This is a genomic window from Streptomyces sp. NPDC104309 (assembly GCF_055584025.1).
Genome location: NZ_JBVJMV010000055.1, coordinates 1 through 47,608, shown reverse-complemented (window position 1 = coordinate 47,608; position 47,608 = coordinate 1). Strand labels below are relative to the sequence as shown.

Genomic DNA, 47,608 nt, shown 5'->3' with positions numbered 1-47,608 from the left:
CGTTCCCGTCACCCACCGGCAGTTCTTCACCAAGGATGGGAACGTCCGCATCATGCCCATGCGGCAACAGATGATCTCCTGGGGAACGATCTACAAGGTCCTGCGGGACACGCTGCCCGCCGAGCGATACCACGACGACCAGCCGGTGGCCGCGCTCGCGCCCACACCCGCAGGGACCACCATCCACGTCGGCGACGCGGCGCACACGGTCGACCTGGCGATCATCGCGGACGGATCCGCGTCCCGGCACCGCGGACTCGTCGCGCCGGAAGGTGCCTCCCGCTACGCCGGCTACGTCGCCTACCGCGGCGTCATCGACGAAGCCGACCTCCCCCAGGAGCTGGCCACGCGCTTCCGCGACCGGTTCAGCTTCTACGACGGGAACCGCACCCAAATCCTGGGCTACTTCATCCCAGGCGACTTCGGCACGACCATACCGGGCCATCGCCGGATGAACTGGGTCTGGTACGTACGGGCCGACGCACCCGAACTCGAGCGCATCACCACAGACCGAAACGGCATCAGCCATGGCCTCTCGCTGCCACCGGGGCTGATCGCGCCCCAAGTCCGCAGCGACCTCCTGGTCCGCGCACGATCGACACTGCCACAGCCTCTGCGCAAGCTGGTGGAATACACCCGCGAGCCCTTCCTGCAAGCGATCCTCGACGGCCGCGTCTCCAGGATGCGCAACGACCGGATGCTGCTGACCGGGGATGCCGCCTTCGTGGTCCGGCCACACACCGCCGCCAGCGTGGAAAAGGCGGCCGCCGACGCCATCACCCTCTTCCACGCACTGCAGCAATCACCGTCCGCAGAAGCCGCCTTGCAGGCGTGGGAGCAGCTCCGCCTCGCCGAAGGCGCCGCCATCTACAGCCAAGGGGTCAGCCTCGGGCACAGATTGGGCCTCAGCGGCGGGGAGACGAGCGTCGGCACCAATATCCGAACCAGCTGACGACCGCACTGCAGGGGCCCACGCGGGGGCATCAGATAATGTTGAGGCTGTCCAGAAACGGTGCCGCGGCGGACGCGTCGCCCGCGATCTCGCAGTGCTCGCGCCAGGGTTCCCGGGTCGTGCTCCAGGCGATGAAGTCGAGCGCTGTGCTGCGGATCCGGACGGCGCCGTCGGCGCCAGGCTCGACCGTCAGCCGCCCGTCTGGCCCGGTGGCGGGGAAGACCGTGACGGTCGTTGCGCCTGGTCCCGTCATCTCGATGACGAGGGGCTCGCCGACAGTGGCGGTGAGTTCGGGGCCTTGCATCTGTGGCAGGCCGGCGAGCATGAACTCGATGGCGGGCGCGACCAGGCCCTCGGTCGGCTCGGGCACGGTGAAGGGAAGAGGCCCACGGGGGGCGAGGATGTCGTTGTAGAGATGGCAGAAGACGTTGAAGGCCATCGTGTTGGCGAGCAGATGGCGTGGATAAGTCCCGAGGCCAGGGACGTCGACCATTTCGTCGGCGTGGGGCGATCGCTGAGCTGCTGCCAATAGGTCCAGTTGACGGGGAGTGCTGCGGCGCCACTCGTCGAGTACATCGGCGTGACTCCAGTCGCGGCGTTCGTCTACACGCATGTCGTGGTAGCGCTCACGGTTCCTGGGCCAGGTCGGGTCAGGCTGAGGCGGATCGATCGCCTCGGTGGCGAGGGCCGCCAGGTGGGCCATCACGTCGATGACACGCCAGCCGGCGCAGGCAGAGGGCAGTTCCCATTGCTCCTCGGTGATCCGGGGAACGATATCTGCCAGATGTGCCGTGGCCAGACGGGCCGCGGCGAGGCCGCTTTGTGTCATCGGTCCTCCCTCGGGTGGCCTCAGCCTCGACGGAGCCGGAGCCGGGCGACGGGTTGATGTGAGTGTCCTCGCGCCGGTGACTCAGGTCACGGTTCGGCGGGACTGGCGGTAGGTGGCAGCGACATCGGCACGGCCGCGCCCGTCCTCGACGGCAAGACCCAGCCGTTCGCGTACGACTTCCGCGATCCCAAGGTGCGGCCCGGCAGAGCGGGCCGTATCGGTGATGAGGTTCGCGTCCTTGGCCGCCGCCTCCATAGGGAACGACGGGGTGTCGAGATCGTCGTCGATCACCTTCGGGCCCTTGGTCTGAACATAGTGGCCGTCCAAGGCCGCTGCCGTTGATGACGTCAATGAGCAGGCGAGGGTCGACGCCGAGCGCGTCGGTGAGAGTCAGTGACTCGGCGATTCCCTCGACAGTCACCAGAACCCAGGCGTTGTAGGCCAGCTTCAAGCTGCTGGACTGACCAACTTCCATGAGCCATAAGGTGCGTGAGCCGACCGCGTCGAGTACGGGGCGTACACGCTCCCGGGTCGAAGTCTCGGGAGTGGCTGCCTGGATGGTCAGTGTTCCGGCCACGGCCGGTTCCTTGGTGCCCAGGAGAGGGGCGTCCACGGGATGACTCTGACGGTAGGACGACTGACTCATCGTCACACCTCCCATCCAGCGAATCTAAGCGTCCTCGCCAATCCAGACGGTCTTGGCGTTCATGAACTCTCGCATGCCGAGATCGGACAACTCACGGCCGTAGCCGCTGCGCTTGACGCCGCCGAAGGGGATCTCGGGGTAGCTGGTCGTGTTGCCGTTGATGAAGGCCATGCCCGACTGCACGTCCCGGATGAACAGAGCCCGTTCGTCCTCGTCCTCGCTCCACAGGTTCGATCCCAGCCCGTACGGGTGGCCGTTCGCCTCTCGCAGGGCCTCCTCCAGCGAGGAGACCGTCCACACCTGCGCCACGGGGCCGAACACCTCCTCGTGGTACATCCTCATCTCCGGTGTGATGTCGGTCAGTACCGTGGGCGGGTAATACCAGCCGGGCCTGTCCGGGCGCTCGCCGCCTACCAGCACCGTCGCTCCCTTGCTGACGGCATCGTCGACGTAGTCCTCCACGTCCCGTCGGCCGGACTCGGTCGCCAGTGGTCCGACGTCGGTGCCTTCGTCCATGGGGTCACCCACTACCAGCGCCCCCATCTTGGCCACGAATTTCTCGATGAAGGCGTCGGCGATGTCCTTGTGCACGAAGAACCGCTTGCCGTTGATACACGACTGTCCGTTGTTCAAGCATCGCGCCCTGACCGCGACGTCGGTGGCTTGCTCCAGGTCCGTGGAGGGCATCACGATGAACGGATCCGAACCGCCCAGTTCGAGGACCACCTTCTTGATCGCGGCGCCCGCGATGGAGGCGACCGACCGCCCTGCCGGCTCACTGCCTGTCAACGTCGCGGCCGCCACTCGCGGGTCTCGAAGAACCTGCTCCACCCTCCCCGATGAGATCAGCAGAGTCTGGAACACATCGTCCGGGAAGCCCGCTTTACGGAAGAGGTCCTCCAGATACAAGGCACACTGCGGCACGTTGGAAGCGTGCTTCAGCAGCCCCACATTCCCCGCCATCAACGCGGGCGCGGCGAATCGCATGGCCTGCCACAACGGCAGATTCCACGGCATCACCGCAAGCACGGCACCGATCGGCTGATACGTGACGTACGTCCGCTTCGCGCCTACGCGCTCGCCGTCGCCGACCGCATTCTGCAGCAACGCGGGCCCCTCGTCGGCGTAGAAGCGCAGTCCGCGCACACATTTCTCGACTTCGTCCTGGGCTGCCCGGTAGGTCTTGCCCATCTCCGAAGTGATCAGCTGACTGACCTTCGCAGCGTCTTGCTCAAGGTGATCAGCGGCAGCCCTGAGCCAGGCCGCTCTCTCCTCGAGGCTCGTCAGCCGGTATGAAGTAGCCGCGGCCGAGGCGCGGGCCAGCTTTTCTTCAAGACCTTCCGGAGTCAGTTCGTCGAAGGTCTTGACCGACTGCCCTGTGGCCGGGTTGATCGTGGCAATTGCCATTACCGTCTCCTCGGGAGCACGTTGGACCCTTCATTGTGGCCAGCCCAAGGGCCACGCCCCTGGGGTGGCCTACGGCAAGTCGGCGACGTTTCCCGATTTGTCGTAATTCTGAAATTCAAGGTAGCGCGAGGCAGTGCTGTGGGCAACTTCAGCCCGGTTCCAAACGAGTTCCGAATTTGTGGCGCTGTTGTCCAAGTGGCGCTTGTATTCAATTAACGGATGGAAATCCTGGCGAGGCTCGGCGGTGATCTCGTCTGTGAGTTCCAGAGTGCGAAGGATGTGGGGCATGGTGCGGGCGGCGTCCGCGATGACCGCGGCGTCCTTCGCGTCGGTCTTGGCCTCGCCCGGGTAGAGGTCGGCGATCCGGCGCATGGCGAGTCCGGGCAGGTAGGCGACCTTGCAGCCCGTGTCCCGGGCCACGGTGAGCGGGAGAGCGCCGATGGAGGCGGGCTGGTCCACGATCACCAGGACGGTGCCGAACTTCGCGGTCAGTTTGTCGAAGACGGCCCGCAGTCTGGGCTCGCTGTTGGGCAGCGGTTTGTCGAAGACCTTCTTCCTGGCCGGGGTCAGCCAGTGCCCGTGATGGGTGCTCTTGCCGACGTCAAGCCCAAGGAAGACGCCCACCTCTGTCGTGTCGAACATCGTTACTCCCTCTCCCCAAGGGTGTTCACGGTGCCGGCCTCGGCAGTGGTGTCGTGCGCGCGCATCCACGTTATGCAGACCTGCCGCCCGCGAACTGTCCGGCATTGCGCCGGACCGGGCAGTGGCCGGACCTCTCATCAGCGTCTCCGACGGCACCTTCCGGGCCCGGTGACACCACCCCCCAGGTCATGTCTTCGACAGGGGGCAGATGTCGTGCACCCATACGATGTCGAGCCGGTCCAGGCCGAGCCGCTTCAGGCTGCCCTCGATCGACCGCTCGGTCGCCTCGGCTGTCCACTCGTGCACGATCTTGTTCGGACGGCCGTGCTCGAACAGGCTGCCCTTTTCGCCGAAATCGCGACCTCCGGATTCGACCTCGTCCAGGATGACGCGACCCACCTTCGTGGACAGCACGAATTCTTCCCGGGGCTTGTGCGACAGCAGCCCACCGAGCCGGATCTCCGCAAGACCCGCCCCGTACAGCGGAGCGGTGTCGTAGTACCGGATGCCCTGGTCCCAGGAGGCATCCAGCGTCGCGGCGACCTCGTCGTCCGGAACGGCGCGGAACATGTTCCCCATCGGAGCCGTACCGAAGCCGATGCGGTCGGGAAGGATCTTGTTGAGGTCCATGGTCGGTTCCTCTCGAAGTGCCGGGCCTGCGGGCTGTGACGCGCTTCCCGCGGGGGATCGCCCGTCAAGGGGGCGCGGATCACCGGGCTCTGCCGCCGGTTCTCATTTCGTCCGACTCACGTGGTGAAGCCGGACAGAAGGCGCCCGGCCCTCGCGGACCCGGGCGGCAGCTCTTGGCGCTCGATCCCGCCGGGTAGCACCGGCGCCGGCGCCGCGCGGTTACTGGCAGCGCTCCAACCCGAGTGCTTCCACCCAATACCCGATCGGACCCCCGGCACCACTGGGAGCGCTGCCCGCACCGCTGCTCCTGGCATAGCTGAGGTCCGACCCGGACGCCCCTGCTGTCGGCACCACGGAATGGCCCGTTGATTCCTGGAATCTTCACCGCGTTCGCGGCGCGTCGTGAGTGAACGAACCAGTGCACGTTGACCGCGACGGCTCGATCGCGGACTCGACATCCGTGGTGTCGACTCGGGCGGCTTCGCCCGGTGTCAGGCCATCAAGGCGTTAGCCGACGGCGAGGAACTCGAGTTGCAGGTTGTCGGGGTCGCGGAACACGACAGTCGAGTAGGCGAACGGTTCCGTCTCGTCCCTGATGGGCGTGTGCGCGATTCCCAGCTCGTCGAGCCAGGACATCCAGGACTCGAGGTCGGCGCGCGAGCCGACCTGGAACGATATGTGGTCCAGCCCTGTCCGGGATTCGAGGAAGCCCTCGTGCTGGTTGCCCGTGTTGGTGTGCAACCCGATCACGACACCGGAATCCGGCGTGATCAGCAGGACCCCGTATCCCGTCGATTCCCGGTAGAGGTGGTTGAACTTGTAGTCCACTCGCTCGGCGTCGAACAGCCGTTGATACCAATCCAGGCTGTCGTCCAGGTTGGACACGGTAAAGGAGAGGTGGTGGACCCCGGTGATCCTGGGGCCGGCGGCGACATGGCTCATGGCTTACCTCCGGTGAGGGGTAGATGGCATGGCATCCCGTCCGGCTTCCCGCCCTGGCCTCTCGTCCGGTCAGGAGAGGGCCTTGAGGAGCTCTTTGGCCAGGGGGCCTGAGGAGGCGGGGTTTTGCCCTGTATGGAGGTTGCGGTCCACGACCGTGTAAGGCTCCCACGCAGGACCCCGTGAGTACTCGGTGGGCAGCTTCTTCAGCTCGTCCTCCAGCAGCCACTTGGCTTTGTCGGCGAAACCGACGGCGGTCTCCTCTTCGTTGCAGAAGCCCGTCACACGGAAGTTGGCGAAGGGTGTGTCGCCGTTCGCGTCACGGGTCGCAAGGAGAGCGGCTGGGGCGTGGCAGACGATGCCGAGCGGATTGCCGGAAGCGAGTGCCTTCCGCAGCAGCGATCCGGAGTCGTGGTCGACCGAGAGGTCTTCCATCGGGCCGTGACCTCCGGGGTAGTAGACCGCGTCGTAGTCCTCGAGGCGCACATCCTTGAGGGGGATGGGATGTCGCAGCTCGTCCGCCGACTCGATGACGGCTTCTTCCTTGAGGGCATTCTCCTCGCCGCCCGCCATGTGGGGTTCCAGGCTCATCGTGTCCACAACAGGTACGACCCCGCCGGGAGTTGCCACGGTGATCTGGTGGCCAGCTCCGGTGAGCACGCTATAGGGCGCCACGAATTCCTCGGCCCAGTACCCGGTCGGGTGCCGGTGGCCGTCCTTCAGAGTCCAGTAGCTCGCGCCGGTGAGCACGAACAGTATCTTGGCCATAGGACGCTCCTCTGGGATGACGTCGCCTCAGAAAGGGCATAGTGAGTGACCGGTTTAACGTCAATTGTGAGTGGGTGTCCCAGAGGCTGCAACTCGTGACCGATTCGATACGTGCGTAATTCCAGCAGCTGGTAAGCGTTATAGGAAATGTGCGCCAGGCTATAGAAAATGCGTGCCACGGATGGGTTCTATCCGTTCGGCGAGAGTCGGCACCACGAGCAAGGTAAATAGCGCCGCTACGGCAAGCCGATTGGTAATTACCGGGGGTAGCGTGTATTCCGCCTTCTCGGGCCGCCGATGGTGAGTCGAAGATCCGGAGAGGGGCTTGGAGCGAACTCGGAACTGTGAACGTTTGTGCTGCCGTGGCTCGGCCCGGCCGTCCAGACCTGCTCATCGCTCGTAGGTGCCGTATATGGCTGCTCGCGCGATAGCGTGGGTGAACAGGAGGAAGTCCATGTAGGCAGGGGTCGCCGCCTCGGACACCTCCAGTTTCTCCACGTCGACGGCATGCACCACGAGGAAGTGCGGTCCGGGCCGTTGCCTGGAGGCGTAGCCGGACCGAGGTATCTTCTGTAGCCAGCGTCGTTGGCCAGTGTCACCGCGCAGCCAGGTAGATCGCTGCCGTCTCCCGCCCCGGCCGGAAGGCCGGTCACGGAGGCAGGAAAGTTGGCCACAGCCCAATGCCAAAATCCCGAGGCAGTGGGCACGTCGGGGTCAAACATCGCCACCGTGAAACTGCGCGTCTCCTCGGGAAAGCCGGACCAGCTCAGCTGCGGTGAGACGTCCAATCCGCCTGCTCCCAGGATGCCGCTCACCTGCTCGCGGGCCAGTGGCTCGCCGTTGGCCACGGACTCCGAGGTCAACGAGAAGGTCCTGATCGGCGGCATGAAATCGTAAGGACCATAGGGTTTGATCATGACAATCCTTCGCATCGACGGCCGGTGATCGGGGAGGACGAGAAACGGCCATGCTCCCGTGCTCTGCGGCGGGCCGGCTGGGCGTGCCTTCCGCACGGCAAACACGCCCACGGCTGGCGCAGTCGCTGTTCCGGTTGGCGGCGTGGTGTCGGCAGGTCCCAAACACCTTCATCTGCCATGTTGCCGGCCATCAGAGCCGGCGCAGCGAACCGTATGGCCTGCCACAGTGGCAAGTTCCACGGCATCACCGCGAGGACCACGCCGAGCGGCTGATAGGTGACATACGTCTGCTTGGCGCCGACGCTTTGGCCATCGCCAGGCCGGTCCTTGCAGGAGCTTGGGGGCCTCGGCGGCGTAGAAACGCAGCCTGCGCACGCACTTGGCCACTTCCTCCTGGGCCGCCCGAAGCGTCTTGCCCATTTCCGTAGTGATCAACCGGCTGATGGCGTCGGCCTCTTTCTCCAGACTGTCAGCCGACTGTCTGACCCATCCCGCCCGCCGTTCGGCTGTCGTCAAGCGGTAGGACGCGGCAGCGGTGGCCGCCCGGGCAAGTTTTTCTTCGAGTTTCTCGGGGGTGAGTTCATCGAAGCTCTTGAGGGCCTCGCCGGTGACGGGACAAATCGTTGCGACAGCCATGATTCAACGCTATGAGCAGCGTTACTGGCTGGCAATTCGGGTCAGGCATTCTCGCGGTCGCCGATCCCCGGCATCGGTCGGCACTGATGGTCGGTTTGGATCTCGCTGGCAGGCGCACGACCCGAGATGTCAGCATTCAACATCGAATTCACTGACGAGGAGTTCGAAGAGCTCCGCGCGGCCGTCGGCGAGCTTGGCGTCTCCACGAAGGCCCTCGTCACACGCATCACCGCTGGCCACCTCGCCCACCACACAGTCCTCCGCGAAGCCGCACAGGTCTTCCAGCAGACCCAGAACTGGCTGCTGCCATCGAAACGGCCCCACACCCAGCACCAGCGGGCGGACCGTCGGACACATGCCACCGGTCATCCTCATTGACGTACCCTGGCTCCTCCGCCAGCACGAGCAAGCACCTGCCTGACCAACACGTCATACCGACTTCTCGGCCCTCGTTGCAGCAGCCGCCCGTCACAGAGTCGATGCACCCCGCCTCGGTTTCGTTTCGACCCCGACGCCTCCTATCGCGCCGGCGCTCTTCTGCTGCTCCGCTCCCTGCCAGCCCACAACATGCGCTACGCCTGTGCAGTCGTCATCGCCTACGTGTGCGCCAGCGGAGAAGGGCTCGGAACCTTAGAACTCGTAACACGATCTTGCTGGCGTGCAGCGGCCGTCGGGGACAGGGGGCGTCGTCGAGCGGCCGGTGAGTAGGTCGCTGTTGCCGAAGCCAGGCGGTTCACGGGCCCAGCCGGAGTCATGCGGGGATGAAGTTCGGCCACCAGGGTGGGACGTTGCCCGGGCACACCGGGGCGGGGTAGGAGTCCGGCATACCAAGCCATGTGACAAGTAACCAGGTGAACCACAGGGTGAAGATGAGCCCTGCAGTCAGGGCTGTCCTGCGATGACGTCTTCCGAGAGTGCTGTGCAGGATCACCCACGGAACCGCAGCGGCGATCCATATCAGAGGCGCAAGAAACAGCAAAGTCATGCCATTGGCTGCTGCGTTGCTGCCGACATCACAAGCAGCCCATGCCCTCCCAATCGCAGCAACGGTCACCACTGCGGTCAGCCCACCGAAGAGGGCACCAAAGCCAGCTCCTCTGAACCAGCGGCTCGGAGGACTCGACGGCCCTGCTCCCACGATCATCTCCCCCGCCTCGCCGTAGACGCGGAGAGTACCAACGTTCTGAAGCTGCCCGTTGGGGCTCTGCCCTGCCCTGACACCGGTCAGTTGTTCTTGGGCTTCCGAAGCCGTCGCCAGCAGATGAGGCTGCAGGCGAGGGAGACAAAGGCGTCGTGGAGTTCGGTGCGGCGTTCCCAGCGGACGGCGAGGCGTTTGAAGTGGTGGAGCAGGGCGAAGGTCTGCTCGACGACGTAGCGGAGCTTGCCCAGGCCCTTGATGTTCGGGGCGTCCTTGCGGGAGATCACGGGCAAGATCCTGCGGTGCCGCAGCTGTCGGCGTACGGCCTTGGAGTCGTACGCCTTGTCGCCCAGGATGGACTCGGGTCGCCGTCGTGGGCGGCCGGGCCGTCCGGCGACGGACGGGATGCCGTCGACCAGGTCGAGGGTCTGGGTGATGTCGTTGACGTTGGCGGCGGTCGTGATGACGTGCAGCGGAGTGCCCTTGCCGTCGCAGATCAAGTGGTGCTTGCTGCCCGTCTTCCGTCGGTCGACCGGCGACGGACCGGTGTCGGATCCCCCTTTTTTCGCGCGGATGTGAGAACCGTCCACGCACGCCCGTGACCAGTCGAGTTCGCCGGCCGCGTTCAGCTCGGCGAGCAGAATGCGGTGCAGTTTCTCGAAGACTCCGGCTTGCTGCCAGCGGTCCAGACGCCGCCAGCAAGTCTGTCCGGATCCGAACCGCATCTCCACAGGCAGGAGTTGCCAGGCTATGGCGTTGTAGAGGACGAACAAGATGCCCTGGAGACAGAGCCGGTCCGAGACCGGTCTCGGACCCGGCGACCGCTCCGGTCACGGCGGCAGCAGCGGCTCGATCAATGCCCACAACTCGTCATCCACGATCCACGGTCGAGTACTCACACCCTCACGAACGGCCGAATCCTCACACCGGTCACGACCAACCAGGACGTTTCAGCAAGATCGTGTTACGAGCTCTTACGGCCAACTCGTCGAACTCTGCGAAGACCTGATGGCCAAGAAGGAAGACGTCTTTGGGCAGCCGCCCGCATCCGCACCTGGCGTATCTGAAAACCACGAATGCCGGTCACGCGGCATCGAGTAATGGCACCAGCTGAGCTCGGGGCGCTCGCTCCACCCTTGGGTTGTCAGCGCCACGGCGACGTTGTCGTGCTGATCGCCGCGCTCGGCGTGCGGGCCGCGCCGATTGCCCGTTGCAGGCTCGCCAGCCAGATCGCGGCGTCCACGGCGTAGTAGAGCAACGGGTCGGGCGCCCGACCCTCCGAGGCGATGCAGACGTCGTGGATCACGGTGCTCTCGGCCGATGCGGTGTCGGCGTGGCTGTCCACGGGAGCAGGCTGCTTCCGGCCCGAGCGCAGGTCGTAGCTGAACGACAGCGTGCTGACCCGCAGCCGGTGGGCGGCGTTCCGCAGGTGCGCGGCGCTCAGCGGCCACACGGACAGCCCGCCCGGCGGGCAGTTGTCCAGCAGCACCTGCCCCATCGTGATGACCCGATTGCCCACCAGCATGATCACCTGGAAGTCGGTGTCGGAGGCCGGTCCCTCCCTCCGCGGGGCGTGCCGTTCAGTGGCGTACTGGGCATAGCTCGCCTCCGCAATCTGCTGCGCGAGCCTGGCCCTGGGCAGCGCTTCGGTGGCCTGTACACCCTCGGTGATGGTGTTGGTGACATCAGTGACCGCGCGGGTGCCTTCATCCAGGACCCGGGCACAGGCCCGCTGCAGCTCGCCTGTGCCGCCGTGCGGCCACGCGAGCAGCCCGACGATCGCACCGATGAGCGCTCCGGCCAGCACGTCCAGCACCCTGGCACCTGCCAGCTCCGGCCCGCTGCGGGCCACCTGTGAGAAGGCGGCCGCCACGGTCAGGGTGAAGAAGGCCTGCCCCCAGCCCGGGCTCAGGACCGAGCCCGATGCGAACGCCAGCAGCGTGCAGGGCGGCAGCATCACCACATACACAGCCGGCGTGTCCACGAAGAAGTGCAGTATCAGCGCCGCCACGACCGCCCCCGCGAGCGTTCCACACAATGCGGGCCGCAGAGCAATGCGGGTGTCGGCGGCACTTGTACGCATCACGGTCAGCGTCGTCAGTAGCGCCCAGAAGCCGTGCGACAAGCCAAGCTCGCCCACGACCAGGCGGACCGCCGCGAGCGCCACCGCGATCCGCACCGCGTTCTGGAAGTAGACAGACCGCGGGGTGAGATGGGCGAGCACCCGCCAGTAGTACAGCTCCGCAGTCGACCGGCCCGCGTACCAGAACGCACCACGCACCTCCGGCGACGCCGTCCCAGCCGGCACCGGGGCGCCCAGCGCGATCCGAGTCGCCATCACCACCAGATCCGCCGTGTGCGTGATGTCGAGAGCGATCGCGCCGTTGCGCACCATCCTCGCGGACTCCGGGCCCGCCGCGCGGGGCCGAACGCGATGCGACTCGAACGCACGCACCGCGGCCCCACACTGGGACTGGACGGGCGACGGGGTGTTCCCGGTCAGGGCCCGCGCCACGTCCTCGCACGCGCCGGCCGCGGCCAGTAGCAGCCCCTTCGCGGCAAGTTCGGCAGACGCCGCGCCCTTCTCCAGCGACTCCGCCAACTGCCGGGTCTGCGCCAGCAGATGCCGCATGTGCCCGGCGCCCTCGGACAACGCCCGGTCCCGCGCCGACGCCGACGCTGGCCGCTCGCCCGCAGGCACCTGGCTCATCCGCAGCGCCTGCGAGACCTCCAGCAGCAGCGCCGGGTCGGACCGCTGCGGCGGGTCCGCCGCCAGCTCGTGCAATGCATCGGCCGCCACCCGCCCGGCCCGCGCCAGCCGGTCCTCGTACCGGCCCGGACACGCCGCCGGCCACAGCCACAATTCCGCGGCGGCCATCAGCACCACCCCGGCCACCAGGCCCATCAGCCGCAACCCCAGCGTCGCCGGCGCGTACGGCGGGAAGCACGGCAGGATGTAGAACAACTGCAGCCCGTTGGCCAGCCCCACCAGCTTCGGCCCGCCGGTGCCGCTGTAGCTCACCAGGAACCCCACCACGAGCATCCCCAGCGCCGCCGCCCACCCGTACCTCGCCAGCCACGTACCGAGCGTCACCAACGCCATCGCGAGCGGCAGCACTGCCAGCAATGTCCGGGCCCGCTGACGCGGCGTCCCCGGCACCGAGGACAGCCCACCCGCCGCGACGGCACCGAACAGGGCATAGATCGCGACTGTCCGGTCGCCCAGCCCGTACCGCGCAGCATAGAACCCCGCACACGCCACCACCGTGACCCGTGCCGAACGCCGTACCGCAGCCAGACCCGGATCCCGGGCCCGCAGCCACTCCGTCCAGCGCGGCACTCCCACTGATCAACCGTAGGCCCCCTCGGGTAGCCGGACCACCGCGCGCGACGTACGGCACTGCAACGCTGCCGGGATATCGCCGCTGGTCATGGTCAAGCCGGGCTGCCAGCCTGTCGCGCGCTTTGGAACCAGGTCCCTGCGAGGGGGACCTGGCCTGGCACGGAAGTGTTATCCGATGGGCATCCGTGCCCTCTTCGGTGGGTGCTCGGCGCGTCGGTCGCAACTGGATGCCGGAGATAGTGGTCGTTGGCCGGCGGTCTCTGCAGAATTCGACGAGTTCGTCGCAAGGGGACGCTCGGCATGGGTATGGGAGGCCGCCGCAGCGTGGTATTTGCGCGCCAAGCTCCGGATGCGCGGCCATGGAAGACGCAGGAGCCTGGTGGTATCCAAAGCGGCGGCTGCGGTGGCCGGCGGCGGAGACCGAATCCCGTCCCGCTGCACCGGCCCGCACCGCTGCTTGCCGACGAAAGCGAGGCACCCCAATGCAAATGCGAGCAGCACGGATGCACGGATACAACGAACCCCTCCGCCTCGAAGAAGTTCCCGTCCCCGACCCCGCGCCGGACGAGATTCTGCTGAAGGTCGCCGCGACAGGCATGTGCCGAAGCGACTACCAGCTCGTCGACGGCTACTTCAAGGGCCCGTTCCCTGTGGACTTCCCTTATATTCCCGGTCATGAGGTCACAGGACGAGTGGCGGGACTGGGCAGCGGCGTACCGAAATCGGTCGGCTATTCCGAGGGCGACATGGTCGTGGTCAACCCCAGCTGGGGAGACGGCACGTGCCGCCAGTGCCGCGAAGGCAACGAACACCTGTGCAGCGGCAACGGCAGGTGGGTGGGCTTCGGCCCTCCGGGAGGCTTCGCCGAGTACATGGCCGCGGAATACCGCCACGCCGTTCCGGTCTCAGAGGCCGCCGCGAAAGCGCCCGAGCTCCTCGCCCCGATGACCGACGCGGGCATGACTCCGTACCGAGGGATGAGGAAGCTCCGGGACGCAGGCAAGCTCGGCCCCGGCCGCACCGTCGCAGTCACGGGCATCGGCGGTCTGGGCAGCTACGCGGTGCAATACGCGAAGCTGCTCGGAAGCGGAGCGACCGTCGTGGCCCTCGCGCGCACGGACAGCAAACTGGACGTAGCGAAGGAGAACGGCGCGGACCACGGGATCAACGTCAGGGACAAGTCCACCGCGGCCATCCAGGACAAGCTGGAAAGGCTCACTGGCCGCAGGACGATCGATGCCATCCTTGACTGCGTCGGCAGCGAGGCCTCCATCTCAATGGGGTTTGACCTGCTGGGCCCGGAGGGTGCACTGGCGGCCGTCGGTCTCATGAGTCACCGCGTCGAACACCGTCAGTTCCCCTTCGTAGGGATGGAACTGACCTACCTCGGTTCCTTCTGGGGCAACCACATGGACCTCGTCGAGGTGCTCTCCCTCGCCGAAGCCGGCCTCGTCAAGCACAACGTCACGAAAGTCAAGCTCGAAGACGTCAACGAAAACCTGGAGGCCCTGGGCCGCGGCGACATCGTCGGACGCCAGGTCATCGTCTTCGAATGAGGATTTCGCGGGACAGCCCTTAGCCTCAATACCGGTGACTTTGGCGCCCGACAGAGCCTCTGTGCACGACGTTTTCGCACGTCAGAGCCGTCAGTGGCGCGCTAAGTCACTGGCATTGCCCTTAGCCTCGCCGTTTCAGTTGGGTCTGCTGGGTGGCTGAGCGAGGTCGTTTGAGGCCGTGTCGGCCGGTGGGCATGGTGAGGGCCCGACGCGGGGTCGGGTTCTCCAAGGTCCTTGGGTCGAGGTGGGCGGGGACGGAAAGTCAGCTGGAGGGGCGGGGCAGTGCGGCCAGGCGGTGGAATGCGGCTGCGAGTTCATGTCGCCAGGGCCAGGTCGCCGATATCCGAAGGCGGAGACGGCGGCCTCCTCGGGTGATGCGGGCGGCGACGTGCAGGATCCGGTAGCGGAGTTTCTTGGGTTCGGCAGCCGCGAGTTCGCCGTCCAGCAGGAGGACGCGGGTCCAGGCGAGGAGATCGATCGCCGCGAGGCTGAGTTCGAGCCAGGCGGCGTTGACCGGGAAGCGGCGGGAGGGGAAGCGCCCGAAGCCGGTGGTCTTGCCACACCGGATGTGGTCCTCGACGGTGGCGTGTCCGCGGTGGCGGACTTCCAGGAACTGGGCCGAGCCGGAGGTGAACGGGGTGTCGGTGAGGAAGACCTGGTGCCGCATGCCCTCGTCCTGGTCGAAGAGCGAGAGCTGGGCTCCGGGGTGGGGACGTTCGCGGCGGACGATGATGCGGGTGCCGTCCGGATAGCCGGCAAGGTCGGCCATTCCGGTCAGTTCGGCGACCTCGGCGGACTCGCGGAGGGTGCCGTCCTGGTCCAGGGCGGGGTGCCAGACCTGCTCGGGCAAGGTTCGGATCGCGCGGCGGACCTGCTCGGTGATGGCGTATCCGACCGAGAAGAAGGTGCGGATTCCGCGTGTTCGCAGGTCTCGGACGTGGGTGAGGAAGGACTTTGCGGATCCGGCGCTGTCGGTGCGGACGAGGATGTCGGCGCCGTGCCGGTGGGCGTCGGGGATCTGTGCGAGAGCGTCGTCCAGCACCGCGATGTGATCCGCGGCGGTATTGGCTCCGGCGTTCCCGGGCCGAAGGCGCCCGGACATGCCCTCGCCGGTGTTGGCCAGGAAACACAGCAAGGGGTGGAAGCCGAAGCCGCCCTTATAGGTGGGTGCGGCCTGGTCCTTCTCTGAATGGCAGGTGATCAGCGTGGCGTCGATGTCAAGGACCAGGCCGGGCACCTCCCGTCCGCCTGCTTTCGCCGCCGGTATGCCGGAGCGGGTCTCGGATGCCTGCAGCCAGGCCACTTCCCGGGCCTGAGCGCGGGCCGAGCGCAGACGGTCCAGTGCGCGTTCGTCGACGGCGGCCAGCAGCCGCCAGGTGGTCGGTGTCGAGGCGACCGGGCCGAACACCTCACGCTGGTCCCGGAGTACGGCCAGATCCGTGATGGCCTCGCCGCCGTCAGCCAGCATCACGGCCAGATCGACGGCCACCCGGCCCGGGTCATGACCAGTGCCGCGTGGCCGAAGCGGTCTGAGGGCGGCGGAGTAGGCGCTGGTCAGTCCGGTGACGTCGGCGAGATCAGCAAGCAACCGTGCCCCGGCATGCCCGACCACCCCCGAACCGTCGGCGGAGACATGAAGCCTGGGGCGCGAACCGATACCCTGCACGCAGAAAGTGCCTTCCACCTGGACCGACAGAACCCCTCGACAAGGTTCATCGTCCCAGCTCAGAAGGCACTTTCGCGTTACCGCTCGAGATCCGGACCAAAGCCCAAGTGAAACGCGCAGGCTAGAGCATTCTTCACCCTTGCCTGCTGGGCTCGGTCCCTGATGATGGGGATACCGAGCGGTCTCATCGTTCCATTCGCTTTAGGGATATACACCCGACGAACAGGCTTGGATTTCGAAGCCGAGACAGAAGCCAGTTCCCTCACCACACGCCCTCGGGCTGACGGATTGAGAGCTTTCTCGCCATCGATTCCACCTGTTCGTCGTCCGGCGCTCTGCATCGTCACTCTCTTTACGCTGACGAGCGTGTTCGAGTGAGACTTGAGCATCAGTCGCTGAAGATTGCGAACTCTTTTGAGGTCGCCATCCTGCGTAGCCTTGAAGATTCTCTGCCGAAGATGTCGTACGTGCCCCTCTGCTGCTGGCCAGTTGACGCTGTGCCAGTACTGCGCATCGGAGACGTCCGAAGCTCCATTCGCTGGCTCACGATCGAGGGTCGCGATCACCGCACCCCTCGCTGTTGCCGCGTCTAATTTGCACTCCGGTGCTGAAGTCTCGCTTAGCCTCTTCAAAGATCCACCTGACCCACGTGGGCTCCCTTTCGGGCCCGGCCATAGAGGCCGGTATCTGCCCGGCTATACGCAGCGGATGAGGCTCCGTAGCCTGCGCTTTCCCGTGGGCTTTCGCCCTGGCAGCTTTCGCTTCTTGGGTCATCCTTCCCCGCACGGGAGTTCACCGTCGTTACCTTCGGTCTACCGGCCGCAGGGCCGGACCCGTACGGGATTTCCATGTTCCGCTCCGCTCAGATGCGCTCAAGGAGGGTGCCTCCTATACTCCGGGGCCAGTGGTAGTCAAGCCACCTGCAAGAAGGGACAGGTGGCCACCGTGCGCTTCCCAACGCCAGGCCCTTCAGCCGCCGAACAATTGCCATTGCGCGACCTTGGTATGACGAAGCCTCATCGGAGGTTCACTTACGTTCACCCACTTGAGCTTTCCCGTGCCTGTTGGCTGCGAATGGCCCGCAGCCCCTTGGGCTTCGTGTCAGTCGGCTTAGCACGACCCCGTTACCAGGACCGCACCCGACTTAGGGAACCGGCCGCGTGACTACTTGGCCGGGGAGTTATCTACCTCTTGATTCCTCCACTGATGTTGAGCGACTTCATGTCGCACCCTCGATGTACCACCACAGCAGGGCGCGGCCCTCCTGGAAGAGGTACGCCTCCCTCGGTCGGGGGCCGGAGCCCCGGGCGCCCTTGCCCAGGACGACGAACCGGCCCCACTGGCCGTTCTCCCAGTGGATGTCCCCCAGGCACACCCCACACAGCTCCGCGGCCCGGACGCCGGAGAGGTAGGCGATCTTCGCCATCACGTAGTCGCGGCAGGCCACCACGTACTTCCGCGCGTTCGGCAGGTCGTCGCGCCACCGGCCGAAGAAGTCCTTCATCGCCGTTTGGGAAGGCGGAATGCGCAGGCCGAAGTCCCCGCGGTGGCGCGGCCGGTTGAACGGATCGATCGGCGACTCGACGGAGGCGCCGAAGCGGCGCATGATCTCGCCGGCATAGCGCTGTTCCAGGAACGCGAAGTACGCGTCGAGCTTGTTGATCTTGCCGCGCAAGGTCGAGTGGGCGCGCTTACCGGGCCCTGCGAAGTATCGGTCGACTTCGCGGGAGGTCAGATGCCACGGGGTGGTGCCGTAGAACTCGCAGACCTCGATCACGGGTTTGATCAGCCTGTCCAGCGTCGTCGGCGCCAGACCGGCCGCGTCGCGCGCCCACTGGTACTCGGACAGCGTGTCGAGGAAGAAGCTCTCCTCGTCGTGCACCGAGATCCGCGCCTGGCGCCGCCGCTGCAGCGTCACCACGTCCGCGAGCCCGGTCTCCACCGACACGTCGGCCGGATCCATCACGGCCGAAGGATCCGGAGCCGGGCGCACGAGAGTCAGCACGCGACTTTCAGAATCTGACACGAGAACGCATATTACTGCGATAACTCGCAGATTTTGCGAGTTACTGCCGAGATTTCACGGAGGGGATCGAAGGCTCACCGTACCGTCGTCGACCTGCTGAGATGCGCATATTCAGGTCATCGGCGTCCCTCAGGAACCCGCGCGCACTCCACTACTCAGCACGGTGGCGTCAGGAAGTACAACCAGGCGCCGGCCTCGTCTCCGACCGAGCTACTGCAGCCTGAAATCGGCCGCGACCAGGAGAAACACGCCTCACCCGCTATCACGCACCAACTCGTAAGGGCTCGCAGAGAATCAACGTGTTGCTTCCGGTGATCTGGCTCGTTGACGTGGTATGGGCATATCGCAAGAGGTTCGAGATCAACTGGCCGCCAGATTCGGGGTGTTGTTCCCACATCTAGACGAGCGGCAGCAGCGTCTGCTGATGGGAGCAGAGGCCCGCATCCTGGGGCACGGCGGGATCCGGGCCGTCGCGCGGGCCGCCGGGGCCAGCGAGACGACGGTCCGCAAGGGGGCGGATGAGCTGGAGGCGGGCGAGGCGCCTTTGGGACGGGTCCGCCGGCCCGGAGGCGGACGGAAGAAGGCCGCCGACCTGGATGCGGGACTGCGGCCCGCGCTGCTCGCCCTGGTCGAGCCGGACATGCGCGGAGACCCGATGTCGCCGCTGCGCTGGACGACCAAGTCGACCCGGAACCTGGCCGGCGAGCTGACCCGCCAGGGACACAAGGTCAGTGCCGACACGGTCGGTGACCTGCTGCGGGAGGAGGGTTTCAGTCTGCAGGCCAACTCCAAGACCGTCGAGGGCAAGCAGCACCCAGACCGGGACGCCCAGTTCCGCTACATCAACGAGCAGGCCAAGGACCACATCGACGCCGGGGACCCGGTGGTCAGCGTGGACAGCAAGAAGAAGGAACTGGTCGGCCAGTACAAGAACGCGGGGCGTGAATGGCAGCCCATGGGTGATCCGGTGCAGGTCAAGACGCATGACTTCCTGGACCGGGAGGGGCCCGGCAAGGCGATCCCGTACGGCATCTACGACATTGCCGCGAACGCTGGCTGGGTCAGTGTCGGCACCGACCACGACACCGCCGCTTTCGCGGTCGCCTCGATCCGCCGCTGGTGGCACGGGGCCGGACAGGGCGACTACCCTCGCGCCCGTCGGCTGCTGATCACCGCCGACGCCGGGGGCTCCAATGGCTACCGCACCCGGGCATGGAAGACCGAACTTGCCGCACTGGCCGCCGAGACCGGCCTTGAGATCACGGTGAGTCACCTACCGCCGGGCACATCGAAATGGAACCGGATTGAGCACCGACTGTTCTCCCACATCTCCATGAACTGGCGCGGCAGACCGATGAACAGCCACGAGGTCGTCGTGCAGTCCATCGCCGCGACCACCACCCGCACCGGACTGAGGGTCCGCGCCGAACTCGACACCGGCGCCTACCCCACCGGCGTGAAAGTCGACGACGCCCAGGTCGACGCGCTGACGATGACCCGCCACCGCTTCCACGGCGACTGGAACTACACCCTCCACACACACCATGCCCAGCGCGCGCCCACAGCCACCAGCACTCCACACAGCACGGAACCACGGCGGTGGGACGCCCGGCAGCACACCCGCCTCACCGACCCGGAACTCAGCGGTATCACCCGCTCACAACTGGACGCCCTGATCAACGAGTTGGCGGCCCTCCAGGGTGCCCGGCGGGAGGAACAGCGCCGCCATCGACGCGGTCGCGAACGACAGCGAGCCCCCGGTGCCGGCCCCCGGCAGGCGTTCACCGACCCCGACCGGATCCTGGCCACAATCCTGTATCAGCGCGGCTCCTTCACCCACGCCCTCCTCGGCAAACTCTTCGGGACCAGCTCGCAGACCATCACCCGCACGATCCAGGAGACCCAACCCCTCCTGGACCAGCACGGCTGCACCGTCCCCCGTTCCACCGCACGATTCACCACTCCCGCAGACGTGGCCGCCTACCTCGACACCTACAGCACCGAACCCCCGGACAAGATCAAACCCGCATGTTGATTTTCTGCGAGCCCTAAGTCACCCCACTCCCCGTACGGGCCTCCCGCCCGCGTCCTTCGAGGAGTCTCCGGTGCACCGCTCATCACACCGCTTCCTTGGTGCGCTTGCCCCCGGTCTTCGCAGCGAGGGCCTGCTGCTCGACGTGGCGGGCCGCGATGTACAGGCCCTCGCGGTTCAGGTGCCGCGAGTAGCTCGAGTCGAGGTAGAGCACGGGCACGTCGCCCGCGGCCTTCAGCAGTGCCGGGTGCAGCAGGTGCTTGATCGGTCCCGAGCCGCCGCCGTAGACGTAGACGACCTCGGTCGTCGCACCGGCCTGCGAGAGGACGTCGCCGAAGGAGGAGACGATCTCGTCGACCAGGTAGCTGGCCTCGTCCTCGACGAAGCCGGCGGCGCGCTGGTGACGGTTCCGCACCAGCACCGACGGCTCCGCGTGAAGGAAGTCCGCCAGCTGCTTGCGCGAGGAGAACTGCAGCGTGGCGTCCGACTCGCTCATGCGCTCCATGGCGTTCATCAGCGCAGTGCCGTAGCCCTCGTCGAGCGTGGCGGCAGCCTCAGGGTTGAACCGGCCGTCGGTGAAGACCGGGAAGTTCACGGTGCCTTCGCCGACGTCGACGCCGATGGTGTGCTGGACCGCCACCAGGTCGGAAGCCGAGACGCCCTCGACGATGGACGCGTCACGGGCGCGCAGGTCATCCAGAAGAGCCTGCGCGAGCGGCTCGCCCTTGTCAGTGATGGCGAATTGCGCGGAGGCACCCTCGGCCATCACCTGGACGTCGACGAACTCCAGGCGGATCGACACAGGGGTGCTGAAGTTCTTGATCGTCACCAGGTGCACCGCGGGGTCTGCGTTGCCCAGCAGGCCGATGAACTCGGCGGCGTAGGCGTGGCGGCGCGCCACAAACTCAGAGATCGGCAGCGCCAGGCCGGCGCGCACCTGCACGCGCAGCTCCTGCTTGGGCAGCGCGCCGTTCTCGCGGACGTAGTCGCGCAGGGCCTTCGCGGCGAAGACGCCCAGGACCAGGACCTTGCTCAGCTCCTGATCGGCCTTGGAGTGCTTGCCCAGCACCTCGAACTCGGTGAACTTCGAGCCGCGCACGGACAGCGCCGCACGGCCGAAAATCCGGCGGTCCGACGCTGCCACCAGGGGAGTGGTGAGCGAGCAGTCGATCTGGTTGTAGAAGTCACCGACCATCACAGTGGCTGCGTCCGCGTCGGGCAGCGGCACCTTCGGCGAGGTGCGGGAAGTGGAGACAACCGCGCTGGGCAGATCGATCTCGTCGAAGGTGCCCTGCTTCGTGTTCTGGATGACGCCCTTGACGTAGCCGTTGCCGACGTCGATGCCGCCGGTGAGCGTGATGATGTCGTTGCTATTGGTGCTCATGAATTCAATCCCTCGGTGTCTGTGTTGTCTGCCTGGAAAGTGGTAATCACCGCGTCACTCAGCGCCGAGTGCTCGCCATGATTTCGTCGATGGATGCCTGCTTCGGCGGCTCTGTTGCTGCTGCGCTGGGCGCGGGCACTGTGCTCGCTACGGGCTCCTCGACCGATGCGGGAACTGGCTCGGGCTGGGCTTCCGGCGCTGGCGCTGCCGTCTCGACGATGGCCTCGGCGGTGACCGCAGGCTGTGCCTGTACCGGTCCGGCGACCGGACGGCGATCGGCCATTGCCTCGTCGTCTTCGCGCTGCTCGGTCATCTCCAGCGGCGGCCGGCCGCGACGCGGCAGCTGCTCGACGGGCTTGTAGTAGACGTCGGTGTATCCATCGCGCTGGATGGACTCCCGAATGAGCAGTCGAATCGACTGCGAGATGTCCGCCTGCTCATTGAGCCACTCGATCACTGAGGTGTCGGCAGCAGGCACAGTCCATCGGACCTTACGAGGTTCACCTGGCTGACTCACCATTGCACTCACCTCGTCCTGCCACTCGCTCCTGCACTCCATCCGGTCGTTCGCCGGATGTCTCTCGCTCTGTCATATGGACTCACCTACCTTCGCGTTTCGTCTCGAATGCGAGTCAATGCGAGTCCACTCTAGTGTCTCTATCGAGTCTTATGCAAGTCCCATTCGATACGCGAATGAGGCACCATTTGAGTCCCTATCGAGTACTGGCAGGGACACCCACGAGACGCCCTCGCGCCCCTGCCCGAGGCGACCGCGCGCAGGCTGCCGTCACTGTGCGCTGATGCGCCCCACCTGTGCCTCCTCGGGTGCTCACACGGGACACCTGCGAGACACGCGCGGCACCGGCACTGATCCCAAGAGGCCGCATTGAAGTACCTACGGCGTCCCATTGGTGTCCCGGCTGTGTTTCCTGAGAGACGCCACCGGCACTCCTGCACAGACGAGTCCTCCGATGGCACCGAAAGCGACGCGACGGCGGCATCACTGGAGCGCGCGCGAGACACCAGAGGGACGCGCGCAGGACTCGGAAAGCCCTACCGGCATCAGTCGGCGTCCTGTGTGTATCCCTGTCGCGTCCCGTGTGTGTCACGGTGGGACACCCCAGAGACACAAGAGAGACGCCGTTTCACGGCTGTTTCATGGGGCCGTGAAGGCTGGCTGTACCCCCTGTTGAAGCCCGCCGGCGGACACGGCAAGGCAGCTCCAGAGCGCCGACGGAGACAGACCAGCACCGCCGCCGACGAGCCACCGGAACAGTGCTGGCACAGCGCTGGTGCGACGGTCGGTACAGGGGCGTCATCGGGCCGTCATGGTCGCGCAGAGGGGGGCAGAGGGGGGCGGAGGTGGAACCCCGCACTCCGTGAGTGTGCGCGGAGCAACTGGCCCCGCATGAGGGGCCGAAAGCGGGTGCGGCTGCCGGAGCAGTCTGCTCCGGCAGCCGCCACATCAGCCCTCCTCGTCGTCAGCGGCCACGGCCTGCCGGTGGTCGTCGCTCCAGCAGCGGCCGCTCCACGGGTCCTCGTGCAGTGGGTCGCCACGCCGGATGTGCCCCGGCGTCTTGCCGCACTGCACCCAGCCGCCATCTTCCGGGTCGGCGTCGAAGAGCAGCGCCGCACACAGATCGTCCACCCGTTCAGGGGTCGGGCCGTAGAGCCCCAACCGGAACAGCAGGCTGTCCGCAAGCCCTTCTGCCGCCTGATCGTCGAGCTCCGAAACAGCCGTGATCAGCTCCACGAGCTGCCCATACGTCCCCTCCGGCGTAATCGTCGGCAGAAGCGTCTTCGGCGGGATCATCAAGTCCTCCAGTACCAAGTTGAGCGACACCTTCACTCTTCAGGGGCGGCACCGACCCAAACCGGCAATAGATCTTGATTCAGTGACGCATGTCACAGGCTTCCGAATCGCGCACGCCGCGACCGCTGTTGGTTCTCGCCCGATCTGGCGAGCGCTCACGCAACGCGGCGAGGACGGGGCGAGTTCTCAGACGACCTGGCGGTTCGCCAGGTCGTCCCGCTCATGTTGGGGCACACTCCGGGCCCCGAAGAGGAGAGGAATACTCCACCTATGGACTTCGAAACACGCATGTACCGCAAGTTCGTCGCCGTGCTGGTCGCCGGCACATTCGCTGGGATCGCGGCCGGGGCCCTGGTCGCCTGGCTGCTCGACATCGAGCTTTCCGGCGGCGACGCCTTGTGGCTCTACGCGGGCGGCGGCCTGCTGGGCGTCCTCATCGCCGCCGTGCTCGGCTGGCGCACCTTTGAGGACGTGTGAAGCGGCGCGGCTTTACCAAGACCCTGGCCGCGCTCCTGTGCCTGGGATGTGTTCACCGCGACCCCAGATTCGCCAGAAGGGTTGAGGCGAAGTGCGAGACCGAAGGCGCTAGGGACATGGCGGCCGCAGGCCAGCGAGCCGGACGCTCGCCAGGCCGTACGAGACTGGACAACCGCGGCGCTCCGGCCAGCGCAGCGCGCTGATGCGAGGTCGGCTGCGCCGCCGCATTGAGCGTTGTGCAGCGTTATCCACAGCCGAAGCGACGATGTCGCGAAAGGACGGATCCGCTGTGCGACGAGGACTGTGCTGCCTGCGGCAGCAGGGCGATGAACCGGGGCTGCGCCCCGTCGGGAGCAGACCTGTACCCCCGCCTCGCTCGTGCCTCACGCGGACGGATCAAGGTGGGGGTACGGCCGTATCACGGACGGTAAAACAGCAGTACAGCCAAAAGGCGCAATGACCAGGCGAAACAGCCAGACCCGTACCCCCGCTACGCGGAAAAAGGGGAGGGGTACGGGTCCAGAGGGTACGGACTGTTTCCCCTGATGTTCCAGGCTTCCGCTAACGCTCCAGCCGTGGAACAGCGACAGTGACGACAAGGAAGCGAAGGGCATAAGGGAACCTGATAACACGTGTCCTGCGGACCCTCGCTTCGCTCGGCCTCTCCGCTGCGCTCCGAGGACGTGTTAGTCGGCATAGCCGACGGGTTCCACCGCTCGCTTCGCTCGCCGGTCCGTCGGTCGCTGGCGCTCCCTCCGGCTATGCCCAGCGCTGCGCTTGAGTGAGGAATCCCCACCACTGCCCCGCTGTAGTTGTCCACAGATGTGGCCAGCAGCGAAGGGTGCAGCAGTGGTGGATCGCCTGGCGCTGCGCGCCCGGCTCTGGCGAGAAGTGACGACCCGTGCGACGGCTCGCTGCGCGACCCATCGGGAACAGATCGCGCCAGCGAGATCTCCCGGGTCGTCAGGCCAGCAGAGCTGGCACGGGCGCTCCGTCGAGCATCGAGATCACACGGACCCCACCGGGATCCGCACTCGATGGTCGCCACCCGCACCCGAGACCATGAAGAGGCATCACCATGACTCACGCCGCCATCAAGAAGTAAGAGGAGCGAACATGTCCGTCAACTACTACGCCTTCGGCCCGTTCCAGGGCGGTGAGCAGAACGGCGACGGCCTGCATATCGGCCAGTCCGCCCAGGGAAGCAAATTCCTCATGCGTGCCCACCCTGACCAGTCTGAATGCCTGGACGACCTTCCTGCGCCAGACCGACGTCGTCAGTCAACGAGAACGGCATCTCCCCCACCGTGGGAGACCTCCGCCACATCATCCTTGCCCGCTTCGACTCTCACCATCGCCCCTTGCGCGACCGCTTCGTTCACGGCTACGAGCGGCCCGGCTACCACGTCGACCCCGAGGGCGTTGAGTTCTGCGCCCTGGAGTTCTGCTGATCCCCCAACCACACCACCAACCAGCGAGGAGGAGAAGAGCATGTTGGCAGTCAGCGAACGGATCACGGGCCCCGGAGGCGTCACCGAAGGCCTGATCTGGCACAAGCCTGTCGGTCGCGACCCGGACGCCACGTTCCAGCAGATCGCCTGCAGTGATGAAGACAGCATCGTCTTCCGCAGCGCCAAGCGCGACGTTCCACTCAGCCTGAACGAGACCGATGAGCGATGGTGCCCGGATTGCCTCGCCATCATCCGCCGACTCACCAGCGATAGGAAAGGGCCAGATGCCGACCACCGACGACTACATCCCCGGCACCAGCCACGCTTCAGCAGCATGTCACCGAGGTCATCGTGAATGAGGTCAGCATGAGCCAGCGGCAAGCAGGTCGCCATGCCTGTCCCGATGCCATGGTCACCGCTCTCGACTCCAGCCGCAGAGCCCGCCGAGTTACGAGGAGAGGAGGCTCGAATGATTGCTGAAATGATTACCGACTCGTTCTCGCACGTCGTCCTCGTCACCGGTTCCCGCAGCTGGAACGACGAGCCATGCATGCGTGAGGCGTTCAACGACGCCTGGCGCAGCTGGGGTCTGGCTTTATCGACGTCACACGACAGCAGTTGTCGACGATCTCCGGAGGCACCCGCCGGGCCCGGATCTCGATGCCGACGAGAACGGGAGGCACCCGGCAACGGCGGGACGATGGCCGCCACCTGCGCCCGTAGCCAGCGCCTTTGCCCCGGGCCCCGGACGAGCGGCACACGGCGTCTTGCCGGTCGGCACCGAGCTGCTGTCCGAAGCCATCGATATTCGACGCGGGCAACGCCTCCCGAACTGCCCGAGAAACGCTGCTCCTCGTCATCGACAGAGCCAGGGGTCCCCAGAGCGTCACCCGACCGGTGCTCCTCTCGGGGCACTGCCCCAAGGGTGCTGACGCCATAGCTGAGCAGTTGTGGCGGGCCGCCGGCTTCGAGGTCATCACCTTCCCCGCCGACTGGTCGGCTCGCGGGGGAGCGGCCGGCTTCCAGCGCAACCAGGAGATGGTCGACGCTGCCCAGGTCTTCCGCGACGCCGGGGCTCAGGTGCTCTGCGCGGCCTTCCTCGACCTCTGTCGGAAGCCTGAGTGCCTGGAGCGAGGCCGGGAGCAGCTCATGCCGCATACACCGGGGCACTTCTCGCACGGCACCATCCACTGCCGTGATCGCGCGCGAGCTGCAGGGATCGAGACGGCCACCGTGATCCATCCATCGCTGCCGCCGTTCTGAAGGCGCACGAAGGGCCCTGCAGCACACTGCAGGGCCCTTCAGGGACGAACGAACGAGAGAAGTAGGAGGAGGCGCGCGCCAGGCTCAGCGCTTCTTGCTCCGATCGATGCCATGCGCCTCGTCGAAAGCCTTCATGACCTTCTTCGGGATGCGCCCCCGCTCCGCGAAGTCATAGCCGTTCTTCTTGCCCCACGCGCGGATCTCCTCGCGCTCCTCGGCAGTCGTCTCGGGTACGACTCGCTTCGTAGCCGGCGCCGCCTTCCCGGCTTTCCGGCCGACCTCCAGGTACGGCTTCAGCGCCTCCTCGAGCTTCTTCCGCTCCGCAGGGGTGAGATCGATCTCGTACCAGGTGTCACCCAGACCGAACGTCGCCGTAGCCGCATCGGGCTTACCACTGAGATCTGACTCGACAATGCTTCGAATGGCCATACCAGCGAGAGTAGCCGATTCGCAAGGGCCTTGGAAAGTCTGTCGCAGTCATTCGAGATAAGTATGTCATGGGGAACCCGAAAGAGTCCCAGAAGTACTGCTAAACGAGCAGAAGAGGCGAATGCCACTGCTAAAATCACAGCATCATGAGGGGTGTCGCATACCCCGTTCTCCACCGACCAGCAACCCCGATGATCGAGAGGTCCCCGCCATGTCCACGCTCCATACCGTCGACAACCATTCGCTCGCCGACGAGGACACTGACCTCTTCACGCTGCTGTGCCAGCGCCGTGGCTGGTCGGATCAATACCTGAAGGAGATCGAGTCCACCGAGCACGACGAGCTCCTGGACCTGGCCGAGATGGTCGAGGCCCTCCATGACGCCCGGACCACGGGCAAGAAGATCACCATCGCCCCCGACTTCGACATGGACGGCATCTCCTCCGGCGTCCTCGGCTACGCCGGCCTGGCCGAGCTCGGCTTCGACGTCGAGCTGCACCTGCCCGACTACCGCCGCGGCCACGAGCTCGCGCCCGAGGACATCGCCGAGATCCATGCCAAGTGGCCCGACACCCGCATCCTGCTCACCTGCGACGGGGGAGTGAACTCCCACCGCGGCATCGCCGCCGCGCGTGCCCTGGGCTGGATGACGCTGGTGACCGATCACCACGAGGAGCGCGCGCCGGGCTCGACCGCGGACGTCACCGTCGACCCGTGCCGGATCGACGAGACCTACGCCCACACCGGGATCTGCGGTGCCCACGTGCTCTATCAGGTGATCGAGGCCTACACCCGCGTGCATCGGCCCGAGAAGCTCTGGGAGATCCGCCTGCTGCGCCTGTTCGCCGGCCTGGGCACCGTCTCCGACGTCATGCCCGTGCTGTACGAGAACCGCCAGCTGGTGCGCGACGCGATCTCGATTGCCCGCCTGCTGCGCGTGGCCGCGCCGAAGACGATCCCCAATCCCTGGGGTGGCTTCGACGCCGATCCCGATGCCATCGACGTCGAGCAGTCGATCCTGATGCAGCTGCTGCGCACCGAGCCTCATCACCCGGTCTTCCTCCGGGCCTTCGAGGGTTTCGCGATCGTGCTCAAGGCCTTCGCGCAAGTCGGCAAGGTCCGCGATGTCGACGACCTCGACGAGGGCTTCTTCGGCTTCTACCTCGCTCCGGCGATGAACAGCCCGCGGCGCACTGGCGCGTCCCTCGAACCGTGCTTCGCCGTGTTCACGGCCGCCGGTGCGGACGAGAAGCTCAAGGCCGCCCACCAGATGATCGAGACCAACGAGCTGCGCAAGCAGATGGTCATCGAGCACCTGGAAGAACTCGCCGCCGGCGACCAGCCCTTGGCCCCGTGGGTGTACTTCTCGGACGCCTACCCGGGCATGTACGGGCTGCTGGCCAACCAGATGATGGAGCGCAACGGCCACCCGGTCGTCGTCATGAACCGTCCCACCAGTCCCGACGACTTCGTCAGCGGCTCCGGCCGCGCGCCGGGCTGGTTCGACATCATCACCAGCCTGGAGCCGCACGACGGGCTCAGCGCCATCGGGCACCAGCAGGCCTGCGGCGTCCGCGTCACGAAGGCCGAGAAACTGGGCGAGCTCGTCGCCGTGCTGCAGGAAGCGACTCAGGTCGCCCTGCTCGCCATCAGCACCGAGGGCCCGAACGGTGATCTCGTGCTCGGTCCGGACGCCGACTGCGACGCCGGCCTCGAGGACCTGGAGCCGTTGTTCGAGCTGGTGCGCCGGACCGAGGGGCTCAAGCCCTTCGGACACGGCTTCACCGCGCCGGTCGTCGAGATCGCGATCGAGCCCCTGGGCCTGCGCGTGGACCGGATCGGATCGGAGAAGCAGCACCTGCGCCTGGTCACCCGGTCCGGCCTGTCCTGCCTGTGGTGGAACGTCGCCGAGGAGAGGTTCGGCATGCTCCAGAGCCTCGTGCAGCGCGCCAGCCGCACTGAGCTGGGGACGCTGCGATTCACGGCCTCGCTGCAGCTGAACACCTTCCGCGGCGACACCCGCGTCCAGGCCGTCATCAACGAGCAGATCACCACGGCTGCCTGAGACCCGTAGAGGAGGAGACCATGACGACTTCACCGATCACCTCACTTCTGCTCGGCATCGGGTGGTGCGCCCTCGTGCCGTTCATCGTCGTCGCGGTCTACCTCGGCATCGGCACCGGCGCAGTCTTCCTCATCGGAGAGCCGATCGTCGCGACCGCCGCCCTGGGCGTGCTCGTCGTCGCCCTGGTCGGTGCCGTGAGGATCCTGTGGCCCCGGTGGCTTGCACATGCGCCAGCCTTGCGGACGAGGCCGGAGACCCCGCACTTCGGGCGGACCGTCCTCGGCTGTGCGGTTTTGGCTTTCCTCGCCGGGCAGTCGCTGGCCCTGTGGATCTATGCCACGGCAGGATCCGCCGGCTTCGACGAGTCGAACCAGACCAGGCGCGCGGCCGGAGCTCTGACGACCCTTCTGCTCACCTTGGTCACGGCACCGGCGGGGGAGGAGTTCCTGTTCCGGGGGCTGATCTACCCGTTGCTGCGCAAGCGGGTGGGCATCGTCGTCTCGACGCTGATCACCGCCGTGGTGTTCGGCCTGCTGCACGGCAACGCCGTGCAGTTCGCCTCGACCCTGCCGTTGGCGGTGCTCCTGGCCCTGGTCTACGAACGCACGCGCGCTCTGTGGCCCTGCGTGCTCCTGCACCTGAGCTTCAACCTCGCTGCCGCCTTCGTCCCGGCGCAGGCGCTCGGCGCTCTGGTGAACCCCGTCTCCGCGGGGTTCCTGTGCCTGGCCTTCGCTGGGTGTGCCGTGGGGCTCTACCGGCGGGTCGCCGGCGGGACTGCGCCCAGCGCAGTCCAGGGCGCGGGAGGCGAGTCCGCGGTGCAGTGAGCGAGGTCCTCAGCCTCTTCTGAAAAACGATGGTGCCCTCCGTCCGGGACCTGACGGCCTTTCGGCCGCCGGTCCCTGGTGCGGAGGGCATGCTCGTGGTGACCGGGGTGATCCGGTCACCGGGGGTGTGACTGAAAGTAACTATTCAGTCATACTCATCAGGAGAGGAGAGGATCTCATCATGGCCAAAGTCAGCCCCTGCACGTACGACTCACGCGGACAGCTTGTCCGTCCGGACACGCTCGACATCAGCCGTGCGAAGATCCGTCTGGACCTCGACACTGGTGAGAAGCCGACCTTCGATCGCGGTCACACGCACGTCTTCGTCGTCTCCGACATGGGCGTCACGCCCGAGCAGGCCCGTGATCGTGTGAACGCGAGGCTGCGCCGGTTCTTCGAGCGCGCTGAAGCCGTCCATGGCTTCCGCAAGATCACGATGAAGAAGAGCCAGAGCAAGAACCGGCTCAACCTCAACACCACGATTTCCTACGAGATCCTCTACGTCGTCGAGTCCGACGCGCGATCCCGTAGCCGCAGTCCCGAGTCCCCCCATGCGGGATACCAGCGAGGCTGGAGCACGGTCACCCCCTAGGTGATGCGCCCCATCCAGCCTCGCACTCATCGACAATGCAAAGAGGCCGGAGAGCTCCCTTCCCACGGGGATGCTCTCCGGCCTCTCTGTTTTCACGTTCCAGTGCAACATCGATCACCTGCCGTCAACGATAGCAGCTGTCGTGGATCACTCGCAATGACCAGCGAATGCCAGTCCAATGCCTTTTGTGTCGAATAGAGTCTCATGAACGTGGCGACTCGGACAGGACTCTGACTCGCGCCCGGAGGGCGCGCCAGGAGTCATCTGCGAGTCTCAGGACGCCGAGGATGGCTCCATGTGGCTTCCAGTCCCACTGGCACCCGGACGCGCCGCCTGAGGGTCACGCAGCGGCTCGACGCGGAAAGCTGCCTCGGATTGGTCGCCAGGGGAGCGGGCCAGGCCTCTGAGCCTCCGGGTGTACCACGAGACGTGGTACACCTCCGAAAACCGCGTCTGACCTGGGCAAACGCCTGTACCACGAGTGGCTTTCCCCCGCCGGGTGTACCACGTAGGAAGAGCGACGTGGTACGACGTTTTGCCTGGTCAACCAGCGTTTCCCGCCCATGTACCACGTGTACCACGCTTTTTTCACCGTTTACATAGGGGACGCGTTCGGGAGCGATCCGGCCGGCTCCAGCCCCGGCTGGACATTCTGCTCTCTTATCCCCCCTGCGCGTGTATCTAGTCTCTATTTCCTGGTACAAGTGGTACAGAGGGTATATAAACCCCGCCTGACCTGGGCAAACACCTGTACCACGTAGAAAATGCCACGTGGTACACCCTGCTCTTGAACTCTCGTGAATCCTGCTCTGACCTGGGGAAACAGGTGTACCACGTCAAGTGGTACACGCTCGGATACCCCCAGAGGGTATGAAGTCTTCGGGATCCCCCTGGTGGGCGTCCAGTCGGTGCCCTGACGGCTGCTGGTTTGGCCGGTCAGAAGAACTCCTCCGAACCCTGACCACAGGGCCGGGCGGCTCACGCCGCCCGCGGGTGCATGGTCGAGCAGGAGAAGCCAGTGACTCCGAGGTTGCATGCCCCCGGAGTCACTGGCTTCTCGCATCTCATTCAGGCTCGTGAGGCGTGTGGCGTGGCCGCGGTGGTCGCGCGCGCGTCCCCCTCGGCTCCTGCCGGTGACCCATTCGAGCCTCTTCTGAGCGCTATCCAAGACCCCAGTCGCACCTCTTATCGACTAGCATCTGAATCGTTGTGAAAGGACACTCCAATGACATAGAGTCAAGATCACGTTCCATTCGATTACGAGTCCAATCGGCTTCCCACTCATCGCCGGCAGGAACTCGATCACGATCGAGAAAGCAGCAACATGACGCCTCCTGATGCCCCCACACTCTCACCTGCCGTCGGCTCCAGCGCCGGACCGCGCACCAACCCCGTCGCCGACGTCCTGGCCAGCGTCATGGGGTACTTCTCGGGCCGCAACGACATCGCTCCGCAGAACGAGATCGTCACCTATGTCACCGCCGCCTACCTCGACCAGCTCGACCCGACCAATCCTCCGACGCCCCGCGTCCTGGAGAAGGAACTGCTGGCGATCGTGGGCGGCGTCACCAAGGCCGAGAACATGAAGACGAAGGTCGCCACCGAGAAGCTCCCGCTCTCTCGGGTCCTGACGTACTGGCAGGTCGCGCAGATCCTGCTGCGCCTGCACCACGTCATCCGCATCGCGCCCAACGCCAAGGACACCGACCGGGAATACGACCTGCTGGCCATGTACCAGGCCGACGGCCGCGCGCGCGGGACGTACACCACCAGCGAGGACGACATCCGCACCACGGCGCGCATGTACAACACCCAGCTGACCCTCAAGGAGTTCGCCGAGGTCCTGGCCGTCCTGCGCGAGGACAGCCCGCGCCGGCACCAGAGCACGAACCGCGACTTCATCGCCGCGCGCAACGGCATCGTCTTCTACGGCACCGAGCCGCTGGACGTCACGATCTTCGGCAAGGGCTTCCACTTCGAGCCCAAGCAGGTCCACCCCTTCGACCCCGCCGTCGTGCTGCTGACCAAGAACGACGTCGACTACGTGGACGACGCCCCGCAGCAGGTCATCACGCACCCCGAGGACGGAGATTGGGAAGTCGTCGCCTGGATCGAGGAGCTCTTCGACCAGCCCGGTGACGAGGGCCTCGCCGAGCTGATCTGGGAGATCATCGGCGCGATCATCCGGCCGCACGTGCGCTGGGGCAAGACCGCCTGGTTCTACAGCGAGCAGGGCAACAACGGCAAGGGCACGCTCTGCGCGCTCATGCGCAACCTCGTCGGCAGCGGCGCGCATACCTCGATCCCGCTCTCGGACTTCGGCAAGGACTTCGCGCTCGAACCGCTGGTGCGCGCCAACGCGATCATCGTCGACGAGAACGACGTCGGCACCTTCATCGACAAGGCGGCCAACCTGAAGGCGATCGTGACCAACGACGTCATCCAGATCAACCGGAAGTACCGGATGCCGATCGCGTACCAGTTCTTCGGCTTCATGGTCCAGTGCCTGAACGAGTTCCCGCGCGTGAAGGACAAGTCCGAGTCCTTCTACCGCCGGCAGCTCTTCGTGCCCTTCACCAAGAGCTTCACCGGGGCCGAGAAGAAGTACATCAAGGACGACTATCTCCAGCGCCGCGAGGTCCTGGAGTACGTCTTCTGGTACGCGATCAACCGCGCCGGCGCGGCATCTCCGGGTGACTACTACCAGCTCTCCGAGCCGGTGGCGACCAAGGCGGTCCTGGCCGAGTACAAGGAGGCCAACGACCCCGTGCGCGCCTTCTGGGAAGAGTTCCGCGGCCGGCTGGTCTGGGACCTGGCACCGTTCACGTTCCTCTACGACCTGTACAAGGCCTGGTTCGCCGACGTCTCGCCCTCGGGCTCCCCGGTGAGCAACAAGCAGTTCATCACTGACCTCGTGGCCATCGTCCGACCGGATGCCCTGTGGCACTGCCCGGACAAGAACCGCAAGATCCGGCCCGGCCAGATGATGCACACCCCCGAGGTGCTCATCGCCGAGTACGAGCTGAAGAAGTGGATGCATCCGAGCTACACCGGCAGCGACCGAAAGAAGAGATCCCAGCCGACACTGCAGGCCAACTACCGCGGCCTGCTCCGGCAGACGGGCGCACCCGCCCCGACCGACGACACCACCGACGAAGAGGACTGATGCACTCATGGCCAAAACTGCTGGCGCACTCGGCGAACTCACCCAGGCCGTACTCGAACTCGCCCGTGGTCAGAGCCGCCTGACCACGGCGATGTCCGACGTCGCGCGCGAGCAGCGGATCACCAACCTCATCGTCCGCTCGCAGATCACGGCGGACCCCGTGGGAAAGGCCCGGCTGATGAGTGAGGCGTCCCGGCGCATGGATACCCCGCGCCGGCGCTCTCCTCACGATTCCGTTTGAGGCCGCGCGCGCCTCCTCCCCAGACACCGGCCGTGATGGTCGGACCAACGAAAAGAGATCCCCATCATGAGCACACAGCGAACACCCGTCACGGCCTCGAAGGCGCGCTTCACCTTCTACGACATCGAGTCGTTGTCGGACGTCTTCACCCTGTGCGCCTACACTCCACGGCCCGATAGAGCCGTCGACGACCTGGAGATCTTCTTCCTCGCCGACAACCAGCAGCTCGCCGACTCCGTGGACCCGCAGGCACTCTACGAAGTGGTCGTGCGCTCCAATCCGGGCCTGCCCGCGGTTAGCGTTCAGCTGTGGAACCTGTGCAGCGAGCGGGGCAACCTCCGTCTCGCCGAGCTGATGGGTCTTTCGAACGCCGACCAGGTCAACGACCGCAGCCAGGTCTCGGCCTATCCGGCGAGCCTGCGCCCGGTCTGCGACACGGATCCAGAGTACGACCCGCTGCAGCACCCGTTCCTGGCCGGGTACAACTCGCTGAACTACGACATGACCATGCTCGCGCTGTACCTGATGGAGACCTTCCCGGCCCCGCACTCTGGCCGGCTGGTTCAGCCAACCACGGCGCGCGAGATGCGCGAGCACAACGACAAGCTGTTCAACGAGCACATCGAGTACATGCCCGGCTACCTCGGCTGGGACGGCCCGGCCGCCAAGATCCGCCGCGCCATGATGCACTCGGGCCGGCACCTGGATGTCGCCCGTCTCAACGAGCTGCAGACCAAGGTGAGCCTCAAGCGCCTGCTCGGGATGCTCGGCCGCCAGATCAAGGAGTCCAAGAAGCTCAGCCACGACACCTCGATCGCCACGATCGAGGATCTCTACGAGCTGCTGGCCTACAACGTCTCCGACTGCCTTGGTCTGGCCCAGCTCTTCCTGCACCCGGCCTACGCCAGCAACTTCGGCCTGAAGGCCGGCCTGCTGGCGCAGTACTCCGAGACCGTTTTCGCCAAGAACGGCGCAGTGCGCCGGGACCGCCTGACCATCGACTCGTCCTCGGCGAAGTTCGTCGGCCGCATCCTCGCGCCGTACACCGCGTTGAACGACATCGAAGCGGTGTCCTATCTCTACCCGGACGCCGAGGTGGCCAAAGAGCAGGGCGTCCGTCAGGTCAACGTGCTCGACGAATGCCTGCGCTTCTTCGAAGCGAACGTGGCCCCGGACCCGGCGAAGAATCCAGCCGCGACGCCGGCACAGGCGAAGGCGCACCGTCAGTTCATGCAGGTCGTCGACTACTACCGCTCGATCGAGGGGCAGAACTTCAACGACTCCGAGGAGTACCGCGACCTGTTCAGCCTCCCGGCCAAGAACCTGCGCGAGCTGCCGAAGACGCCGAACAACGTGCCCTACTTCCACCGGGATGCCTCCCCGTCATCGTGCTTCGCCACGTTCAGCACGGGAGGTATCCACGGGGCCGAAGCGGACATGAGCGTCTTCGACGCTGATTCCTTCGAGCACCGGGAACAGACAGCCATGATCGGCATCGCCCGGCTCGTCCACCCGGACGCCAAGGACTTCGTCGCCGAGGCCAAGCGCCAGCACAACCTGCTCGCACTGCCTGATGGTTCCTCCGTCGACAAGCGGCTCGTGCTGCTGGGCTCGGACCCGGAGAAGGTGAAGTACCGCAAGCCGAAGAAGGAAGACCCCGACCAGGCCGAACAGCTCGCGCGCGCGCAAGCACAGCTGCCGGATCCGGCGGAGCTGCTGGCCACCCAGCGCCCGGAGGCTGAAGCTCTTCAGGTGCGCCTGGCCGACGGCACGGTGCTCGACGGCAAGGTCGTCCTGGCCGTCACCTCGGCGGCCAAAGCGGCGTACCGCGATGAGCCGTCGAAGAAGGCCCCCGAGCTGTTCACCGCAAAGGTCGACAAGTCGACCAAGCTGCACCCGAAGTTCGCACGGACCTCGGCGGGCCTGGTGATCCACGAGGACTTCACCAGCTACTACCCGAACCTGCTGCGCAACCTGCGGGCGTTCTGGAACCCCGAGCTGGGTGAGGACCGCTATACGACGATCTTCTTCGAGAAGGAGCGCCTGGGCCGGGAGATGAAGAAGTCGGGGATCGCCGCTGAGGAGAAGGCCCGGCTCGCGACCCTGCGCAACGGCACGAAACTGATCCTCAACTCGGCCTCTGGCGCAGCCGACGCAGCCCACCGGACCCCGATCCGGATGAACAACCGCACCATCGCCATGCGGATCCTCGGCCAGCTGTTCAGTTGGCGGATCGGACAGGCCCAGACGCTGGCCGGCGCGCGGATCATCTCAACGAATACCGATGGTCTCTACTCCGTCGTCGGCGGCGAGAACGGTTTCGACGAGGCCACCAACAACCGCGTGCTCGCCGAGCAGCAGGCCGCCATCGGTATCGACATCGAGCCGGAGCTGATGTTCCTCATCAGCAAGGACTCGAACAACCGGCTCGAACTGGGAACACCTGGAGAGGAGCGCAGCGTCGCCGACAGTCCGATCATCACCGCCTCCGGTGGAACGCTGGCCTGTCACGCGGGTCCCACCCCGACGAAGTCATTGGCTCATCCGGCCGTGATCGACTTCGCCCTGGCCCGCTACCTGCAGACCGTCGCCAGCAGGGGAGAAGCGGCTCTCGCCGAGTCGTTCGATCCCGTGCTCGGTCGAAAGGTGATCGAGGAGGCGGTCTTTGCCGACGACCCGGTCAAGACGCTGCTGCTCTTCCAGAACGTCCTCGCGGCGTCCCGGGGCTCGATCACCTATCCGTTTGCCGCTGATCCCATCAGTGCTGGATTCGAGGGTGACGAGACCGAAGACGCTGATGCTGACGCACAACTGGTGAACCCGCGGGCTCTGCAGATGGTCAACCGGGTCTTCATCGTTCACGACGGCACCGAGAGGGCCGTCAGCCTGCACAACGCCGGCGCATGGAAGGTGAACCCTGCCAGCCAGACCAAGCGTCGCGAATCTGGCAGCGCCGGCGTACGGCGTGACCCGATCGCCCTTCAGATCCTGCGCCATCACGGCTGGGCGAAGAACCGCAGCGAGGCCAGCACCACCGACGGCCTCACGCTGCTGCCCGATGACCAGGACGTCGTGATCCGCCGGATCAACGGCATCGACCCGAGCTGGTCGATGGTCGTCGTCAACGACGACCTCCGCACGCTGCCTGCCTCCCGGGCCGCGCAGCTCATCAGGGCGCTCGACCTCGACATCTACACCCAGATGCTCGACGAGACGTTCACCAAGAACTGGAAGAACGCCGCCTGATCAGCGCCTGCACCACCGCCGGAGAACAGGGTGCCGGGCCGTGTCGACACGACGCAGCCCGGCACCCTGTGGCTTTCCGTGGTCATTTCCGAATGTCTATGTATAAGTCATTTGTTTCAAGTCATAATTGAGCTTAAAGGCGAGTCTGACTCGCCACTGATAAGAGAGCCGAGAGGCATTATGTCCCAGACCGCACTTCCTGTCTGCACCGACGACCCCATCACCTCCTACGGGGCCGCTCTGAAGGCAGCGCTGCGTGCGTCCTGCGTCCGCCCCGTCGTCCTGGCGATCCTCGCCGAGTCCGGCCCGCCCACTCATGACGAGCTCGTCGCTGCGTACCACATGCGCATCGTCATGAACCCGGACACGCCTCGCGCCTCCGAGTCTGGCGTCCGTACCCGGCTCAAGGAACTCGTCTACGCCGACCTCGTCACCGAGGACGCCGAGAAGGGCTTCTCCCGGTTCGGCAATGCGGCCAAGCGCTGGGTCGCCGTCGAAGCAGATGACGCCTTCGCCTACCTCGAAGACGCTGACGAGGAGGAGCTGTGAGCGACTCCATCCAGACTGTCCGGCCCGGCCAGCGCTGGCGACGCAAGAAGGACAGGGTTCTGACCAAGATCATCGCCGTGGACCCGCCGTCGCAGTCCCGGCGCTCGGTCCATCACCGCGCGCGGCGTCGAACAAGCACCGAGCTCGGCCCGTTCCTGAAGAAGTACGAGCTCGCGTTCGATGCTCCGCCGGTCGACGCCGCGGCCGAGGCCGAAGACGCCCAGATCCAGAAGAAGCTGAACACGACCCGCGACGGCGTCCTGGTCGCTCCGGGCCAGATCTGGGAAGACCTCGACACCCGGCAGAACAAGCGCCGCCTCGTCGTCGAGTCCGTGAAGAACGGCAGGGCCCGGGTCCGGGCGCACTACGGCACGAGGCTCTCGACCCTCAGTGTCACCCGGATGTACAAGCACTCCACCGGTTTCCGGCTCGTCAAGCCCGGCGAACTGCGGTACGGAGTGCCGACGTCCTCCCAGGCCGGGAAAGCACAGCCCTGATGGCCCGCACGCCGGAAGGGACCATCGAGGACTACCTCCTTGCGCAGTGCCGGGCGAGCGGCTTCCTCTGCCTGAAGTTCGTCTCCCCGGCCCGTGGGGGTGTGCCCGACCGCGTCATCGTCACCCCCGGCGGCACCGTCTTCGTCGAGGTGAAGAAGCCCGGCGGCGAACTCGAGAAGCGCCAGCGCGTCGTGCACGCCAAGATGCGCCGCTTCGGTGCCCGGATCCACGTCGTCGACGACAAGCCGAGCGTCGACTCCTTCATCGCGCACCTTCTCGCGTCCCCGTCTGATCAACAGAGAGCAGCGTCATGACCCAAACCACCACAGCGCCTCTCCAGCAGCCATAGTTCGAGACCAAGGACCGCGAAATGAAGGTGGCCCAGACGAAGCAGTGCACGAGCTGCCTTCGTGATCTCCCGCTGGAGAACTTTCATCGAGACACGAGAAGTCATGGCGGTATCAGGGCTGCCTGTGCAGAGTGCCGAGTCGCGAACAACCGACTCGCTCGATACGGCGTGACCCGAGAGCAATTTGACATCATGTCTGCTCAGCAAGACGGAGTCTGTGCGATCTGCCGGGAGCCGGAGACCGCTCTCGCGAACAACGGCGCTTCCACCAAGGAACTCGCGGTCGACCATAACCACAGGACCGGGCGCACGCGGAGTCTCTTGTGCTCTAGGTGCAACCAGGGCTTAGGCAAGTTCCGAGATGATGCCAAACTGCTCCGCGCCGCGGCCGACTATCTCGAGTCCCACATCACCGACCGATCCGTCGGCGAGCCGAGGTTCTGATGGGAGCCCGCAGCACGAAGACCAACGGGTTCAAGGCCCCCTCGTTCCGCCGGCTCACCCGCGCCGACCTCTCCGCCTTCGACCAGGAGGCCAAGAATCTCGTCCTCACCGCGATGGAGACAGGCTGTGTAGGTCGGATCTCCTCCAAGGGCCACTGCATTCTGCGCAACAACGCCGGTGGCACCGCCTCGGTACCACCCACCATGTCCTCGCAGAACCGCACGGCTCAGAACGCCCGGGCCGACATTCGTCGCCTCACCGCCGAGCACCGCACCGTGGCTCCGTCGCCGGAGTCTGCGCCCCGGCCCAGAGAGGCACAGGAGATCACGGTGGCCCAGGCGTTCCTCAAGCACAGCAGGGCCTTCACGACGTGGTTCGACGCCCGGGAGGACAGCCTCCCCGCCGAAGCGCTGCTGAGAGTGACCTTCGACGCGGCCGACCAGCCTCGGTTCGAGGTCATCCGCATGCCGGATGCCGAACCACTCTTGCTGAACCTGAAGCTCGACACACCGATCAGGATGCTGGCCCGTGACGAATCAGGGAAATCGCTGTCCAGGGTCTTCCAGATACCTGAGACCGGCACTGGGATCGCCGAGCCCGAACCAGTCACCCAGCTGCGGGAGTTCAGATGCGAAGTCTGCAAGCGGCTCCGCGGCACAGCAGCGGGTCTGGGCTCGCACCGGCGGGTCCATCGTGATCAGACCCCGCCCGACCCTTCAACCAAACACGGCTCCGACATCGATCAGACGACCCCGCAGAAAGCGACGCACGACATGCCAGCACCCACACACCAGACAGCACCGACTGACACAGCCGGGCGAGTTGAGGACCCAGTGGCAGTGCTGCATCGAGTGCGAGAAGCCCTCGGGTCCGACCCGCGGGTCACGCAACTCGAAGCCCGGGTCGCCGAACTTCAGACCGAAGTCATGCAGCAGAAACAGAGAGCCGACGAGGCCAGCGCCCGCCTCGCCCTCATTCAAGAGGCATTCCATGCCTGACCGAACACCCGAAGAGAAGGGAGGACCAGCGTCATGACCACTATTCTCGCGCCGTCCCCGATCTCGCTGATGCCGCATCAGCAGCAGATCCATGACTTCCTCGTCGACCACCCCTTCGCCGGCGCGTGGCTCGGCGTTGGGGCCGGCAAGACGCTCACGACCCTCAGCGTCCTGCAGACGGTCCGCCCGATGGGTCACATCCTCGTTATAGCGCCCGTGGCAATCGCCCGCTCCACCTGGATCGACGAGATCGAGAAGTGGGGCTTCCCCATCCGGACGAAGTCGCTCATCGTCGACGAGAACGACAGGAAGCTCTCCAAGGTCAAGCGCCTGCAGCGCTTCCAGGAGGTCTTCACCGATCCGCCGACGATGTACTTCATCAACCAGGAGCTGCTGACCCAGCCGTCCCAGGAGACAAAACTGCTCACGCCGGTGCCGGGCGCAGTGCCCGCCCCGACCGCCTCCCCGGAGGCGACAGCGATCCTGGGTCTGCTTCAGGCCCGCGGACCGCTGGACCAGGACGAGTTGATCGATGCGTACCGCGCTCTGGTCGTCGGCAACACCAACAGCCGGCCTCCCGCCAAGACCAAGATCCGCGCCTTGATCCAGGAGCTGCTCAAGGCGTCCCTGGTGACGTGGGAGACCTATGACTGCCGAAGCTGTTCCGGTGACGGCTGCCCTCAGTGCCGCTTCGGTCTGGTCGATCAGCTGCCCATCCAGACCATCAACGGACAGCAGACCATCATCTGGCCTTTCCAGACGGTCATCATCGACGAGTCCCAGGGCTTCAAGTCGCACGACTCGCAGCGCTTCCAGGCTCTAGCGATGGTGCGGCCGGCCGTGAACCGGCTCATCGAACTGACCGGAACGCCCAGCCCCAACGGTCTCCACGACTTGTGGAGCCAGGTCTATCTGCTCGACCAGGGCCAGGCACTGGGGCCGAACATCACCGCGTACCGCAATCGATGGTTCACGGCCAAGATGGTGCCCGGCACCACGACGCCGGCGAAGTGGATCCCCACGCCGAACGCCGAGGCCGAGATCCATCAGGCCATCTCGCATCTGGTGATGAGCGCGCAGAACACGAGCCTGCAGCTCCCGGCGCTCACCATCCAGGACGCCAACGTCACGCTCCCGCCGGACCTGCTCCAGGCCTACAAGGAGTTCAAGCGCGAGCTGGTCCTGGACATCGTGCACAGCTACACGGACGACGACGGGAAGCTGACGCACAGCGTCGAGTCGATCGTCGCCGCAAACCAGGCGGTGCTCACCAGCAAGCTGATGCAGTTCGCCTCAGGCACGCTCTACACAGCCGATCCCGACGACCCGGCCACGAAGGGCCGGTACGAGGTCATCCACGACAAGAAGATCGAGATGACCGAGTACCTGGTGCGGAACAACGGTGGCGAGCCCGTGCTCATCGCCTACCACTTCAAGTCCGACAAGGAGCAGTTGCTCACCAGGCTCCGCAAGGCCGGCATCGACGCGCGGGCCTTCGACGGCTCGCGCGGCATGGTCCGACGCTGGAACGCCAAGCAGATCCCGGTGATGCTGCTCCACCCGGCCGCCGCCGGGCATGGCCTGAATCTGCAGCACGGTGGCTCGACGATGATCTGGTACACGCTGCCGTTCTCGCTCGAGCACTATCTGCAGACCAACGGGCGACTCTTCCGCACGGGCCAGACGAAGCCGGTGACCATTCATCGGCTCATCGCCAAGGGCACGCAGGACGAGCGGATGCCCTCCGTGCTGGCCGGCAAGCAGCAGGTTCAGGACGACCTCATCGCGGCCGTCTCTGGGGACTTCGTCGCCGAGCAGGTGCTCCTCGCCGCCCTTGAGGAAGAGATCCGCGAGGACCTCAACGACCTCTGGGCCTCCGAGAGGGTCTGAGAGCTGGATCTCTGCCATCCGAAGACGGCCCGGCCGTGATCCCACGGCCGGGCCGTCGCCCTCTCGCACAACAGGAGTCGATCAACGTGCCTCTGCGAGCCCTGCCCGACATGATGAAGCACAACGCGGCGCTCAAGGCAGAACAGAAGATCGTCTTCCGCATGCGGTCCGTGGATCAGCTGCTTGCCCTCCGATGCCTCGGATGGACCAAAGGCCAGCCCTCGATCGCCTGCACCTGCGGCTCGACCAGGTTCCGCCCGCCGAGGCTAACAGCGAGCTCACCCTCGCTGGCTACATCGTTCTCGCGCCCGGCGTCTTCGCCCACGACGTCGACGAGATCACCGAGACCGAGAAGCAGATGCTTGACGAGCTCCACCTGCGCGAGATCAATCTCGCTGACGAGGTGCTGGTCGTCGACCCAGGCGACTGCGCCGGGGAGTCAACAAGCCGCGAGATCGCCTACGCCGAGGAGCGCGGCAATCCCGCGACATTCATCAGCAAGCGCGAACAGCGCTGACGAAAGGATCCTGCCCATGTCGTTCGAGATCTACCACCCCAACCCGAGCAAGGGTCGTCGTATCAGGGGGCCCGCCAAGATCACCGTCACGCACGCCGAGAACGGCCGTTCGCAGATCTCGCTGTCCGCCGCGGCACGCGACTGGTTGCGGCCGACCCCCGGTGACAGCGAAGCACGCTGGCCCGCGAACCAGCCGACCATGAAACTCGTCATCCTGATCGATCGCGACGCGAGGAAGATCAAGCTGCAGCGCACTGAAGGCACCGATGCCGGAGACCACGTCCATGATGTCAAGGGCCTGAGCCACAACGGCACCGCCTACATCACCGGTTGGCGACTGGACGAGGAGTTGGGCCTCGAGGAGGGCCACTTCTTGGCCGAGCTGCTGCCTGACCCGGACGACGACGCTGATGCCGCGGTGCGCGCCATAGTTGTCGACGCCGCCGCCGGCACGCCGATCAAGAGGCGTCAGCCGCTTGCAAAGACTGATTCCGCGAGCAGCCCCTGATCCCGACACCTGCAACCACCGACGAACACGCATCGAAGAGATGTACCAGCTTCGATGAGGGCGTCACCGTCGCCGTGCCATGAGTGAACGAGAGGTACGCCTCGCGTCACGTTCCGATGAGTGACCGAGCGGGCCCCTCGGCTTCGCTCCCTACGGGCGCTGGCCTCAGGGGGCTGGGTCAGCGTGGCTGACCCGGGTGCGGGATCGACTCCGGCACGGGCCGGGTGTTCGCGCACCCGGCCCGTGCCGTCTTGTACATCGACGTCTCGTCAAGGGTATCCCCGAGTCCCGATGACGCCCCTGACGAGACGTCTTGTTGCCACCGACTGGACGCGGCCGCGCCATCGATGGCCGACGCACCAAGCAAGACACCGATGAGACCCATCGGTGCACCGATCAGGACACAGCTCGGCCGCCAATCAGACACCAAGGAGGCTCGAAAGCCGATCACGACCCTCATCTTCAGCGTCACCCCCTTCGACACCCCGGACATCAGGGTGCTGCGCAAAGCGATCAATGAAGAAGACCAGGCGCACACCGAAGCCGTGCGGGCGCACCACCGCAAGCATCGCGAGCTGTGTGACCGCTACGAGGGCCTGCTGCTCGCCCGACGGCCCGAGTACCCCACTCAGGAACATCTCACGGCACTCGACGAGATCGCATTCCTCGTGCACAGCGACACGCCCTACGGCGACTGCTTCGGGATCGCAACGGAGGCGGACCGTGCAGTCGGCCGCCAGCTGCCGTCGAACGTGCGGTTCGACTCTGGCACAGGGCGCGTCAACGCCTACGCTCTCGCGCCGAACAGTGCCACGTCCGGAACGCCTCTCTGGAAGTTCACCGAGCCGGAGTTGGACGCGTTCCGCGCACAGATCAGGCAGCGCTCCCTGCGGATCGTCAGCGAGTGGGAGCACAACGACGGCATCGCCTTCATCATCGTCTCCTCGAAGGCCTGAGGTAACGCATTCGAATCCGCCGCGAACGGCATCGACCCACCATCTGGAGGACCCCTTGACCACCAAATCAGCCGGCCTCACCGAGGAGCAACGCAAGCAGCGCCTCACCCAGGCCCACAAGGCCATCGAGACCGCCATCGCCAACACCCCGCGTGCTGAATTCGCAGCGCCCGCCGACCTCGCCATCGACTCCCTCGGTGACCTGGCCGCCGAAATCCTGGTCGACGGCACGATGATGCGCTCCCTCACAGTCCGTGACGGCGTCGCCACCCTCGAAATCGCCGAGGCTAACGAGATGGTCCGGATCTTCGCCGCTGGGATGCGCGGCTGCCTCGACGGCCACGGCGCCAAGAACTACGTCGAGATGGAGATGACCGACGGGCAACCGGCGACGGCTTCACCGTGACCGTCCAGCGGCGTTCCAAGAAGACTCCGCACCAGTTGCGGCAGACGGCCGAGGCCCAGGTGGCTGAGCTGGAGGAGACTCGCGACGCTCCCGCGGCGGCCCGGCAACTCCTTGGCGAGCAGGGACCGAAGGGACTCAAGTCCACGACCGCAGACAGTGCCGCTGCGCTGGGCATGACCCCGACCGAGTACCGGGCGCACAGGCGCGCACTCGACACCAGTCCCACCGTGACCAAAGGGGCGACCCGATGAGCACATACGTGACCAAGAGGGCGCCGAGTCTCCGCTCGCTGAAGCACCTGCCCGACGGCAAGCTCAGGTACAGCCCGACCGAGTGGCGACTCATGACACAACGCCGAGGCCGCGGCGGCCAGTACTCCTAATCCAGCGCGCCGTCCGCACCGCCGCGCTCCACGATGAGCTGGCCGCGAGCCAGCCAGCCGTGGCTGGCTGGCAAGCCGAGCACATCAAGCAGTTGGCTGCCCGTGCCGAGCCGGCCGCCGTGACGCAGTAGCCCGCATCCGGACGGCCCTCGGCGAGTAGGTCATCACGAGGATCCCAAATGAAGCCGCCAAGCGGCCAGAGTAACTGACGGTGTCTTCTTGGATACCTTGCGCCGCGACGGTCGCCTGGTGTTGACGTGACGGCGGGCGGGCTCGAGAGACCCTCACATGCGCCGAGGTCTACGTAGAACGCGGCAACCGCATCAGCAGGACCTCGCCGCTCGTTCCAGGGCGGCAGAGCCGCCCCGGGTGGGTCGCTGAGAGATGTGATGCAGACCTTGCCTCATGTCGCCCTCTGGTCCGCTCGTTGCGTCCCGAGCCCTCCTTCACCAACTTCCCTTGGCTCGTTGTGTCCACCGCGGACCGACAGTCACGGGCTGGTTCAGCCGGCCGTCGAGACGAGCCGGCACCGGACGCCGTACCTCAGCCCGAATTACGCGTAGTGGGTCGAGCGCACCAGGACCAGTGACCGCTTTCCATCTGAGCTCGAAAGGCACCGCATGTCCAACCTCAAGCGCACCGCTGCCTCCGTCCTTGCCGCATCCGTCGCTCTCGGCGGAACCATCGCGCTGACCGGGACAGCCCAGGCTGCAACGACGACGCACTGCAAGACCAGCACCAAGAACTTCGCCCTCCCGGGAAAGCCCGACGTGAAGGTCAGCCTGAACATCTGCATGAAGTACCAGGGCTCCAGCGGCGGATACCGCCACTACAAGGCCTGGCTCAACAAGGCATCGTGGGACGGCACCAGCTGGTTCACCGGCGGCAAGCGGTTCCACAGCTTCTCGGTCCTCATGTACGCGCAGAGCGGTTCGACCACGAAGAAGAACTGCAGCTACGGCATCTGTGAACAGCGTGAGATCAGCACGGAGATCAACAAGTCCGAGAACGGCTCGAAGACCTACCCCACCGGAGCGAGCGGCTACGGCGAGGTCTACGTGAAGACCAAGCAGAAGAACTGGACCGCGGACGCCACCGCCTACTACGACATCGCCAATGACGGCAAGAACGGCAAGAGCTGGAACCTGGCCGGCACCGCCGCCGTGTCCTGACAACGCGTCCAGCACCCCCCTATCGGTCCAACCCAACTGACGCGATGCGTGCGGCAGCCCCACGTCCCCGATCGCCTCCTCAAGGCGGTCGGGGACCGGTGTCCGCGGGGCGCGGATCGCCTTCCACCGCCGAGCGACGTACACCTCCTGGTCACCGGTGTCGGCGTGTCCACCCCGCAGCTGACATCACTGGTCGCGCCGTCCGTGGACGGCGCCGTGGTCGGCTCCCCCATCGTCCGGATCCTGCTGCGCCCTGACCACACGGGCATCACCACAGCCGCCGGTCAAGCGGCCCTCTTCGCCGACTCGCTCCAGACACCCGCACATACCTGACCCAAGTTCCACACGCCCGACCCAAGGAAAACTCGCCGCCCTGGAGCCCCCGTGCCCCGTACCGAAGCCCCGCCGACGGAAACCCCCTTCACACCGGCCTCTCCCGGCCGTTGGCCACCCGCGATCTGGGCGGTGCTCATCGGCACCTTCGCCGTCAGAGGGCTCGGCTTCGCCTATCCGTTCCTGCCATATCACCTCGACGGTTTGGGATTCTCCGCCCGCACCACGGGCTGGATCGTCGCCGCGTTCGGTGCCGGCTATCTGATCGGACAGATTGCATGCGGCTGGCTCTCGGACCGGATCGGCCAGCGGGCCACACTCGTCACAGCCATGGCTGTTGCGGCCGTCATCCTGCCGCCCCTCGCCCAACTCCGCTCCACTGCAGGCCTTTTCGTGGCGGCATACCTCACAGGCGTGATTTACGACGCCGCCCGCCCCGTCGTCTCGGCAGTCATCGCGGACGTCATACCCACAGAAGCCGAGCAGGCGCTCGTCAACGGTTGGCGCCACTTCGCGATAAACTCCGGGGCCGCCCTCACGGGGGCACTCGGTGGGTACCTCGCGGTCCGCACTGGTACAGGCGTCTTGTTCTGGGTCAACGCGGCGGCCTGTGCGGCCTTCGGTATTGTGGCGCTGCGCTTCTTGCCCGGCCGACGCGTCGCCGTCCAACCCCGGGCGGAGCGCCCGGGGTACGGAGAAGCTCTTCGAGATGGACGACTCTGGCTCCTTTCTCTGGCCAGTCTCTGTGCCTTGATCTGTGCCGGCGGCGTCTTTACCGCACTGCCGATCCTTATGACCGCTGACGGTCTGGACGCGGCCGCCTACGGCACGACCCAGGTTGCCAATGGGACCGCGGTCGTACTCCTATCACCTCTCCTGACTCCGTGGCTCGGTCACTGGGCCAGCGCAGAGAGACCCATGACCGGCCTGCTTGCAGGCAGCGGACTCATTCTCGGCGTCGCGATGGGTGCTGCCGGGCTGTCCGATTCGACGCTCAGCTACAGCCTTGCTGCCGCGCTCGCGGTTCCCGGAGAGATCCTGCTCTTCATCGCCGCCGGCGAGCTGGTTACTCGCATTGCGCCGCGGCAGTCCCGCGGGCTGTACGCCGGACTCTGGGGCACCAACCTGGCCATGGCAATCATGATTGCACCAGTGATGACTGCCTGGGCCCTTGACCACGGCGGCGGGCTCACAGCATCCGCGGTGTCTCTCGGCACCGGGCTCCTCGGCGCCGCCCTGTGCTGGCCCCTGCACTCCAGCATCCCCTGAGGTCAAAACGTCACCAGCAATCCCGAGAATCACGACCGCCGCGATGATCCGAACACTCGATGCGGTCGACCGTCACCACTGAGGAGATCAATTCGATGAACACCGAGGCACGGGGGCCTGTCAGGGCGACCTTTGCGATGAGACTTCGCTTGCCGCAGTCGTCTACCCCCTCTCTGTCAGCCTTGGGTGAGACATCCCGTTCTGCGGGGTTAGCCTGAGAGGGCACGACAGGAGAACCGTCCCTTATGCCCAGCACAGAG

At 65.9% G+C, this 47,608-nt stretch carries 44 protein-coding genes and 6 pseudogenes; 28 read left to right on the top strand and 22 right to left on the bottom strand.

Annotated features, from left to right (window positions below):
• A partial coding sequence (locus ACZ68L_RS40990; RefSeq protein ID WP_469588406.1) for an FAD binding domain-containing protein occupies nt 1-952 on the top strand: 952 nt, incomplete at its 5' end.
• Nucleotides 953-983: 31 nt separating this feature from the next.
• On the opposite strand, the gene ACZ68L_RS40985 is transcribed toward ACZ68L_RS40990, so the two are convergent.
• The 8 genes and pseudogenes from ACZ68L_RS40985 to ACZ68L_RS40950 all read right to left on the bottom strand — a co-directional run bounded on the left by ACZ68L_RS40985 (nt 984) and on the right by ACZ68L_RS40950 (nt 7,601).
• Nucleotides 984-1,781, bottom strand: coding sequence for a maleylpyruvate isomerase family mycothiol-dependent enzyme (locus ACZ68L_RS40985; RefSeq protein ID WP_469588403.1), 798 nt, complete (start codon nt 1,779-1,781; stop codon nt 984-986).
• Between the two features lie 81 nt (nt 1,782-1,862).
• A complete protein-coding gene (locus ACZ68L_RS40980) occupies nt 1,863-2,108 on the bottom strand; it encodes a hypothetical protein (protein ID WP_469588400.1) in 246 nt (81 codons plus the stop codon).
• A 343-nt stretch (nt 2,109-2,451) separates the two neighbouring features.
• Nucleotides 2,452-3,834 (bottom strand): NADP-dependent succinic semialdehyde dehydrogenase, encoded by a 1,383-nt coding sequence (locus ACZ68L_RS40975; protein WP_469588396.1) that lies wholly within the window; start codon nt 3,832-3,834, stop codon nt 2,452-2,454.
• 237 nt (nt 3,835-4,071) lie between these two features.
• Nucleotides 4,072-4,476 (bottom strand): annotated as a pseudogene (locus ACZ68L_RS40970) (IS110 family transposase); the annotation flags it as partial.
• A 207-nt stretch (nt 4,477-4,683) separates the two neighbouring features.
• Nucleotides 4,684-5,106, bottom strand: a pseudogene (locus ACZ68L_RS40965) (aldo/keto reductase); the annotation flags it as partial.
• Nucleotides 5,107-5,613: 507 nt separating this feature from the next.
• Complete coding sequence (locus ACZ68L_RS40960) at nt 5,614-6,048, bottom strand: VOC family protein (RefSeq protein ID WP_469588391.1); 435 nt, start codon at nt 6,046-6,048, stop codon at nt 5,614-5,616.
• Nucleotides 6,049-6,117: 69 nt separating this feature from the next.
• Complete coding sequence (locus ACZ68L_RS40955; RefSeq protein WP_469588386.1) at nt 6,118-6,813, bottom strand: type 1 glutamine amidotransferase domain-containing protein; 696 nt, start codon at nt 6,811-6,813, stop codon at nt 6,118-6,120.
• Between the two features lie 257 nt (nt 6,814-7,070).
• Nucleotides 7,071-7,601: a YbhB/YbcL family Raf kinase inhibitor-like protein gene (locus ACZ68L_RS40950; RefSeq protein WP_469588409.1), complete on the bottom strand. Its 531-nt coding sequence runs from the start codon at nt 7,599-7,601 to the stop codon at nt 7,071-7,073.
• Here ACZ68L_RS40950 and ACZ68L_RS40945 point away from each other — a divergent pair.
• On the top strand, nt 7,543-7,710 hold the full coding sequence (locus tag ACZ68L_RS40945) for a hypothetical protein (protein ID WP_469588416.1): 168 nt from the start codon (nt 7,543-7,545) through the stop codon (nt 7,708-7,710). The genes ACZ68L_RS40950 and ACZ68L_RS40945 overlap by 59 nt on opposite strands.
• A gap of 16 nt (nt 7,711-7,726) precedes the next feature.
• Here the strand turns inward: ACZ68L_RS40945 and ACZ68L_RS40940 are convergent, their stop codons facing one another.
• The 3 genes from ACZ68L_RS40940 to ACZ68L_RS40930 all read right to left on the bottom strand — a co-directional run bounded on the left by ACZ68L_RS40940 (nt 7,727) and on the right by ACZ68L_RS40930 (nt 8,735).
• The gene (locus ACZ68L_RS40940; protein ID WP_469588382.1) at nt 7,727-7,975 is read right to left on the bottom strand and encodes a hypothetical protein; all 249 of its coding nucleotides are present in this window, start codon (nt 7,973-7,975) and stop codon (nt 7,727-7,729) included.
• Entirely contained in the window at nt 7,899-8,366 is a 468-nt protein-coding gene (locus ACZ68L_RS40935; protein ID WP_469588380.1) for an aldehyde dehydrogenase family protein, read from the bottom strand. Before ACZ68L_RS40935 ends, ACZ68L_RS40940 begins: the two co-directional genes overlap by 77 nt.
• Nucleotides 8,367-8,495: 129 nt before the next feature.
• On the bottom strand, nt 8,496-8,735 hold the full coding sequence (locus ACZ68L_RS40930; RefSeq protein ID WP_469588412.1) for a hypothetical protein: 240 nt from the start codon (nt 8,733-8,735) through the stop codon (nt 8,496-8,498).
• On the opposite strand from ACZ68L_RS40930, the pseudogene ACZ68L_RS40925 reads away from it, so the two are divergent.
• Nucleotides 8,722-8,990 (top strand): annotated as a pseudogene (locus tag ACZ68L_RS40925) (toxin Doc); the annotation flags it as partial. The gene ACZ68L_RS40930 and the pseudogene ACZ68L_RS40925 sit on opposite strands and share 14 nt — an antisense overlap.
• Before the next feature lie 600 nt (nt 8,991-9,590).
• On the opposite strand, the pseudogene ACZ68L_RS40920 reads toward ACZ68L_RS40925, so the two are convergent.
• Both ACZ68L_RS40920 and ACZ68L_RS40915 read right to left on the bottom strand, forming a co-directional pair.
• Nucleotides 9,591-10,385 (bottom strand): annotated as a pseudogene (locus ACZ68L_RS40920) (IS5 family transposase).
• Between the two features lie 263 nt (nt 10,386-10,648).
• Complete coding sequence (locus ACZ68L_RS40915; protein WP_469588377.1) at nt 10,649-12,850, bottom strand: FUSC family protein; 2,202 nt, start codon at nt 12,848-12,850, stop codon at nt 10,649-10,651.
• 485 nt (nt 12,851-13,335) lie between these two features.
• Between ACZ68L_RS40915 and ACZ68L_RS40910 the strand changes: the two genes are divergently transcribed.
• Nucleotides 13,336-14,403 (top strand): NAD(P)-dependent alcohol dehydrogenase, encoded by a 1,068-nt coding sequence (locus ACZ68L_RS40910; RefSeq protein ID WP_469588372.1) that lies wholly within the window; start codon nt 13,336-13,338, stop codon nt 14,401-14,403.
• 262 nt (nt 14,404-14,665) lie between these two features.
• Here ACZ68L_RS40910 and ACZ68L_RS40905 read toward each other — a convergent pair whose 3' ends face one another.
• The 3 genes and pseudogenes from ACZ68L_RS40905 to ACZ68L_RS40895 form a co-directional block, all read right to left on the bottom strand.
• Complete coding sequence (locus tag ACZ68L_RS40905) at nt 14,666-16,087, bottom strand: IS1380 family transposase (RefSeq protein ID WP_469588364.1); 1,422 nt, start codon at nt 16,085-16,087, stop codon at nt 14,666-14,668.
• Between the two features lie 59 nt (nt 16,088-16,146).
• Nucleotides 16,147-16,635 carry a reverse transcriptase N-terminal domain-containing protein gene (locus ACZ68L_RS40900; protein WP_469588361.1) on the bottom strand — a complete coding sequence of 163 codons (489 nt, stop codon included), beginning with the start codon at nt 16,633-16,635 and terminating at the stop codon, nt 16,147-16,149.
• Nucleotides 16,636-17,300: 665 nt separating this feature from the next.
• A pseudogene (locus ACZ68L_RS40895) lies at nt 17,301-18,032 on the bottom strand (site-specific integrase); the annotation flags it as partial.
• 397 nt (nt 18,033-18,429) lie between these two features.
• Here ACZ68L_RS40895 and ACZ68L_RS40890 point away from each other — a divergent pair.
• Nucleotides 18,430-20,130, top strand: a complete 1,701-nt coding sequence (locus tag ACZ68L_RS40890) for an ISAzo13 family transposase (protein WP_469588357.1) — start codon at nt 18,430-18,432, stop codon at nt 20,128-20,130.
• 82 nt (nt 20,131-20,212) lie between these two features.
• On the opposite strand, the gene ACZ68L_RS40885 is transcribed toward ACZ68L_RS40890, so the two are convergent.
• The 3 genes from ACZ68L_RS40885 to ACZ68L_RS40875 all read right to left on the bottom strand — a co-directional run bounded on the left by ACZ68L_RS40885 (nt 20,213) and on the right by ACZ68L_RS40875 (nt 23,342).
• Nucleotides 20,213-21,511 (bottom strand): ParM/StbA family protein, encoded by a 1,299-nt coding sequence (locus ACZ68L_RS40885; RefSeq protein ID WP_469588354.1) that lies wholly within the window; start codon nt 21,509-21,511, stop codon nt 20,213-20,215.
• A gap of 58 nt (nt 21,512-21,569) precedes the next feature.
• Nucleotides 21,570-21,989: a hypothetical protein gene (locus tag ACZ68L_RS40880; RefSeq protein WP_469588350.1), complete on the bottom strand. Its 420-nt coding sequence runs from the start codon at nt 21,987-21,989 to the stop codon at nt 21,570-21,572.
• Nucleotides 21,990-22,976: 987 nt separating this feature from the next.
• Nucleotides 22,977-23,342, bottom strand: coding sequence for a hypothetical protein (locus ACZ68L_RS40875; RefSeq protein WP_469588348.1), 366 nt, complete (start codon nt 23,340-23,342; stop codon nt 22,977-22,979).
• A 252-nt stretch (nt 23,343-23,594) separates the two neighbouring features.
• Between ACZ68L_RS40875 and ACZ68L_RS40870 the strand changes: the two genes are divergently transcribed.
• Nucleotides 23,595-23,801 (top strand): hypothetical protein, encoded by a 207-nt coding sequence (locus tag ACZ68L_RS40870; RefSeq protein ID WP_469588345.1) that lies wholly within the window; start codon nt 23,595-23,597, stop codon nt 23,799-23,801.
• A 1,083-nt stretch (nt 23,802-24,884) separates the two neighbouring features.
• Here ACZ68L_RS40870 and ACZ68L_RS40865 read toward each other — a convergent pair.
• Nucleotides 24,885-25,028, bottom strand: coding sequence for a hypothetical protein (locus tag ACZ68L_RS40865; RefSeq protein WP_469588342.1), 144 nt, complete (start codon nt 25,026-25,028; stop codon nt 24,885-24,887).
• A 264-nt stretch (nt 25,029-25,292) separates the two neighbouring features.
• Between ACZ68L_RS40865 and ACZ68L_RS40860 the strand changes: the two genes are divergently transcribed.
• Nucleotides 25,293-25,607 (top strand): hypothetical protein, encoded by a 315-nt coding sequence (locus ACZ68L_RS40860; protein WP_469588339.1) that lies wholly within the window; start codon nt 25,293-25,295, stop codon nt 25,605-25,607.
• Between the two features lie 542 nt (nt 25,608-26,149).
• Nucleotides 26,150-26,515 carry a hypothetical protein gene (locus ACZ68L_RS40855; RefSeq protein WP_469588335.1) on the top strand — a complete coding sequence of 122 codons (366 nt, stop codon included), beginning with the start codon at nt 26,150-26,152 and terminating at the stop codon, nt 26,513-26,515.
• An 84-nt stretch (nt 26,516-26,599) separates the two neighbouring features.
• On the opposite strand, the gene ACZ68L_RS40850 is transcribed toward ACZ68L_RS40855, so the two are convergent.
• Nucleotides 26,600-26,944 carry a histone-like nucleoid-structuring protein Lsr2 gene (locus ACZ68L_RS40850; RefSeq protein WP_469588332.1) on the bottom strand — a complete coding sequence of 115 codons (345 nt, stop codon included), beginning with the start codon at nt 26,942-26,944 and terminating at the stop codon, nt 26,600-26,602.
• Nucleotides 26,945-27,155: 211 nt separating this feature from the next.
• Between ACZ68L_RS40850 and ACZ68L_RS40845 the strand changes: the two genes are divergently transcribed.
• The 20 genes from ACZ68L_RS40845 to ACZ68L_RS40750 all read left to right on the top strand — a co-directional run bounded on the left by ACZ68L_RS40845 (nt 27,156) and on the right by ACZ68L_RS40750 (nt 47,348).
• Nucleotides 27,156-29,009, top strand: a complete 1,854-nt coding sequence (locus ACZ68L_RS40845; protein ID WP_469588329.1) for a DHH family phosphoesterase — start codon at nt 27,156-27,158, stop codon at nt 29,007-29,009.
• Between the two features lie 20 nt (nt 29,010-29,029).
• Nucleotides 29,030-29,833 (top strand): lysostaphin resistance A-like protein, encoded by an 804-nt coding sequence (locus ACZ68L_RS40840; RefSeq protein ID WP_469588327.1) that lies wholly within the window; start codon nt 29,030-29,032, stop codon nt 29,831-29,833.
• Nucleotides 29,834-30,014: 181 nt separating this feature from the next.
• Nucleotides 30,015-30,425 (top strand): hypothetical protein, encoded by a 411-nt coding sequence (locus ACZ68L_RS40835; protein ID WP_469588324.1) that lies wholly within the window; start codon nt 30,015-30,017, stop codon nt 30,423-30,425.
• Between the two features lie 1,324 nt (nt 30,426-31,749).
• A complete protein-coding gene (locus ACZ68L_RS40830; RefSeq protein WP_469588321.1) occupies nt 31,750-33,591 on the top strand; it encodes a DNA primase family protein in 1,842 nt (613 codons plus the stop codon).
• A 7-nt stretch (nt 33,592-33,598) separates the two neighbouring features.
• A complete protein-coding gene (locus tag ACZ68L_RS40825; protein WP_401601643.1) occupies nt 33,599-33,832 on the top strand; it encodes a hypothetical protein in 234 nt (77 codons plus the stop codon).
• 66 nt (nt 33,833-33,898) lie between these two features.
• Nucleotides 33,899-37,078 (top strand): hypothetical protein, encoded by a 3,180-nt coding sequence (locus tag ACZ68L_RS40820; protein ID WP_469588318.1) that lies wholly within the window; start codon nt 33,899-33,901, stop codon nt 37,076-37,078.
• A gap of 180 nt (nt 37,079-37,258) precedes the next feature.
• Complete coding sequence (locus tag ACZ68L_RS40815; RefSeq protein WP_469588314.1) at nt 37,259-37,627, top strand: hypothetical protein; 369 nt, start codon at nt 37,259-37,261, stop codon at nt 37,625-37,627.
• Complete coding sequence (locus ACZ68L_RS40810) at nt 37,624-38,124, top strand: hypothetical protein (protein ID WP_469588312.1); 501 nt, start codon at nt 37,624-37,626, stop codon at nt 38,122-38,124. Before ACZ68L_RS40815 ends, ACZ68L_RS40810 begins: the two co-directional genes overlap by 4 nt.
• Complete coding sequence (locus ACZ68L_RS40805) at nt 38,124-38,438, top strand: PDDEXK family nuclease (protein ID WP_469588309.1); 315 nt, start codon at nt 38,124-38,126, stop codon at nt 38,436-38,438. Before ACZ68L_RS40810 ends, ACZ68L_RS40805 begins: the two co-directional genes overlap by 1 nt.
• A gap of 56 nt (nt 38,439-38,494) precedes the next feature.
• Complete coding sequence (locus ACZ68L_RS40800; protein ID WP_365688789.1) at nt 38,495-38,917, top strand: endonuclease VII domain-containing protein; 423 nt, start codon at nt 38,495-38,497, stop codon at nt 38,915-38,917.
• Nucleotides 38,917-39,915, top strand: coding sequence for a hypothetical protein (locus tag ACZ68L_RS40795; RefSeq protein ID WP_469588306.1), 999 nt, complete (start codon nt 38,917-38,919; stop codon nt 39,913-39,915). Before ACZ68L_RS40800 ends, ACZ68L_RS40795 begins: the two co-directional genes overlap by 1 nt.
• A 33-nt stretch (nt 39,916-39,948) precedes the next feature.
• Nucleotides 39,949-41,805, top strand: a complete 1,857-nt coding sequence (locus ACZ68L_RS40790) for an SNF2-related protein (protein ID WP_469588303.1) — start codon at nt 39,949-39,951, stop codon at nt 41,803-41,805.
• Between the two features lie 202 nt (nt 41,806-42,007).
• The gene (locus tag ACZ68L_RS40785) at nt 42,008-42,322 is read left to right on the top strand and encodes a hypothetical protein (RefSeq protein WP_469588300.1); all 315 of its coding nucleotides are present in this window, start codon (nt 42,008-42,010) and stop codon (nt 42,320-42,322) included.
• A gap of 16 nt (nt 42,323-42,338) precedes the next feature.
• Nucleotides 42,339-42,830 (top strand): hypothetical protein, encoded by a 492-nt coding sequence (locus ACZ68L_RS40780; RefSeq protein WP_469588298.1) that lies wholly within the window; start codon nt 42,339-42,341, stop codon nt 42,828-42,830.
• Nucleotides 42,831-43,204: 374 nt separating this feature from the next.
• Nucleotides 43,205-43,786 carry a hypothetical protein gene (locus tag ACZ68L_RS40775; protein ID WP_469588296.1) on the top strand — a complete coding sequence of 194 codons (582 nt, stop codon included), beginning with the start codon at nt 43,205-43,207 and terminating at the stop codon, nt 43,784-43,786.
• Between the two features lie 55 nt (nt 43,787-43,841).
• Nucleotides 43,842-44,192: a hypothetical protein gene (locus ACZ68L_RS40770; RefSeq protein ID WP_469588294.1), complete on the top strand. Its 351-nt coding sequence runs from the start codon at nt 43,842-43,844 to the stop codon at nt 44,190-44,192.
• The gene (locus tag ACZ68L_RS40765) at nt 44,189-44,443 is read left to right on the top strand and encodes a hypothetical protein (RefSeq protein WP_469588292.1); all 255 of its coding nucleotides are present in this window, start codon (nt 44,189-44,191) and stop codon (nt 44,441-44,443) included. The genes ACZ68L_RS40770 and ACZ68L_RS40765 overlap by 4 nt, the downstream gene beginning before the upstream one ends.
• Nucleotides 44,444-45,194: 751 nt before the next feature.
• Complete coding sequence (locus tag ACZ68L_RS40760; RefSeq protein ID WP_469588290.1) at nt 45,195-45,746, top strand: hypothetical protein; 552 nt, start codon at nt 45,195-45,197, stop codon at nt 45,744-45,746.
• A 165-nt stretch (nt 45,747-45,911) separates the two neighbouring features.
• Nucleotides 45,912-46,079 (top strand): hypothetical protein, encoded by a 168-nt coding sequence (locus tag ACZ68L_RS40755; RefSeq protein ID WP_469588287.1) that lies wholly within the window; start codon nt 45,912-45,914, stop codon nt 46,077-46,079.
• Between the two features lie 51 nt (nt 46,080-46,130).
• On the top strand, nt 46,131-47,348 hold the full coding sequence (locus ACZ68L_RS40750) for an MFS transporter (RefSeq protein ID WP_469588284.1): 1,218 nt from the start codon (nt 46,131-46,133) through the stop codon (nt 47,346-47,348).
• Between the two features lie 10 nt (nt 47,349-47,358).
• On the opposite strand, the pseudogene ACZ68L_RS40745 reads toward ACZ68L_RS40750, so the two are convergent.
• Nucleotides 47,359-47,608: pseudogene (locus tag ACZ68L_RS40745) on the bottom strand (hypothetical protein); the annotation flags it as partial.

Coding starts and splice junctions, on each gene's coding strand:
- ACZ68L_RS40955 (WP_469588386.1), bottom strand. CDS start 6,813: ATGGCCAAGATACTGTTCGTGCTCACCGGCGCGAGCTACTGGACTCTG.
- ACZ68L_RS40830 (WP_469588321.1), top strand. CDS start 31,750: ATGACGCCTCCTGATGCCCCCACACTCTCACCTGCCGTCGGCTCCAGC.
- ACZ68L_RS40835 (WP_469588324.1), top strand. CDS start 30,015: ATGGCCAAAGTCAGCCCCTGCACGTACGACTCACGCGGACAGCTTGTC.
- ACZ68L_RS40960 (WP_469588391.1), bottom strand. CDS start 6,048: ATGAGCCATGTCGCCGCCGGCCCCAGGATCACCGGGGTCCACCACCTC.
- ACZ68L_RS40785 (WP_469588300.1), top strand. CDS start 42,008: ATGGACCAAAGGCCAGCCCTCGATCGCCTGCACCTGCGGCTCGACCAG.
- ACZ68L_RS40780 (WP_469588298.1), top strand. CDS start 42,339: ATGTCGTTCGAGATCTACCACCCCAACCCGAGCAAGGGTCGTCGTATC.
- ACZ68L_RS40940 (WP_469588382.1), bottom strand. CDS start 7,975: ATGCCGTGGAACTTGCCACTGTGGCAGGCCATACGGTTCGCTGCGCCG.
- ACZ68L_RS40760 (WP_469588290.1), top strand. CDS start 45,195: ATGTCCAACCTCAAGCGCACCGCTGCCTCCGTCCTTGCCGCATCCGTC.
- ACZ68L_RS40825 (WP_401601643.1), top strand. CDS start 33,599: ATGGCCAAAACTGCTGGCGCACTCGGCGAACTCACCCAGGCCGTACTC.
- ACZ68L_RS40885 (WP_469588354.1), bottom strand. CDS start 21,511: ATGAGCACCAATAGCAACGACATCATCACGCTCACCGGCGGCATCGAC.
- ACZ68L_RS40775 (WP_469588296.1), top strand. CDS start 43,205: ATGAGACCCATCGGTGCACCGATCAGGACACAGCTCGGCCGCCAATCA.
- ACZ68L_RS40890 (WP_469588357.1), top strand. CDS start 18,430: ATGGGCATATCGCAAGAGGTTCGAGATCAACTGGCCGCCAGATTCGGG.
- ACZ68L_RS40845 (WP_469588329.1), top strand. CDS start 27,156: ATGTCCACGCTCCATACCGTCGACAACCATTCGCTCGCCGACGAGGAC.
- ACZ68L_RS40985 (WP_469588403.1), bottom strand. CDS start 1,781: ATGACACAAAGCGGCCTCGCCGCGGCCCGTCTGGCCACGGCACATCTG.
- ACZ68L_RS40820 (WP_469588318.1), top strand. CDS start 33,899: ATGAGCACACAGCGAACACCCGTCACGGCCTCGAAGGCGCGCTTCACC.
- ACZ68L_RS40910 (WP_469588372.1), top strand. CDS start 13,336: ATGCGAGCAGCACGGATGCACGGATACAACGAACCCCTCCGCCTCGAA.
- ACZ68L_RS40850 (WP_469588332.1), bottom strand. CDS start 26,944: ATGGCCATTCGAAGCATTGTCGAGTCAGATCTCAGTGGTAAGCCCGAT.
- ACZ68L_RS40975 (WP_469588396.1), bottom strand. CDS start 3,834: ATGGCAATTGCCACGATCAACCCGGCCACAGGGCAGTCGGTCAAGACC.
- ACZ68L_RS40795 (WP_469588306.1), top strand. CDS start 38,917: ATGGGAGCCCGCAGCACGAAGACCAACGGGTTCAAGGCCCCCTCGTTC.
- ACZ68L_RS40930 (WP_469588412.1), bottom strand. CDS start 8,735: ATGACCGGTGGCATGTGTCCGACGGTCCGCCCGCTGGTGCTGGGTGTG.
- ACZ68L_RS40790 (WP_469588303.1), top strand. CDS start 39,949: ATGACCACTATTCTCGCGCCGTCCCCGATCTCGCTGATGCCGCATCAG.
- ACZ68L_RS40935 (WP_469588380.1), bottom strand. CDS start 8,366: ATGGCTGTCGCAACGATTTGTCCCGTCACCGGCGAGGCCCTCAAGAGC.
- ACZ68L_RS40870 (WP_469588345.1), top strand. CDS start 23,595: ATGGACTTCGAAACACGCATGTACCGCAAGTTCGTCGCCGTGCTGGTC.
- ACZ68L_RS40800 (WP_365688789.1), top strand. CDS start 38,495: ATGAAGGTGGCCCAGACGAAGCAGTGCACGAGCTGCCTTCGTGATCTC.
- ACZ68L_RS40805 (WP_469588309.1), top strand. CDS start 38,124: ATGGCCCGCACGCCGGAAGGGACCATCGAGGACTACCTCCTTGCGCAG.
- ACZ68L_RS40860 (WP_469588339.1), top strand. CDS start 25,293: ATGTTGGCAGTCAGCGAACGGATCACGGGCCCCGGAGGCGTCACCGAA.
- ACZ68L_RS40840 (WP_469588327.1), top strand. CDS start 29,030: ATGACGACTTCACCGATCACCTCACTTCTGCTCGGCATCGGGTGGTGC.
- ACZ68L_RS40815 (WP_469588314.1), top strand. CDS start 37,259: ATGTCCCAGACCGCACTTCCTGTCTGCACCGACGACCCCATCACCTCC.